Origin of the sequence: Candidatus Anaplasma sp. TIGMIC, from assembly GCF_028204095.1 — a bacterium.
Taxonomy (GTDB): domain Bacteria; phylum Pseudomonadota; class Alphaproteobacteria; order Rickettsiales; family Anaplasmataceae; genus Anaplasma.
Genome location: NZ_JAQLOH010000007.1, coordinates 1 through 43,565, shown reverse-complemented (window position 1 = coordinate 43,565; position 43,565 = coordinate 1). Strand labels below are relative to the sequence as shown.

The 43,565-nt window shown below is 45.7% G+C and carries 48 protein-coding genes and 1 tRNA gene; 41 read left to right on the top strand and 8 right to left on the bottom strand.

The annotated features are described in order from the left end of the window. Positions 1 to 61: 61 nt before the first annotated feature. The 28 genes from rpsJ (at position 62) to PGW94_RS01375 (ending at position 17,945) form a co-directional block, all read left to right on the top strand. A complete protein-coding gene (gene rpsJ / locus PGW94_RS01510) occupies positions 62 to 379 on the top strand; it encodes a 30S ribosomal protein S10 (protein ID WP_271757920.1) in 318 nt (105 codons plus the stop codon). A gap of 31 nt (positions 380 to 410) precedes the next feature. Next, complete coding sequence (gene rplC / locus PGW94_RS01505) at positions 411 to 1,067, top strand: 50S ribosomal protein L3 (RefSeq protein ID WP_271757918.1); 657 nt, start codon at positions 411 to 413, stop codon at positions 1,065 to 1,067. Positions 1,068 to 1,088: 21 nt separating this feature from the next. Continuing rightward, a complete protein-coding gene (gene rplD / locus PGW94_RS01500) occupies positions 1,089 to 1,715 on the top strand; it encodes a 50S ribosomal protein L4 (protein ID WP_271757916.1) in 627 nt (208 codons plus the stop codon). Next, the gene (locus PGW94_RS01495; RefSeq protein WP_271757915.1) at positions 1,708 to 1,998 is read left to right on the top strand and encodes a 50S ribosomal protein L23; all 291 of its coding nucleotides are present in this window, start codon (positions 1,708 to 1,710) and stop codon (positions 1,996 to 1,998) included. Before rplD ends, PGW94_RS01495 begins: the two co-directional genes overlap by 8 nt. After that, on the top strand, positions 1,995 to 2,825 hold the full coding sequence (gene rplB / locus PGW94_RS01490; RefSeq protein ID WP_271757913.1) for a 50S ribosomal protein L2: 831 nt from the start codon (positions 1,995 to 1,997) through the stop codon (positions 2,823 to 2,825). Before PGW94_RS01495 ends, rplB begins: the two co-directional genes overlap by 4 nt. A gap of 5 nt (positions 2,826 to 2,830) precedes the next feature. Beyond that, positions 2,831 to 3,115 carry a 30S ribosomal protein S19 gene (rpsS, locus tag PGW94_RS01485; protein WP_271757910.1) on the top strand — a complete coding sequence of 95 codons (285 nt, stop codon included), beginning with the start codon at positions 2,831 to 2,833 and terminating at the stop codon, positions 3,113 to 3,115. Position 3,116: 1 nt separating this feature from the next. Then, positions 3,117 to 3,455: a 50S ribosomal protein L22 gene (gene rplV / locus PGW94_RS01480; RefSeq protein ID WP_271757908.1), complete on the top strand. Its 339-nt coding sequence runs from the start codon at positions 3,117 to 3,119 to the stop codon at positions 3,453 to 3,455. Positions 3,456 to 3,458: 3 nt separating this feature from the next. Continuing rightward, entirely contained in the window at positions 3,459 to 4,094 is a 636-nt protein-coding gene (gene rpsC / locus PGW94_RS01475) for a 30S ribosomal protein S3 (protein WP_271757906.1), read from the top strand. Positions 4,095 to 4,109: 15 nt separating this feature from the next. Continuing rightward, the gene (rplP, locus tag PGW94_RS01470; RefSeq protein ID WP_271757928.1) at positions 4,110 to 4,520 is read left to right on the top strand and encodes a 50S ribosomal protein L16; all 411 of its coding nucleotides are present in this window, start codon (positions 4,110 to 4,112) and stop codon (positions 4,518 to 4,520) included. Between the two features lie 8 nt (positions 4,521 to 4,528). Continuing rightward, on the top strand, positions 4,529 to 4,735 hold the full coding sequence (gene rpmC / locus PGW94_RS01465) for a 50S ribosomal protein L29 (protein ID WP_271757904.1): 207 nt from the start codon (positions 4,529 to 4,531) through the stop codon (positions 4,733 to 4,735). Further along, entirely contained in the window at positions 4,728 to 4,958 is a 231-nt protein-coding gene (gene rpsQ, locus PGW94_RS01460; RefSeq protein WP_271757902.1) for a 30S ribosomal protein S17, read from the top strand. Before rpmC ends, rpsQ begins: the two co-directional genes overlap by 8 nt. A gap of 9 nt (positions 4,959 to 4,967) precedes the next feature. Continuing rightward, the gene (gene rplN / locus PGW94_RS01455) at positions 4,968 to 5,327 is read left to right on the top strand and encodes a 50S ribosomal protein L14 (RefSeq protein WP_271757900.1); all 360 of its coding nucleotides are present in this window, start codon (positions 4,968 to 4,970) and stop codon (positions 5,325 to 5,327) included. Next, positions 5,327 to 5,641: a 50S ribosomal protein L24 gene (rplX, locus tag PGW94_RS01450; RefSeq protein WP_271757897.1), complete on the top strand. Its 315-nt coding sequence runs from the start codon at positions 5,327 to 5,329 to the stop codon at positions 5,639 to 5,641. Before rplN ends, rplX begins: the two co-directional genes overlap by 1 nt. 6 nt (positions 5,642 to 5,647) lie before the next feature. Further along, positions 5,648 to 6,181, top strand: a complete 534-nt coding sequence (gene rplE, locus PGW94_RS01445; RefSeq protein WP_271757895.1) for a 50S ribosomal protein L5 — start codon at positions 5,648 to 5,650, stop codon at positions 6,179 to 6,181. An 8-nt stretch (positions 6,182 to 6,189) separates the two neighbouring features. Next, positions 6,190 to 6,495 (top strand): 30S ribosomal protein S14, encoded by a 306-nt coding sequence (rpsN, locus tag PGW94_RS01440; RefSeq protein WP_271757893.1) that lies wholly within the window; start codon positions 6,190 to 6,192, stop codon positions 6,493 to 6,495. A 22-nt stretch (positions 6,496 to 6,517) separates the two neighbouring features. After that, positions 6,518 to 6,916: a 30S ribosomal protein S8 gene (rpsH, locus tag PGW94_RS01435; protein WP_271757891.1), complete on the top strand. Its 399-nt coding sequence runs from the start codon at positions 6,518 to 6,520 to the stop codon at positions 6,914 to 6,916. 10 nt (positions 6,917 to 6,926) lie between these two features. Then, complete coding sequence (gene rplF / locus PGW94_RS01430) at positions 6,927 to 7,469, top strand: 50S ribosomal protein L6 (RefSeq protein ID WP_271757889.1); 543 nt, start codon at positions 6,927 to 6,929, stop codon at positions 7,467 to 7,469. Positions 7,470 to 7,485: 16 nt separating this feature from the next. Next, on the top strand, positions 7,486 to 7,851 hold the full coding sequence (gene rplR, locus PGW94_RS01425; protein ID WP_271757886.1) for a 50S ribosomal protein L18: 366 nt from the start codon (positions 7,486 to 7,488) through the stop codon (positions 7,849 to 7,851). 8 nt (positions 7,852 to 7,859) lie between these two features. Then, entirely contained in the window at positions 7,860 to 8,381 is a 522-nt protein-coding gene (gene rpsE, locus PGW94_RS01420) for a 30S ribosomal protein S5 (protein WP_271757884.1), read from the top strand. An 18-nt stretch (positions 8,382 to 8,399) separates the two neighbouring features. Next, complete coding sequence (rplO, locus tag PGW94_RS01415; RefSeq protein WP_271757882.1) at positions 8,400 to 8,837, top strand: 50S ribosomal protein L15; 438 nt, start codon at positions 8,400 to 8,402, stop codon at positions 8,835 to 8,837. A 31-nt stretch (positions 8,838 to 8,868) separates the two neighbouring features. Beyond that, positions 8,869 to 10,164: a preprotein translocase subunit SecY gene (gene secY, locus PGW94_RS01410; RefSeq protein WP_271757879.1), complete on the top strand. Its 1,296-nt coding sequence runs from the start codon at positions 8,869 to 8,871 to the stop codon at positions 10,162 to 10,164. Further along, positions 10,146 to 10,796: an adenylate kinase family protein gene (locus PGW94_RS01405; RefSeq protein WP_271757877.1), complete on the top strand. Its 651-nt coding sequence runs from the start codon at positions 10,146 to 10,148 to the stop codon at positions 10,794 to 10,796. The genes secY and PGW94_RS01405 overlap by 19 nt, the downstream gene beginning before the upstream one ends. Positions 10,797 to 10,858: 62 nt before the next feature. Further along, positions 10,859 to 11,230 (top strand): 30S ribosomal protein S13, encoded by a 372-nt coding sequence (rpsM, locus tag PGW94_RS01400; protein WP_271757875.1) that lies wholly within the window; start codon positions 10,859 to 10,861, stop codon positions 11,228 to 11,230. 9 nt (positions 11,231 to 11,239) lie between these two features. Next, positions 11,240 to 11,614: a 30S ribosomal protein S11 gene (gene rpsK, locus PGW94_RS01395; RefSeq protein WP_271757872.1), complete on the top strand. Its 375-nt coding sequence runs from the start codon at positions 11,240 to 11,242 to the stop codon at positions 11,612 to 11,614. 79 nt (positions 11,615 to 11,693) lie between these two features. Further along, positions 11,694 to 12,728, top strand: a complete 1,035-nt coding sequence (locus tag PGW94_RS01390; protein WP_271757926.1) for a DNA-directed RNA polymerase subunit alpha — start codon at positions 11,694 to 11,696, stop codon at positions 12,726 to 12,728. Positions 12,729 to 12,766: 38 nt separating this feature from the next. Beyond that, positions 12,767 to 13,165 carry a 50S ribosomal protein L17 gene (gene rplQ / locus PGW94_RS01385; RefSeq protein ID WP_271757870.1) on the top strand — a complete coding sequence of 133 codons (399 nt, stop codon included), beginning with the start codon at positions 12,767 to 12,769 and terminating at the stop codon, positions 13,163 to 13,165. 13 nt (positions 13,166 to 13,178) lie between these two features. Further along, positions 13,179 to 15,548 (top strand): phenylalanine--tRNA ligase subunit beta, encoded by a 2,370-nt coding sequence (gene pheT / locus PGW94_RS01380; RefSeq protein WP_271757868.1) that lies wholly within the window; start codon positions 13,179 to 13,181, stop codon positions 15,546 to 15,548. A 285-nt stretch (positions 15,549 to 15,833) separates the two neighbouring features. Beyond that, entirely contained in the window at positions 15,834 to 17,945 is a 2,112-nt protein-coding gene (locus PGW94_RS01375) for a ComEC/Rec2 family competence protein (protein WP_271757866.1), read from the top strand. Between the two features lie 115 nt (positions 17,946 to 18,060). Here the strand turns inward: PGW94_RS01375 and PGW94_RS01370 are convergent, their stop codons facing one another. Genes PGW94_RS01370 through rpmH form a run of 3 tightly spaced genes read right to left on the bottom strand, consistent with a single transcriptional unit; the run spans position 18,061 to position 19,903 of the window. Further along, positions 18,061 to 19,389, bottom strand: coding sequence for an alanine:cation symporter family protein (locus PGW94_RS01370; RefSeq protein WP_271757863.1), 1,329 nt, complete (start codon positions 19,387 to 19,389; stop codon positions 18,061 to 18,063). 29 nt (positions 19,390 to 19,418) lie between these two features. Beyond that, complete coding sequence (gene rnpA / locus PGW94_RS01365) at positions 19,419 to 19,778, bottom strand: ribonuclease P protein component (RefSeq protein WP_271757861.1); 360 nt, start codon at positions 19,776 to 19,778, stop codon at positions 19,419 to 19,421. Then, entirely contained in the window at positions 19,769 to 19,903 is a 135-nt protein-coding gene (gene rpmH, locus PGW94_RS01360; RefSeq protein WP_271757858.1) for a 50S ribosomal protein L34, read from the bottom strand. The genes rnpA and rpmH overlap by 10 nt, the downstream gene beginning before the upstream one ends. Before the next feature lie 497 nt (positions 19,904 to 20,400). Between rpmH and PGW94_RS01355 the strand changes: the two genes are divergently transcribed. The 4 genes from PGW94_RS01355 to pstB all read left to right on the top strand — a co-directional run bounded on the left by PGW94_RS01355 (position 20,401) and on the right by pstB (position 23,387). Further along, a complete protein-coding gene (locus PGW94_RS01355; RefSeq protein WP_271757856.1) occupies positions 20,401 to 21,297 on the top strand; it encodes a 4-hydroxybenzoate octaprenyltransferase in 897 nt (298 codons plus the stop codon). Positions 21,298 to 21,324: 27 nt separating this feature from the next. Beyond that, on the top strand, positions 21,325 to 21,819 hold the full coding sequence (locus PGW94_RS01350; protein WP_271757854.1) for a flavin reductase family protein: 495 nt from the start codon (positions 21,325 to 21,327) through the stop codon (positions 21,817 to 21,819). Positions 21,820 to 22,483: 664 nt separating this feature from the next. Then, positions 22,484 to 22,636: a hypothetical protein gene (locus tag PGW94_RS01345; RefSeq protein ID WP_271757853.1), complete on the top strand. Its 153-nt coding sequence runs from the start codon at positions 22,484 to 22,486 to the stop codon at positions 22,634 to 22,636. Next, on the top strand, positions 22,629 to 23,387 hold the full coding sequence (pstB, locus tag PGW94_RS01340; protein WP_271757851.1) for a phosphate ABC transporter ATP-binding protein PstB: 759 nt from the start codon (positions 22,629 to 22,631) through the stop codon (positions 23,385 to 23,387). Before PGW94_RS01345 ends, pstB begins: the two co-directional genes overlap by 8 nt. A gap of 1,073 nt (positions 23,388 to 24,460) precedes the next feature. Here pstB and tgt read toward each other — a convergent pair. Beyond that, positions 24,461 to 25,642 carry a tRNA guanosine(34) transglycosylase Tgt gene (tgt, locus tag PGW94_RS01335; protein ID WP_271757848.1) on the bottom strand — a complete coding sequence of 394 codons (1,182 nt, stop codon included), beginning with the start codon at positions 25,640 to 25,642 and terminating at the stop codon, positions 24,461 to 24,463. A 303-nt stretch (positions 25,643 to 25,945) separates the two neighbouring features. On the opposite strand from tgt, the gene rpmF reads away from it, so the two are divergent. From rpmF to PGW94_RS01320, 3 genes are read left to right on the top strand one after another with little or no spacing between them, the layout of a single operon-like run. Beyond that, entirely contained in the window at positions 25,946 to 26,122 is a 177-nt protein-coding gene (rpmF, locus tag PGW94_RS01330; protein ID WP_271757924.1) for a 50S ribosomal protein L32, read from the top strand. 6 nt (positions 26,123 to 26,128) lie between these two features. Next, the gene (gene plsX, locus PGW94_RS01325) at positions 26,129 to 27,172 is read left to right on the top strand and encodes a phosphate acyltransferase PlsX (protein ID WP_271757846.1); all 1,044 of its coding nucleotides are present in this window, start codon (positions 26,129 to 26,131) and stop codon (positions 27,170 to 27,172) included. Next, on the top strand, positions 27,169 to 28,128 hold the full coding sequence (locus tag PGW94_RS01320; RefSeq protein WP_271757844.1) for a beta-ketoacyl-ACP synthase III: 960 nt from the start codon (positions 27,169 to 27,171) through the stop codon (positions 28,126 to 28,128). Before plsX ends, PGW94_RS01320 begins: the two co-directional genes overlap by 4 nt. A gap of 1,267 nt (positions 28,129 to 29,395) precedes the next feature. Here the strand turns inward: PGW94_RS01320 and PGW94_RS01315 are convergent. Beyond that, positions 29,396 to 29,827, bottom strand: a complete 432-nt coding sequence (locus PGW94_RS01315; RefSeq protein WP_410519515.1) for a nucleoside deaminase — start codon at positions 29,825 to 29,827, stop codon at positions 29,396 to 29,398. Between the two features lie 178 nt (positions 29,828 to 30,005). On the opposite strand from PGW94_RS01315, the gene PGW94_RS01310 reads away from it, so the two are divergent. The 3 genes from PGW94_RS01310 to PGW94_RS01300 all read left to right on the top strand — a co-directional run bounded on the left by PGW94_RS01310 (position 30,006) and on the right by PGW94_RS01300 (position 33,364). Continuing rightward, positions 30,006 to 30,437, top strand: a complete 432-nt coding sequence (locus tag PGW94_RS01310) for a hypothetical protein (RefSeq protein ID WP_271757841.1) — start codon at positions 30,006 to 30,008, stop codon at positions 30,435 to 30,437. Positions 30,438 to 30,494: 57 nt separating this feature from the next. After that, positions 30,495 to 31,937, top strand: coding sequence for a replicative DNA helicase (locus tag PGW94_RS01305; protein ID WP_271757839.1), 1,443 nt, complete (start codon positions 30,495 to 30,497; stop codon positions 31,935 to 31,937). A gap of 368 nt (positions 31,938 to 32,305) precedes the next feature. Next, a complete protein-coding gene (locus tag PGW94_RS01300) occupies positions 32,306 to 33,364 on the top strand; it encodes an FAD-dependent oxidoreductase (RefSeq protein ID WP_271757837.1) in 1,059 nt (352 codons plus the stop codon). Between the two features lie 1,565 nt (positions 33,365 to 34,929). On the opposite strand, the gene PGW94_RS01295 is transcribed toward PGW94_RS01300, so the two are convergent. Continuing rightward, positions 34,930 to 35,877 (bottom strand): hypothetical protein, encoded by a 948-nt coding sequence (locus tag PGW94_RS01295; protein ID WP_271757835.1) that lies wholly within the window; start codon positions 35,875 to 35,877, stop codon positions 34,930 to 34,932. Further along, complete coding sequence (locus PGW94_RS01290) at positions 35,874 to 36,716, bottom strand: polyprenyl synthetase family protein (RefSeq protein WP_271757832.1); 843 nt, start codon at positions 36,714 to 36,716, stop codon at positions 35,874 to 35,876. The genes PGW94_RS01295 and PGW94_RS01290 overlap by 4 nt, the downstream gene beginning before the upstream one ends. Before the next feature lie 306 nt (positions 36,717 to 37,022). Here PGW94_RS01290 and PGW94_RS01285 point away from each other — a divergent pair. From PGW94_RS01285 to ruvX, 3 genes are all read left to right on the top strand, one after another. Then, positions 37,023 to 37,095: transfer RNA gene (locus tag PGW94_RS01285), tRNA-Glu, on the top strand. Positions 37,096 to 37,312: 217 nt separating this feature from the next. After that, complete coding sequence (locus PGW94_RS01280; RefSeq protein ID WP_271757827.1) at positions 37,313 to 39,100, top strand: ribonucleoside-diphosphate reductase subunit alpha; 1,788 nt, start codon at positions 37,313 to 37,315, stop codon at positions 39,098 to 39,100. Positions 39,101 to 39,169: 69 nt separating this feature from the next. After that, positions 39,170 to 39,658: a Holliday junction resolvase RuvX gene (ruvX, locus tag PGW94_RS01275; RefSeq protein WP_271757825.1), complete on the top strand. Its 489-nt coding sequence runs from the start codon at positions 39,170 to 39,172 to the stop codon at positions 39,656 to 39,658. A 1,504-nt stretch (positions 39,659 to 41,162) separates the two neighbouring features. Here the strand turns inward: ruvX and PGW94_RS01270 are convergent. Beyond that, positions 41,163 to 42,452, bottom strand: coding sequence for an adenylosuccinate synthase (locus tag PGW94_RS01270; protein ID WP_271757823.1), 1,290 nt, complete (start codon positions 42,450 to 42,452; stop codon positions 41,163 to 41,165). Positions 42,453 to 43,565: the final 1,113 nt, after the last annotated feature.

The window sequence follows — 43,565 nt, the reverse complement described above, 5'->3', positions numbered from 1 at the left end:
GAGAGAAGGTGGAAGGACCGTTGGCTCGGGTATTATCACTGAGATTTTGGAGTAGTTTACTATGGTGACGCAGAAGATATACATTGAGTTGAAGGCCTTCGATCATTGTTTGCTCGATAGGTCTGCGCGCAGCATAATCATGGTAGCAAAAAGAAGTGGGGCCAAAGTTAATGGCCCTGTGTTCTTTCCTAGGAGGCTTGCAAAGTTCATAGTGAATCGCTCTACTCATGTTGATAAGAAATCTAGGGAGCAGTTTGAAATTAGGACTCATAAGAGGTTGATAAGTCTGCCCAAGGCCAATTCCACAGTGCTGCAGGCGTTAATGAGTCTCCAGTTGCCAGCTGGTGTTGATGTCAGAGTGAAGGTTGTTGGAGGGTAACGTGGCGGCGCGTAAAAGAATTGGATTGTGGATGAAGAAAGTAGGTGCCTCAGCTGTATTTGATGCAACTACTGGAGCTAGGGTTCCGGTGACTTTGTTGTCATTGGAAGATACTTTTGTCGTTGGAACAAGGGTAGAGGGCGTTCATGGATACAACTCAGTGGTCCTAGGCTCTCGGCGTCCTGGTAAGGTTAAAAAGCCGCAGGCTGAAGCTTTAAGTAAGCAGGGTGTGAGCACGCCTTGCCGTGTATTTGAGTCCAGAGTAGAAACGGTTGGTGATTTGCAACCCGGCGACAATATTGGTATTGAGCATTTTGTCCCCGGGCAGTTTGTGGATGTTACTGGGTACACCATAGGGCGGGGGTTTGCTGGTGTTATGAAGAGGCATAACTTCAGTGGGCTGCGTGCTTCTCACGGTGTCTCTATCTCGCACAGGTCTCAGGGGTCTACTGGGCAATGTCAGGATCCTGGTAGGGTGTTCAAGGGAAAGAAGATGGCTGGGCACATGGGTAACAGAAGGGTTACCATGCAAAGCTTGAAGGTGCTGCATATAGATAAAGAAGAATCCTTGCTTGTTGTAAAGGGGACTGGCGTTCCGGGGTCGGAAGGATCTTATGTCTTTGTTAGGGATGCCGTGAAGAAGCCCATGCCGAAGGATGTCGCGCTCACTGAGAGTGTGGCAGGTTAAAAGTAAGTTTGAGAGCGTTTTATGGAAATCAGTGTTGTTAACATTGCGAATGAGGTTGTCGGCAGCATAGATCTGAATCCTCAAATATTTGGCTTGGAGGCCAGACGTGATGTGCTCAAGGAGGTTGTTAATTGGCAGCTAGCGAAGAGGCGGTCTGGTACCCATAAAACCAAGGGGATTAGTGACATATCTGGTACTACTGCGAAGCCTTACAGGCAGAAGCATACTGGAAGGGCGCGGCAGGGTAGTCTCCGTAGTCCACAGTTTAGGGGTGGTGCTGTAATTTTCGGCCCAGTTGTTCGGAGTCATGCGTACTCTTTGAATAAAAAGGTTCGTAGGTTGGGACTTAAGGTGGCTCTTTCTATGAAGGCTGCTAGTAATAAGTTGGTGATTCTCGACAGTATGGATGTCGGTCTGCGCAAGACAGCGGAGGCAAAGGCTGCTTTTGGTAAATTTTCGGGTCATCGTTCGTATCTTGTAGTTTCAGAGAATTACAAGGAGGAAGTTGAGCGCGCATGCATGAATTTGCGCGGTGTCGATCTGATGAAATGTGTAGGTATCAATGTCTTGGACATACTCAAGCATGATTGTGTTATGTTGACTGTGGATACAGTGAAGGCATTGGAGAATAGGTTGTGCAATGAGTGATTGTCTTTCCGTAATAGTTTCTCCTGTAATCACAGAGAAAGTTGTGTCGATGACTGAGGGGTATAACAGGTATGCCGTGTATGCTACGGTTGACGCTACTAAGTCCCAGATTAGTCGTGCCATAAAGATGTTATGTGGTGAAGAGCCGTTTAACGTCTGTTCGCTTAGGCTTAAGGGTAAGCAGAAGCGCTGTAAGGGGATTTTGGGGCGCAGAAAAGGTAGAAAGAAGGTGTATTTCTCGCTGACCAAGGGGAAGGAATTTAAGATAGTGAGGGCCAAATGAGTCTTAGGGTTCTAAATGCGGTAACTCCTTCGCTGAGGGGAACTGTCTTAGTAGATAAGACTATGCTGTGGAAGGGTAAGCCCGAGAGATCTTTGGTGTGTGGCAAGATGTCATCTGGTGGTAGGAACGCTCGTGGTGTTGTTACAGTAAGGCACCGTGGTGGCGGGCACAGGCGGCTATATAGGATTGTGGATTTCAAGAGAAGCAAGGAGGATGTTCCTGCGGTTGTTAAGCGTCTTGAGTACGATCCTAATCGCACTGCGTTTCTGGCTTTGATAGAGTACGAAGATGGCGAGTTGTCTTATATACTTGCGCCTAGTGCGCTAAAGGTGGGCGACGTTGTAACGTCTGGTAATTCGTCTGATGTTCTTCCGGGAAATTGCTTAAAGTTGTCAAGTATTCCATCAGGTACGTTTGTTCACAATGTTGAGATGAAGGTTGGCGCCGGTGGGGTGATAGCCAGAGCTGCGGGCAGCTATGCTCAGGTAATGGGCCGTGATGGTGCATATGTACTGCTTAGACTTGGGTCAGGCGAAGTTAGAAAGATCCTGGCTGGATGCAGGGCTACAGTTGGTGTGGTGTCAAACCTTGATAACAGGAACATCAAGCTGGGCAAAGCGGGTAGGAGTAGATGGTTAGGACTAAGACCTAAGGTGAGAGGGGTAGCGATGAACCCTGTGGATCACCCGCATGGTGGTGGTGAAGGTAAGACTTCAGGGGGTAGGAATTCAGTGACTCCTTGGGGTGTGCCGACCAAAGGTAAGAAGACTAGAAAACGTGGTAAGCACAGTGATAAATATATTAGGAGTTCGTCTGTCAAGAGATAAGGTGTATGTCAAGATCAGTTAAAAAGCCGCCGTTTTGTGCGCCGCATGTGCTTCGCCTAGCGAATAGGGTAATAGCGTCAAATAGGACCAGTGTTGTGATCAATATTCACTCTAGGTCGTCGGTGATTCTGAATAGATTTGTCGGCCTGACGTTTGGAGTGTACAACGGGAAGACCTATGTTCCAGTTAAGGTAACAGAGAATATAGTGGGACGGAAATTCGGGGAGTTTTCGCCGACTAGAAAGTTCACGGGGCATGCGGGGGATAAGAAGGTGTCCAGGAAGGGATGATATGACAATGGTTATTAGTGCAAAAGGGTTGGGGCTGCGCTCAACGCCAGCTAAGCTGAATTTGGTAGCAGATCTGGTGCGGGGCAAAGACGTTGCTGTTGCAGTCATGTACTTGAAGTTTTGTAAAAAGAAGGCAGCATCTCTTATCGAGAAGGTATTGAAGTCTGCTATAGCTAACGCTCGTACTAATTACGGGGTGGATGCAGATAATCTGTATATAGATGGGATTCTGATTGGGAAGTCGTACACTCTGAAGAGAGTCATGCCCAAAGCGAGAGGGAAGGCTTGCAGGATAAGCAAGAGGTACGGAAGAGTGGTTGTGAATTTGAAGGAAAGGTAGCATATGGGGCAGAAGACAAATCCCATCGGATTGAGACTGAAAATAGTTGGGATGTGGGATTCGCTGTGGTACGCCGAGAGGGATTACGCAACAAAATTGCAAGAAGACCTCATGTTGCGTAGCTTCGTGAAGAAGACATTCCAGCATGCTGCGGTAAGCAAAATTGTGATAGCAAGAAAAGTGGACGCTGTGATCATCAACATACACTCAGCAAGGCCTGGAGTAATCATAGGAAAGAAGGGGGTGGATATAGATAGGGTCAAGCAGAAGATCGCGCAAATTGTAAACCACGAAGTTGAGTTACACATAGTAGAAGTGAAGAAGCCCGATTTGAAGGCTGTGTTGATAGCGGAGAATATAGCTCAGCAGCTTGAAAAGCGTGTTTCGTTCAGGCGTGCGATGAAGAGAGGTGTTCAGAACTGCCTAAAGCTTGGAGCCAAGGGCGTGAAAGTGAGCTGTTCCGGAAGGCTTGGTGGTGCTGAGATAGCGAGAACCGAGTGGCACAAGGAAGGTAGCGTGCCTTTGCATACGTTTAGGGCCAATGTTGATTATAGCTGTGTAGAGGCGAAGACTATATACGGAATAGTTGGAGTCAAGGTCTGGGTCTACGTTGGGGATACAAGAGCCGGAATAGAGTAAGGGGATATAGCCATGTTGTTTGTACCTAGGAAGACGAAGTATTCCAAAAGTTTTAAGGGTAGGATTAGCGGTGTTGCGAAGGGAGGTAGTGAGCTAGCATTTGGCCAGTGTGGCCTGAAAGCTCTGGAGCCATGTAGGTTGACCTCAAAGCAGATAGAATCGGCAAGGCGTAGCATATCTAGGAGCCTCAGACGTGTAGGGAAAGTGTGGATACGCGTATACTGTCACGTGCCTGTAAGTAAAAAGCCTGTTGACGTGAGAATGGGTAAGGGCAAGGGCAGCACGGAGATGTGGGTGTGTAAGGCGCAGCCTGGAAGGATACTCTTCGAGATAGGTGGAGTGTCTACGGAGATGGCAAGGGAGGCATTCAGGAAAGCGCAGTCGAAATTGCCAATTAAGTGCAGTTTTGTGGAAGAAGGGTTTTAGGTGTGGCTATGAGTTCGGTTGCTAAGATGGATAGTAAGTCTTCTAAGGAGCTTCGTGAGAAGTTAGCTACTTTGAGAAGGGACTTAGTGGAGAATGTATTTGAGAGCAAGAGTGGTGGAGCTGTCAACAATGCCCGTCGTGGAACTATTAGGAAGGAGATAGCCAGGGTATTGACCGTGCTTAGCATGAGAAAAATAAGGGGAGAGGATGTCTAAAAGAGTTTTGGTTGGGGTTGTTACTGATACGAGGCGCGACAAGACGGTCAAGGTTTCGGTATACAGAATGGTACACCACAAGGTATACAAGAAGATCGTGAAGGAGTGTCGGGTTTATTCCCTTCATGACGAGCATAACAAGTGTGTTCGAGGCGATGTGGTAAAGATAAGGGAGCATATTCCGGTATCTGCCACCAAAAGGTGGATTATAGTTGATGAATAGGTTTTTGGCATGATACAGAAAAACGCCATTTTGGATGTTGCGGACAACTCAGGAGCGCGCAAGGTGCTATGCATAGGGTTCCTGGGGGGAAAAAGGTCAGCTACTGTGGGGGATGTAATTGTTGTATCAGCCAAGGTTGCTACTCCGAAGGGGAGGGTAACAAAGGGAAAGGTATATAAGGCTGTTATCGTTAGGGTTAAGGGGCCGATTCGCAGACCTGATGGCAGTACTATTAGGTTTTCTAGTAATGCGGTTGTTCTAGTTAATGATCAGGGTGATCCTTTGGGAACTAGGGTTTTTGGTCCTGTGAGAAAGTTGCCAGTTGGCGAGTTCGCAAAGGTGATGTCACTGGCTGTGGAGGTTTTGTAGTGGCTAAGATTGTTAGTGGAGATGAAGTTATCGTTATTGCTGGTGGCGATAAGGGTAAAGTTGGAAAGGTTGTGAAGGTTCTAAGGAAAGGCGGTCGCGTTCTGGCAAAGGTTGCTTCGGTTGCTTTATGTAGGAAGAGCGTTAAGCCTACGAAGGATCGGGAAGGTGGTATTTTCAGTGTTGAGAGATTTATAGATATGTCCAACGTCGCGTTTTTCGACAGCGAGGCTGGTGTTCGTGCTAGGGTGGGCTATAAGTTTGTCGATGGTAAGAAGGTTCGATACTTAAAGGGTTCTGGAAGAGTTTTGGATTAGGTTTGTATGTTGGGGAGTTTGTCTAAGGATGCTATCTCCAGGTCTCTTGTTGATAGGCTTGGAAGGAAGAACGTAATGCAGGTGCCGAAAGTTGTGAAGGTCTGTTTGAATATGGGCATCGGTATTGCTGGATCTGATAGTAAAGTCATGGATTCGTGCACCAGGGACCTCGCGATGATTTCCGCGCAGAAGCCTGTTACCACGCGAGCTAGGAAGTCTATAGCTGGATTCAAAATCCGTAAGGGGTTTCCGATAGGCTGCATGGTGACTCTGCGTGGAAAACGTATGTATGAGTTTCTGGATCGGCTAGTGAACATTGCTCTTCCTAGAGAGAGGGATTTCAGAGGTTTGTCGATGTCACAGTTTGACGGGTGCGGCAACATATCTTTCGGCATCAAAGAGCACATATCGTTTTTGGAAGTCGATTACGACAAGATAGACAAGGTCAGGGGATTGGACGTTAGCATAGTGACAACAGCTAACAACAATGAGGATGCCAAGGCTTTGCTCATTGAGTTAGGATTTCCATTTATAAATTAGGGGGTGGAGTGTCTAAGAAGTCAGTAGTACAGAGGAACTTGAAGCGTATAGCAATGTCTTCTGTGTTAGCCAAAAAGAGAAAGGAACTAGCGGCTAAGCTCAAGGACGAGTCTTTGCCTATGTCTGAGAGGTTTGCTGCGCAGATGAAGCTGTCTAAAATGCCGAGGGATTCTTCTTATATCAGGGTTAGGAACAGGTGTCTGATAACTGGGCGGCCGCGTGGATATTATAGAAAATTCGGGATGTCTCGCATTGTGCTAAGGCAGTTGGGCTCTATAGGGCAGATACCGGGGTTAACGAAGTCAAGTTGGTAGTAAGGTTTAGTGAGGTTTTGTTGTGTCGTTGTCTGATCCCATTGCTGATTTTCTGACGCGTTTGCGTAACGGGCAAGCAGCTATGAACAAGGTGGTTAGAGTTCCTTGTTCCAAGGCGGTGATGGCTGTGCTTAAGATTCTGCTCGAAGAGGGCTATATTGATTCCTTTAGTCTGGAAGAAGATGGGGGTAGTCGTAGGTTCTTTAAGGTGTGCTTGAAGTATTTCAATAGTGCTCCTGCCATTAAGAAGATAGTACGCGTCTCTCGGCCGGGTAGGAGGGTATACTCATCTGCGGAGAAAATGCCACGGTTTTACAATGGATTGGGCGTGTATATAGTGTCTACGTCTAAGGGCATAATGCTGGACAACCACGCGCGTAATGCTGGTGTTGGCGGCGAAATTTTGTGTGGAGTTTTTTAGGAGATATACAGTGTCTAGAGTTGGAGCTATGCCTATAGAGATTCCTGAGGGCGTGAGTGTCGATATTTGTGAAAGCGATGTTACTATCTCTGATAGTAAGGGGGGTAAGTCTGTTTTTGCACTGCGTCACGGTATTAAGGCTGTACTCGATGGTAAGATGCTGGTTTTGGTTAACGAAGGCGGTGGCTCTGCCAGGGCGAAGGTTATGTGGGGAACCTACAGGAGCAACATAAGTAATGCCATAAAGGGGATGACCAGTGGTTTCCTAGTAGAGTTTGAAGTTAACGGTGTAGGGTACAAAGTAACGCAAGATGGCGAGTGCTTGAATGTATCTTTGGGCTTTAGTCATAGCGTGAAGTATGCTATACCCTCTGGGATTGTAGTAAAGTGTACTAAGCCGACGCAGTTTACCATACAGGGCAGCGATAAGGTTAAGGTGCATATGGTTGCGGCGGATCTGTGTTCCATTAGGAGGTACGATCCATATAAGGGGAAGGGTATTTTCATAAAAGGAAAGTACGTGTATAGAAAGGAAGTTAGTAAGAAGAAGTGATAGAGGGAGTCTGTCTATGTCATTGTTTGATCTAGAGAAAGCAGAAAGGCGTAGGAGGCGCGTTAGACTTAAGCTTAGGTCTTTATCCTCTGTCCGGCTTTCGGTGTTTAAGTCCAATAGGCATTTTTACGCGCAGCTTATAGATGATGGGAAGGGTGAAACCGTTGCTGCGGCGTCTACTTTGGAATCAGAGGTGTTGTCTGTTGCGTGCAGACGTGTTAATGCAGGGGCTGTAAAAGTTGTTGCTAAGCTTTTGGCTAGTCGTATTGATGGGCTTGATGCTACCTATCGTAAGTTTGTTTTCGATAGGGGTTCGTATAGGTATATGGGCGTTATTGCCGTGTTTGCGGACGAATTGAGGAGTCTTGGTTTTGAGTTTTAGGTGTTTTGATGAGTGTTGATAGGAAGTCGCGTACATCGAACGATGCGCATGATTTGTCAGAATTGCTTGTATCTGTGCGGAGAGTTTCGAAGGTTGTTAAAGGTGGTAGAAGGTTTTCGTTCTCCGTTTTGGTTGTTGTAGGCGATGAAAAAGGTCGGGTTGGCTGCGGTATGGGAAAACATGCTGAGGTCGCTGAGGCCAAAATCAAGGCTGTCAATGCTGCTAAGAAGAGTATGATTCGCGTTTACCTCAGAGAATCTAGGACTCTGCACCACGATATAACCGCGAAGTTTTGTGCCAGCAGGGTGGTGTTGAGGTCTGCAAAGGTTGGTACGGGCATAATAGCTGGGGGTTCAGTTAGAGCGGTTTTTGAGGTTTTGGGTGTTCAGGACGTTGTTGCGAAAATCATAGGCTCGTCTAACTCTCATACTGTTATTTATGCTGTGTTTGAAGCATTCAAAAATATGTTGTCTCCTAAGCAAGTTGCGGGTAAGAGGGGTCGTAAGGTTTGCGATGTTATCAATGGGTAGTGTTATCTCTGGGGCGTTATGAAATTGAATGAGTTATTTAGTGGCCTTCCGAGGTTGAAGGGGCGTAAGGTTTTGGGCAGAGGCTTGGGATGCGGCAAAGGAAAGACGTCTGGAAAGGGTCACAAGGGGCAGAAGGCGCGGGCTGGATGCAGTATAAAGGGATTTGAAGGAGGGCAGCAGTCCATATTCACTAGACTGCCTAAGAGAGGTTTCAGGTCTATGTCACGTAAAAGGTACGATGTTGTAAACCTCGGAGCCATACAGAAGCTCATTGAAGCTGGGAAGATAGATAGCGGGGCGGAGATAAATAAGGAAACGCTTGTTGGTCTCGGTGTTGTGTCTTCTAGGAATAAGGTTAAGATTCTTGGTAAGGGAAAGTTAGATGCCAAGGTTAGTATACGCTGTGACGCTATATCTCGATCTGCTGAAGGTAAGGTATGTGTGTCGAAGGACTAATTTGTATTTGTGATAGGGGTGCGAGGTAGGTGTGGCGTCGCTGAGTAAGTCTGGGTTACTGGGTAGATTTGGGTTTACGCTACTGGCTTTGGTGATATATCGGTTGGGTACGTATATTCCCATTCCCGGAATAAACCTCGATGTTATAGAGGAGATAGTGTCGGGGCACTCTAAGGGTGTGCTGGGTATATTTAACGTCTTCTCTGGTGGAGCGCTGGGTCGTATGACCATATTTGCGCTTAATGTTATGCCATACATAGTGGCCTCGATAATGGTGCAGTTGCTCACTGTTGCGGTGCCTGCACTCAGTGAGATGAGGCAAGAGGGCGAGCTTGGCAGGGTAAAGATCAATGCCTATACGAGGTACTTGACTGTGGGTTTCTGTCTTGTGCAGGGCCTAATGATCCTGCTGGGTTTGGAGCGGATGAATACGGGTGATGTTATGGTGGTGATAAACCCTGGCATGACCTTCAGAGTGGTTGGCATCAGTAGCTTACTGGCGGGCACAATGTTCTTGCTGTGGCTCGGGGAGCGGATCAATCTCAAGGGAATAGGCAATGGTATTTCCTTGATCATTTTCGTAGGTATAATTTCAGAGCTGCCTAGTTCTCTGTCATCGGTGTTTATGTTGGGGAAAAGGGGTGAGCTTTCGGGCTTTGCAGTGTTTGCAATGCTTGCGTCGTTCTTTGCGTTATTCTTGCTCATTATATTTTTTGAGAGATCGTATAGGAAGGTGTTGGTGCAGTATCCTAAACGGCAGGTTGGTGGGCGTTTCTACAATAGTGACTCTAGTTACATGCCGCTGAAAATCAATATATCGGGTGTGATACCTCCGATATTTGCGAACGCGCTGTTATTATCGCTGATGACACTGGCGAAGTTCAATTCGGGGTCGGCTTGGGCCGATTTCATCTTGGGTAGCTTCTCCGCAGAGGGTGTTTTGTACGTTGCGGTGTATGTCGCACTTATAATGTTTTTTGCGTTCTTCTATACTTCCTTAGTCTTTGATTCGAAGGAGACTGCGGAGATGCTCAAGAAAAACGGGGGATTTGTGCCTGGTAAGAGACCGGGTAAAAGTACTCAAGAGTACTTTGATCAGGTGGTTATGAGACTCACAGTCCTGGGTGCATTGTATCTCTCTGTCGTGTGCGTAGTGCCGGAGGTAGTAAGGCAGTATTGTGCGGTGTCGTTTACTTTGGGAGGGACGAGTTTCCTTATCATTGTAAATGTTATAAACGACACGTTTTCTCAGGTGCAGACTCAGATATATTCTGGGAGGTATAGCGCCTTGATGAAGAAATCGGAGTTATGGAAGAAGATCAAGTGAATTTGCTTATTTTTGGTGCTCCAGGATCCGGGAAGGGCACGCAGGCTAGGTTATTGTCCGAATATCTTCCGTCTTTGAAGGTGATCTCCATGGGAGATTTGCTCAGGTCCGAGGTTGATTCTGGAACGGAGGTCGGCAAAGAGGCAAAGAAAGCTATGCTTGATGGAGCTCTGGTCAGTGACCTTACGGTGTGCCAGATGATTCTCGGGCGGCTGGCGAAAGTTCGGTCAGGTTTTCTTTTGGATGGCTTCCCAAGAAATTTGCGGCAAGCGGAGTTTTTAACCGCGGCTATGCGCTTGCTTGATGGGGATATAGATATTGTCTTCAAGCTTGAAGTTGCTGCTGATGTTGTTGAAAGTAGATTGTGTGGACGTCTGGTGTGTAGTAACTGTGGAGCGGTTACTAACATGGAATTAGCCGCTGGTGCGTGCGAGGTATGCGGGTATGATGGATATAGGCGTCGTGATGATGATTCTGTTGACGTGGTAAGACGGCGGCTTGTTGAGTACGAAAGGGAGATCGTTGCACTGGAGGAATACTATCAGGGCAAGGTCGTGCGTATTAATGGGAATAGGACCGTGGATGAAGTTTATGAAGACGTGAAACGTAGGGTGGATTGTCTAAATAACTAGTTGACGGTATGTGGTACATTTGTTATACAGGGGCTTATTGGTGTTTTTGTTAGGGGTTTTCGGTGGCGCGTATAGGTGGGGTTAATATCCCCGTAAACAAGCGTGTTGTGGTAGCTTTGACTTATATATACGGTATTGGTCCGTCGCTTGCCAACAAGATTTGTGAGGGCTGTGGAATAGACAAGAACCTTCGGGTATCTGCCTTGGGTGATGAGGACGTAGTAAGGATTAGGAATTTTATCAGGGCTAGTTGTGTAGTTGAAGCAGATCTCCGTAAGGAAGTGGCCATGAATATTAAGTTCCTGATGGATATTGGCTGCTATAGGGGGCTAAGGCACAGGCGTAAGCTTCCTGTTCGCGGTCAGAGGACGCATACCAATGCAAAAACTCGCAAGGGCGGCTCTAGGTTGGCTGTCGCCGCTAAGAAGAGGTAGTGGGGTTTTATGGCGGTAATTAAGAAGAAGAGGAATGTTGTTGTAGGAAGGGTGCATATATGTGCCACTTACAATAATGTGATAGTAACGATAGCGGATCAGCAAGGTCATGTGCTAGTTACCACCTCGGCCGGGGCTTGTAATTTCAAGGGTAGCAAAAAGGCTACTCCTTACGCGGCTCAGGAGACGGTAGCTAAGGCGGTGCGGGCTGTTGTTGAGCGGAATGGCATGAAAACGGTTTCTGTTTGTATATCCGGGCCTGGCGCGGGTAGGGAAGCGGCTATAAGGGCCGTGCAGACCTGTAACCTTAATGTTACGTCCATCAAGGACACCACTAAACTTCCCCATAATGGGTGTAAGTTGCCAAAAAGGCGTAGGGTGTAGTTTTTAGTGAGAGAGATTTATGGCGATTTCTAATGGCGATGGGTCAGGTGGTGTGTGTTATGGAGGGGGTAGCTTCTCTATGGCAGATCACTGGAATAAGTTGACGAGGCCGTCTTCAATAAAGGTTATAAGCGGTAGTGGCCCTTGCACTGCGGAGTTAGTAGTAGAGCCTCTGGAAAGTGGTTTTGCGTTGACTCTTGGTAATGCTCTTAGACGCGTTATGATGTCATCTCTTAGGGGTTTTGCCGTTTACGGGATTGAGGTTGAGGGTGCTTCGCACGAACTCACTTCACTATCCGGAGTTAGGGAAGATGTTGCGGATTTGGTGCTGAACCTCAGCATGCTGCGGGTGAAGCTGTTGAGTTCAGGGCAGAAGGTTCTGCGCTTGGTGGCGCGGGGGCCAGGGGAGATTACTGCGGCGGCCATTGGGGATTCTGCGGACCATGTGATCCTCAATAAGGACTTGTATATATGTACTCTCGGCAAGGATGTGGAATTCAGTATGAAGGTCTACGTTAGTAGCGGAAAGGGTTATGTGCCCGCGTCTGAGTACAGGGCTGCGTCTAGGTCGGGTTGCGGTGGCGACGTTGGGCCAGGGTTTATAGCTACTAATGCTTTGTACAGCCCGGTGAAGAAGGTAGCGTTTAGGATAGAGAGGAGTAGGATTGGTCAGTTCACTGACTATGACAGGCTGATAATGTCTGTTGAGACAGATGGCTCTGTAACTCCTGATGAGGCTGTTGCGGTCGCGGCTAAGATACTGCAGGATCAGCTGCAGTCGTTCATAAACTTTGACGAGATTGAGGAAACAAGAAAGAGTATCGATAAGGAAGAGGGGGCTCTCCCTTACGATCACAACTTGCTGCGTAAAGTTGATGAGCTTGAGTTGTCGGTAAGGTCTCACAATTGTCTGAAGAATGACAATATCACTTATATAGGAGATCTAGTTCAGAGGACTGAGTCTGATATGTTGCGGACTCCTAATTTCGGTAGGAAGTCTTTGAATGAGATAAATGAGGTACTTGCGAGTATGAACCTTCATCTTGGGATGAAGGTGCCTAATTGGCCTCCTGAGTCTATTGAGAATCTGAGTAAGCAGTACAGTGATGACTAGTACGTGTTTGTGTGTATGTATGCTAGGGGGAGTTTAATATGAGGCATGGCTTAAGTTACAGGAAGTTTTCCAGGCCTACAGCGCACAGGGCTGCTATGATGATGAATCTCGCGGTTTCTCTTATCAAGAGTGAGAGGATTGAGACTACCTTGCCTAAGGCTAAGGACCTGAGATCGTTTGTAGAGAAGCTTATAACGATAGCGAAGAAATACTCACGTAAGGATCCTGTGTGTGGGAAGAGGCTTTTACTTTCCAGGTTGATGGGGAATCAGGGAGTTGCTGGCAAGTTGATGAGTATCTTGGCTAAGCGTTATGAGAACCGGAATGGGGGTTATACCCGCATAATGAAAAATGGGTTTCGTAGAGGTGATTGCGCGCCTGTTGCAATCATAGAACTGGTTGATAAAGACAAAGACATAAAGGTTGTCAGCAGCTAGTAAGAGGTAGTATGTGAGGTTCACGTATTCTTGGCTGCTGGATTGTCTGGGTACGGAGCATCCTGCTAAGTCTCTCGCTGACGTGCTTACAAATGTTGGGGTTGAGGCGTGTCTTGTCGAGAGTGGTTCGCGATGTACTCGGTCTTTTGTTGTAGCGAAGGTCGAGGAGGTTGCTGCTCATCCTAATGCTAATAAACTGAGCGTGTGCAAGGTGTTCGACGGGGAGAAAACCTTGCAGGTGGTTTGTGGTGCGCCTAACGTACAGGTCGGAATGGTGACCGTGCTGGCTCATGTTGGAGCTGTTGTTCCGCAAAGTGGTATTGTAATAAACAAGGCAGCAATAAGGGGTATAGACAGCGAGGGCATGCTGTGCTCTCTTGCTGAGCTAGGTATTTCTTCAGAGTACAATAGCGACGGCATTGCGGATCTCGCAGACTATGAGATAGGGGAAGATTTTTTCGCTTCTCACGAAGTCATAGAAGTGAGTGTGACGCCTAATAGAGGCGATTGCCTGGGTGTATACGGTATTGCTCGAGAGCTGGCTGCTGCGGGAATGGGTGCTCTAAAGGAGTTACCTGAGCCAGATATTGGTAGATCGCTAGCTGAAGCGCCAATAAAGGTAGATATGCGCGCTAATGGCGTGTTTAGTGGTCGGTACATACAGGCTGTAAACAATAGCCAGCGTTCACCGAGGTGGATCAGAGAGCGACTAGAGGCTTCTGGAATAAAGACGATTTCCTGTGTGGTTGATATTATAAATTATGTCACTATTCTTCTCAATAGGCCAATGCATGTGTACGATGCGGATAAAATAAAGGGTGGATGCTTGATAGTGGAGAAGGCTTCTGCTGGGTGTTTTTCTGCACTTAACGGTAAGGTCTATGATATAGATAGCGAAGATGTTGTTATCAAAGATCGTGAGGGCAACATTCATTGTCTGGCTGGAATCATAGGCTCGGACTTTAGTAAATGTACGTGTGACACGCAGAATATTTTTTTAGAAGCGGCTTGGTATGATCCGGTTGATATTGTTTTGTCATCAAGGAGATTGAAACTCAATACAGATTCTAGTTATAGATTTTCCAGGGGTACTGATGCTAGGTCAGTGAGTCTTGGTCTTGATTACGCAACTTATCTCATAACCAAGTACTGTGGCGGAATTGTCTATGGTTCCGTTGTTTCTGGAAAGATGCCAGAAGAAAGGGTTATGATAGATTTTGATCCGAAGAGCATCTGGGACATTGGCAGTGTGGCAATGGGCCGCGATCGTGTTCTGGGGGTGTTACAGTCTCTTGGGTTTGTTGTAGATACCGTGTCAGAAACTGTTTGGAAGGTAGAAGTGCCATCGTGGAGATGGAATGATATCTCATCCGCGAATGATCTTGTGGAAGAGGTTTTGCGCATAAGTGGGTATGATGAAATACAAGAACAGGTAGTTCTTCCAGTGCGTGGGAAAGTGGAAGTAGAGAAGAGGGATATTGTCAATAGCAGGGTCCGGGCAGCTATGCTCACGCAGGGTTTGACAGAGGTTGTGACATTATCCTTTCTAGGCGCATCTGTTGTTGAGAAACTGGGATTTGTTGCTGAGGATTTACGCATAGAGAATCCTATAAGTAATCATTTCGATACTATGCGTCCTACAGTTCTTACCAATTTGTTGCAGATAACATCTACGAACCATGCATTTGGCCGGGATAGTATAGCTATTTTTGAAGTTGGGGATGTGTATACCGCTCTGGATCTAAGTGAGCAAGTGGTTTGTGGCATACGCTCCGGCGGAGATGCTCCCAGAAACCCGCATACTATGGTCCGCAAGTTTGATTTTTTTGATGTTAAAAACGATGTAGAAAATGTGTTTTTGCAGTTTGGAATTCGGGGGCGGGATTTAGAATTGCAAGAAACTTCTAAAACTTACTTGCACCCTGGGAAATCGGCAGACATCTACTACAGAAATAAGTTTTGCGGGTATGTGGGTGAGTTACATCCGGAATTGGCGGAGTTTTTCGAGTTAAAACATCAGGTAGCCTGTTTCGAAGTGTTTTTATCCAGGATTGCTTCTTGTGCTGATAATACCGTGAAAGCGGAAAGGTTTTATGTAAACAAGTTTCAAGTAGTCAGGAGAGATTTTGCGTTTGTTCTTGATAAGAATGTCAAGGCTGGGTCGCTCGTTGCTGTTGTGGAAGCAATAAAGCATGTGGAAAGTGTTGCGGTATTTGATGTCTATGTAGGTGATGGAATTCCCGAAGATAAGGTGTCCATGGCGATAATGGTGACGATAACGTCTAAGGTGGGTACTATGACTGATGCGGAGATAAAAGAAGTGACTGATGGCATAGTGCAGGCTGTAAAGGACAAATTAGGTGGGCAGCCGAGGCTTGATTGATTCTACCCAGAGATCATTAAGTTAATTTCAAACATGCGGACCTGTACCGCGTACACGCTGGGATATCCCGAATGGTAGGGTGCACTGTTAATTTACTGGAAGACAAGAAGTGCCTGGTGCGTATTTCCTCGTTTGATTGCAGGTTCGGTGTCCATTGCTGTGTGCTGCGCTAATTTTGTGTGTTGGAACTCGTATAGCGTTTTTATTTGGTATAGGTCCGTAAAGTGGTTGATTTTGAGATAAATATTAAATAATTAACTACTTAGCTAAGTTACACGAGATGCAATGCGTGAGTACTGGTTGCAGGTAATAGTACTCGCCGTTCTCGTGAAGCAAAAACTGTCCGTGCAAATAGGAAATTTCGTACTTTGGATACCGATATTTCAAGCCATAGGCATCATTTTGTACTTTTCTATGGAAAGTGAGCCAAGCGCGCTACTGATGGCAAGTCTTGTCGTATGTGGTTTGGTTCTAACATTTATGGTGTCTAGGCATCTATACTTGAGCCCACTACTGGTAATAATTTTTGGGTTTACATGTGCATACGTGAAGACCAGGATACTTTACCCTAAAGACTTTGCCATAACTCAGAAAACATACGTAAAAGACAAGGTTGGTACTCTACGTGAGATTGATTTCAGGCCGCAATATGCGCAACTGTTGCTTTGTGATGTGGAAGGAAAAAAGCGTGCGAAAACCTGTATGAGAATGACTGTGAGGACTGCAATTGATTCAGAGATCAAAGTGGGTGATACGGTAAAATTTTCCGGATTTGTGTATCCCCCCAGAGCATCTATGTCCATAAATGGATATGACTCCGCGCGTGCTGCATACTTCAAGGGAATAGGGGCTGTGGGTTTTGCTACGTCGAAAGTGCAGTTATACCAAAGAGCGGATGGGGTAAAATTCCTACAGTTCGTTGAGAGGATCAGGCTCAAAATATACGAAAGACTGCGCTCTGGATTGAGTAGGGACAGCGCTGAGGTACTGTCTGCATTGGTTATAGGAAAAAAACTGGGGATAAAAGAAGAAGTTCTAAACGATGTGAGAAAAGCAGGTCTAGCACATTTGTTTGCAATTTCTGGATTACATTTGTCGTTTATTGCGGGGATAGTGTTTCTTGTTTCTAGAAGCGTATTTGCATGTTCGGAAGTGCTAAGCTTAAATTGCAATATGAAAAAGCCGTGTGCGGTTATAGCCGCAATAGCAGGCTTATTCTACTTGCTTATTGCTGGGATGCCAATTTCTGCGTGTCGGGCATTTATAATGGTGGCAATGTCGTTTTTAGGAATCATTCTCGACCGACAACACAACGGTCAACGTTCTGTGGCAGCTGCGGCCAGTATTATACTTTTTCAGTCTCCTGAAGCGGTTCTCTCGCCCAGCTTTCAAATGTCTTTTGCTGCTGTACTATCCTTAGTCTCTATACCAAGGTTGTTTGGTGCTATGGTTACAGCAAATAGCGTGCTTAGATACTTTGTAGCTACGGGTACTAGCTCACTTGTTGCAAGCGTGTCAACCGCTCCATACGTTGTGTACCATTTCCACTATTTTTCCATGGCAGGAGTGATAGCGAACGTTATAGCAATTCCTCTTACTACGCTGGCTATAATTCCACTAGGCGTAATTTATCTCTGCCTTGGTAACACGATTTTCGATGCAGGTATAGGATATTTCCTCGAGCATGCAGTGAATTCATTGCTGTTAATCGCAAAATACACGGCTCAAATAAAATGGGCTTCCGTTACGTCTCTCAATATTACAAACGGAACGTTATTGTCGATGACAGCAGGAATGCTGGTAGTATTTTTATGTCACGGAGCGTTCAGAATAGTTGCTGCAACAAGCTGTTTTTTCATTGCTATACTATGTGAAAATGTCCATCAAACACCAGACATCATTTTTGATTATGGTTCTGTGGTAGTTAAAGAAAGGGATTCAAAGTTATACTTTGCCTTGCGGGAGAAAAGTAAGCGTTGTCTAAAATATGCGCGATGGGCTAGGGATAACGCCCAGGATGAGGTGCTGACGTACGACCAGAACGCTACTGCTACCAGGCTTGTGTGTGTGGAAGGGGGCTGTGTGTACGACGGACGCGTACTATTGGCCCAAACAGAAGGTTTTTTGTTGAAGCACTGCAACAGTGTAGAGGCTGCTGTTTTCTACGGTGAGAGCAGGCGTTCTGCTGAATGTAGCAGTGCTTGGTACGTCGATCAACGGGCGATCCGAAACAATGGAACCCACTATGTGTGGCTAGGAGAATCATCAATAAAACTTGCTATTACTAAAACCAAACGACCGTGGCATGCGAACGTTACCGTTGTCATGGATCGCTACAAAGGCGGAAGTTCAGGAGCTTTCTCCCGTGACTCAGTTTTGCCTACGCTACAGCATTAATAACAGCTTTTACCGACCGTTTTAAAAGTTGATAGTATGCCCTCTTAGCACTGTGCAATTATGTCCGCGGTACAGCAAGTCGGTGCCTTGGTTTCCGCTATACGAACATAAAGAGCTATTTTCTTCTACCTATGTTGGTAAACATAGCGTCTCGGTATTTGTTTAGCATTATGAGAATGCCCAGGGTGTTTATTATTATGGAAATTGAGGTAGAGATATCAGCTAGATCCCAGAGAAACTTAACTGTTCCAAGAGCCCCTAGTGGAATCATTGTCACGAAGAGAGATGCCCAGCATTTGTCCAAGAAATTGTTGCCGTTTGACACGTATGCTATCACTTCTCTTGAGCACAGGAACCATGTTAATATTGTTGTGAGCGAAAAGCAAAATACCAGCAGGATCAGCGCGTACTCCGTCAGCCCACTGCCAAGAGCCCTTGTGAATGCGGTAAAGCACATATTAGTGCTCTCAAGGCCGAGGTCAGTCCACACGTTTGTCGTTAACAGCACCATAGTCGTTATAAACGTTACCATGGCCACTATGTACGGTGATATTAATGATATTAAACTCTGTTCTACGGCAAAATCGCGATCGGCAGGGCCATTGCTTTTTACCATTGAATGAACTGTGCCCTCCAAGCCCAAACCTATATCTGTTGCAAAAATTCCGCGCAATGCTCCGACCTGAATCATAGATAAAGTCTCTGCGACGAAAGCAAGAAAAGCCCCGTGACGGAAGCTTTCTACACTTAGAGAGCTGTGTAGTATCAACTTTAGCGATGGTACTATGTTATGTCCAAATTTACTTAGAGTTACTGTGGCCAATGTAATGTAAAATACGGTCATTGCCGGCACTATCTTGGAGATGCCTTTACCAAGATAGTCTGAATTCATTGTGCTTATAAAAGCCAGAATGATAACCATAATTATCCCAGCCATTATAGGTGGCTGGCCTATGAGGTGCATTGATATGGATAAAGAATTTACCTGAACCAAATTCCCCACCGTGACGGCGCATATAACAGTAACAGTGGCCACTGCGTATGTGGCCCATTTTGTCTTGAACGCGCGCTGTAGGTAAACCACGGGGCCGCCGTAGACTCTGCCATTTACGTTTTCTTTCGTCATTATGCTCAGATAGCAGGTAACGTACTTGATTATGGAAGTTAAAGCTATGATTGCGATCATCCACACTATGAATCCGGGCCCCCCAGACCTGAGAGCCACAGCTGTTCCAGACAAGTTTCCAACCCCTAGGTTACCGCCAACAATTGCGCAAAGCGCCGTGATGGAATTAAAACCGCCACCGTTGCCATTACACAAGTTTGAAAATGTGGAGTTGAACTTACGCACCTGAAGCCATCGTGAAGCGAACGATAACCTAAACCCGGTAAACAGCAACAGTGCGATAGCCGGAACAGAAAAAAACAGCTTTATGAAGTACATAACCCGCGCGTCTTAAATGAAAAGGTGACCTACAAATACAAGCCTAACTTTTTGAGACAAACCGTAAGGCTGCGCTGCACTCTGTCAAGCTTAACATCAGATAACCGGCGGCTACTTACCAGCACGTAACAGAACCCCCTGTCCGCACTCTGAGGCAACACGCCCTCGGCAGCAACACGAAGTTTACGCTTTATCTTGTTACGCACCACAGCATTGCCAGACTTCCTGCTTACAGTGAACCCCACTCTAATCAATCCATCGTCTAACGAGGAATGCGAATAACCAACCGCTTGTAGTAGCAAACCACCGCTACTCGCGGCGCTACCAGACAACCTAGCACGTGCAAACTCCTGTCTCTTCTTAAGAGTCACTAGCCCTTTCAGGCGCACAAAACACCCCGACCTTGAGCGCGGCGTCTGTTAAGTATCTTCCTGCCCCACTTTGTGGACATTCTAGCACGAAAACCGTGTCTGCGCTTCCTTACGATCCTACTTGGTTGAAAAGTTCTCTTCATTGTACCTAGCCATTTATCAGCGCTAACGTGTACTCAGCCTACAGCCAGTACGTAATGTTGTCAAGCGCAATCACCCCCATGATATTACTCATGGCGACACCATAGCGCTAAAGTACCAGGGCGCGCACTTGAGTGCTTTTATGTGGCACTGGTCAGCACGCGTTATCTCAACCTACACCGTGAAGGCGTTTTATGCAGTGCATTGGCAAAATATAATTTGTTGTTAATAGCCATTGGGGGCGCATTGCCGCATGATACATTGTCTCTATACTGGTGTATAGTTAGCCCTTAATGTACACTCAACATTGTACAGTTTCCCTTTATAATGTTTTAGGAATACAATGTTAGGCCCCTGTCGGTAAGATACATGTCGTTCTTACGGGGTAGACGTTGTGTTATGAAGAGGGATTTGAAAGTGAGGCTCATGGCATTACGGCACAGCAATTACGGCTGGGCCGGGCGTGTACTTTAGTCGTCTTAATGTTAGTAGTGTAGGTATGCTAAGCAAGAGGTTCGCCGTGAATATAATAAAGAAAGCGCTAGGTTGGTTTGTACCATATGCTCAATTGATGAGACTTCCAAGTGCTGAGATATCTTTGCTTGCGACCTTTCCTACATGTGCCAGCATAGTGCTTGCGTCGGATAGCCTGTACAAGGTGCTGGGGTTGTTTGTACTCAGTGCTATCGGTGCGTTGGTCCTCAGAACAGCTGGATGTATCATCAATGACATATTCGATAGGAATATAGACATTCATGTTGAGAGGACTAAAAACCGGCCCATAGCGCGTGGAAAACTAACAGTGTATAACGCACTGTGTGCGCTTGTACCGTTGGTTTGTATTGCAGGTTTAATATTATTGTTCACGAACAAGTTGTCGTTCTATCTCAGCTTGATTTGTGCACTGGGTGTTATTGTTTATCCGCTAATGAAGAGGTTTTTCTCATATCCCCAGTTTGTATTGGGTATAGTGTGGAATTTAGGCGTACTAATAGGGTCTGCCATGGCTGCGAACCGCATTGTACCGGGTGCTGTATTGATGTACATAGGTTGTGTGTTTTGGACCACAGCATTTGACACAATATATGCACACCAAGACAAAGAGGATGACGCCCTACTGGGGCTAGGTAGCACTGCCATAACATTTGGAAATAATGCTAGTCTGTACGTTCGGCGTCTGTATTTACTTACCGTGACAATGTGGATTTGCGCTGGTGTAGTTTCTTCATTGAGCTGGATATACCACGCATTTGTAATTGCGAATGCTGGGGTGTTTTATTACCAGTGCAAGAAGACAGATTTTGACAATCCTGCTAGATGCATGTATATGTTCAAGACCAATATATACGTGGGGGCATTGCTGTTCTTGGGTGTGTGTTTGGGTCGCGTTATATAGTTCACAGGTGCCTTTCGTGCTTTTCAGATGCAGATAGGAAGAAATGTATCGGCGGGGCGCTTCAAGTCTTGTATGGGCAGGTTCGCTACAGGTGTGACAGTAGTCACGGCTGTTGACAGCGCCGGTAAGAAGTATGGTCTCACTGTAAATTCCTTTAATTCGGTGTCCTTGGATCCACCGCTGATTTTGTTTTCACTGCAAAAGTCTGCTTCAAGATTTAGTGCTTTCAGCCAGTGTGCGGAGTTTGTTGTTAATGTGCTAAGTGACAGGCAGAAGAACGTGTCTGACGATTTTGCATGTAGAAGTGAGGATCACTGGGATAAGCACGATTTTGTGAAACTATCCGAGCTTCCCGTTATTTGTGGAGCAATTGCCTATTTTCACTGTTCTCAGTACAGGATGTATGATGGAGGCGACCATGAAATCGTTGTGGGCCTTGTGCTCGACTGTGCAACACTTGAAGATGATGACCCACTGTTATATTTTCGTGGTAAATATTGGTCTATAGATCGGGAGCTGTAGCGGTTTTGGATTAGAGCATAGGGTGCTTACCGCAGAGTTTTTGTGTCATCCAAGTGTAGCTGTGCATCATGGTAATGTGTGTAGTGTAAGTTTCCTTTCCTTAAATTGCCTTTAGATGTACCTTTTTGTATGAACCTTGCCATTGTGCAATGGTATTATGCTGCGTGCAGGATAGTTCGCCTGATTCAATGTTTTGCCACGGATGTCATGCCGACAGGGTTGTCATTGATATGTTGTTGTCAGAAATATGTGGTACACATGGGAAACTTAGGTATATGTGATGATTCGGGATATGTGGTTAGTTTATTAGTTGCAGTAACGTAGAGTGTTCCAAAGAGTCGTCAGGTGTTCCTCAAGGTTTGTTTGTATTTCTTGGTGCACCGTGGTAGATTCGCACGTGGTACAACAACGAACTTGGCAGCATGGCTTTGTAGTTCGGGTTCAGACCGCTGTTTATGACCGTTACTGTAGGTTATCCTGGAAGGATCAGGGTGGATGACTTTGTTACCGTGAGGTCGCTATCGCTATAGAAGATTTTGTTATTTCGTTTGGCGAATGTAAAATATTACTATGGCCTATTAGTGCGAATATGAGTTTTGTGTAGATATAATAGAAGCCTGTATGGCTGTTCAATTATGGACGTGGCGTAGTCAGAGTAAAAGTTATGTGGCTATTGGTGGAAGAGGGGATAGTGAGATTACTTAACGTGGGGCAGTGCAGAGAAGTTCTGGGGTGTGGTATGGTAGATACGGTATGTGCTGCGGTACGGACCGGGGTTTTTGCCAAGCTGCTGAAAATACGGTGTTTATATGTCTGATATGCATGCCATGGTGGAGAAACTTAATCTGTGGTACGACGATAAGCAGATTTTGTTTGATGTGGATCTGAATGTATGCAAGCGGGAAGTCACGGCGCTTATAGGCCCTTCCGGATGTGGAAAATCCACGTTTCTAAGGTGTTTTAATCGTATGAATGACTTTGTCCCAAACTGTAAGGTTGAGGGTCGTATCGTTGTTGACGGTATGGACGTTTTTTCGGAAAGTACCAACGTAGTATTACTGAGGGCCAAGGTTGGAATGGTATTTCAAAAGCCAAATCCGTTTCCAAAGTCAATATATGAAAACATAGCTTATGGTCCCAAACTGCATGGGATAGCAAGAGGTAAAAGGAAGCTTGACATCGTGGTTGAAGAAAGTCTTAGAAGTGTGGGACTGTGGGAAGAGCTGGGTGACAGGCTACGCGATAACGCTTGTAAGCTTTCTGGAGGGCAGCAACAGAGATTGTGCATAGCACGGGCTATCGCTGTGAGGCCTACTATGCTGCTGATGGATGAACCGTGTTCAGCGCTGGATCCTGTTGCGACAGGGGTAGTGGAAAATCTTATAAGGGACCTGAAGAAGAACTTTACGATAGTAGTGGTTACGCACTCGATTAAGCAGGTGCAGAAGATTGCCGACAAAGTTGTGTTCTTTTCTGGTGGTAGGATTGTTGAGCATGGTTCGACTCAAGAGGTGTTCCAAAGCCCGAAATCTGCTGATGTTAAAGGGTACCTTGAAGAGCATAATTAGGGCAGATGCGCGTGTTATGTGTCCATAGGCCAGTGCTTGGTACAATGTGGTAATTACTGTGTGAGCAGGTGACTTGTACTGTGGTATCTTGTGTTTGAATGTGTTTTTATGCTGAATCGAGCATATGCCTATCGACACAGAAGGGTGTTTTAGGATACCCAGGGGGCTCATGCCTTGTGTGGTGTTTATTATAACTATTTTAGGTCTCAACCGTATTGTAGCTCTTGCAGGTAGTAACTACTTTAATACGGTTCTGTTGTTTGGCATTCTATCGCGCCACTAGATATGGTTTAGCTCAACGTCCACAGATATGTGAATATCTACCATGCGCAAGCTTCATTTCAAGGTTTGCGTGCATAAACAAAAAACACAGTATTATTTTGTGTGTGCAGTGGAAAAGGCTCCAGTGTAGCCCGTTAGGATGCTGCTGCATAACACTGGTTATGGTTTTTATCGAAACACCTGCTTGTGTCGGAGTGCGTTACAGGAACACATGACTATGTAAATGCTGTATATGTGCTTTGTTTTGGGTTTCGGGTGCATAAGTGATCACCTTCTGTGTGCAGTGAAATTGGATCAAGTTTTGGCGTTTTGAATTCTGCCACATCGCTGGTCACGATTTTTATAGAGAGACACCTGCTTGTGCGGAAATGCGTTACCGGAGCTCCTGACCATGTAGATATCTGCTATAAACGTGCTTTGTTACTAGGCTCCAGGCGTATAAGCACTCACCTTTTGTGTACAGTGAAATGGGATCCGGTTTTGGCGCTCTGAATTCCACCGCACCCTGGTTATGGTTTATGCGCTACATATGGGCTGCAGGGTGTATTAAAGGGGCCTATATGGAGAAGCGCCTGGCTATTATGGTTTAGCTTATGGTTTCAGGGCATTGTTACCTTGAAGGTGTTTAACCCAGACCATAACTACACAGATCACGCTCGGGCCTGTACCGTGTAACCGGCGTTCCACCACATCAACCTATTTAAAAGGGCTGCTGTTCCGGTAATAGGGGCTGGATGTGTGTGGTGGGGCCTAAATCCGACGTAAAGCGCGTGTTATGACTTTGCTCATCGTTAGTTTAAGGCCCAGCGCTTCAGCTCTTGCTCCAGCGTATGATTCATTATTGCCCTTCTGACCAGTTGCATGAGGCTATTCATAAAGTGAATGTTGTGCGTTGTGGCAAGCGAATAAGCAAGGAGTTCCCGTGCTTTTAGAAGATGATGTAAGTACCCCCTGGAATGGGTTTTGCACGTATAGCACGTGCAGTCATGCTCTATGGGATCTAAGCTGTTTTTAAACTTTGGAGAGCGGAGGTTTATATACTCTTTTCCAGGCATGTCTCTATTTTCTGGTTTCACCAAAACGGCGCCATGGCGCGCAATTCTTGTCGGATACACACAGTCAAAAGTATCTATACCGTTTAAAGCACCGTGAAATATGTCTACAACATTTCCAATACCAAGTAAGTGCACAGGGCGCTTTTTCTCAAGCATGCCATTTGTCATAGATACGGTGTCATACATTTGTTGCTTACATGAGCCCAAGGAACCCCCTATAGCGTACCCAAAAAACGGAGATTCATTAGCAAAGTCGCTGCTGGTCTGCCTCAGGTCTTCGTATACGCCTCCTTGGATTACACAGTACAAAGCTTGGGTGCCTGCACTTGACATCTTAAAAGCTTCCAGAGATCTTGCTGCCCAGCGTATGCTCATGAGCATAGACCGTTTTGTATACTCATAACTTGTGTGGAATGGCGTGCACTCATCAAGTACAACGACGAGATCAGCTCCTAGTTTGCGTTGGATCTCCATGGATCTTTCTGGGGTTAAGTGATACTCTCGGCCATCTATATATGACCTAAATCTTGCGCCTGTTTCATCTATTTTTATCAGCGATGCATTGGACTGTCGCAGACTACCTTTTAACTCCTGCGAGACTGACCCGTATCCCAGGCTGAAGATCTGGTACCCACCTGAATCAGTGAGCATGGGCCCATCCCATCCGGTCATACCATGTAGGCCGCCAAGCTGTTCAACTGTATCTTCTCCTGGTTGAAGCATGAGATGGTATGTATTGGACAAAATTATTTGTGTTCCACATTCCTTTACCGCACGCGTATCTAAGGATTTAACGGATGCCTTTGTGGCGCAAAATATAAAAGCAGGAGTGTATATATTTCCATGTGGTGTGCGAATGATTCCCACCCTGGCTTTACCTGTCTCGGACAGAATCTTAAAGTTAAAATTTTTGTACATACAGTACGTTTATGAAAGTTTAAAGAAATGCTGGTAATGGTAGGCCATTAATTGGTATCTTGCACCAAAAATTTGAATCTATTGTAGCGCGCTGCTTTGTGGACCAGTTGTATGTCTACACTGCGTGCGATGCGAGTATCATGTGCTATTTGCAAGATACAGAAATTGTGGCTTGCTGAAATGATTTCTTTTGGTGATATAGACCACTCATGAGTCGTGGCGTTGCTGCGAACTTGTAAATTGCTGTTGCGAATATTTGTTTTCTCTGTGACAATAAGGGCTTTCGTCAACGAGGGTTGTATCATGGCTGTGCCGAAGAGAAAGAAGTCTAAGTCGCGTCGTAATATGCACCGTTCTCATTTAGGGCTCGAGGCACCAAACGTTGTTATTGATCCCACCACTGGGGAGTATAAACTGTCACACCATGTGTGCTTGGGCGGATACTACAACGGTAAGCAAGTGGCAAAATCTAAAGTGTAGCTATTGATGACAGAAAGTCAGAGTGAGAGTTTGTCTATCGCACTTGATGCTATGGGGGGAGATGCAGGCCCTGAAGCAGTAATTGAAGGTGCGAACATGTTTCTGTCGGGCGTTGTTCCTTGCCCGGGGAAGGTTCACTTCAGTATATATGGCAAACAGGATGCCGTATTGCCGGTTTTGTCTAAGTACAAATTGGTTGAGGAAAACAGCATATTTATTGATGTCCCAGATGCGGTTCTCTCTACCGACAGGCCCTCGTATGCATTGAGGCATAGAAGGCGTTCTAGCATTTGGCAAGCGGTGGAAGACGCTAAGAAGGGTCTTGTTGGCGGCGTTGTTTCTTCTGGCAACACTGGTGCTGTTATGGCAATTTCTAGGTATTTATTGGGGACGATAGAGAGCATAGATAGGCCTGCGATCGCTTCTGCAATACCTTCTGGAAGCGGCAAGGACCTCCTTATTCTAGATTTGGGAGCTAATGTTGAGTGCAGTGCGGAAGCCTTGTTCCAATTCGCAGTGATGGGTGTTGCGTTTGCCAAGGCGGTAATGGGGAGAAGTGACCCCAAGGTAGGTCTCCTGAATGTAGGGGAAGAAGAGGTAAAAGGGACATATGTAGTACAGGAAGCGTTTGCATTACTAAGAAAGGCCAAATCAAAGATGGACTTTTATGGGTATGTTGAGGCTGATGTAGCACTGAAAGGTGAAGTGGATGTCCTGGTTACTGATGGGTTTTCAGGTAACGTGATGCTGAAAACTATCGAGGCAGTTGCGAATACCCTTGTTGGCATGCTTAAGGATTCTTTAAAGACTTCTTTGGTTTCCAGGATAGCAGCTTATATACTAAGGCCTAACTTCAGGAGAGTGTTGCGTGTAGTGGAACCTAAAACCTTTAATGGTGCCATGTTATTGGGCCTTAACGGAGTTGTGGTTAAAAGCCATGGTGGGGCGGATGCTAAAGCTTTCGCTTATGCTATCAGGGCAACTGTTAACGCGGTGCGTTACAATATTGTTTCTAAAATCGTGTCGGAAATAAGCGAAATCGGGTCATGAGAGCAGTTTTGCGAGGAGTGGGCTCTTGTTTGCCTGGTAAAGTCGTCACTAACGACGACCTTTCTCTCATTGTTGATACTACCGATGAGTGGATATTTCGCAGGACTGGTATAAAGAGGCGATGTTTGGTTGGGGAAGGTGAAACTACAGCGGATATGGCCACAAAAGCGGCTGAGCGTGCTTTAGCTGATGCAGGGATCTCTGCGACAGAGGTGGATCTTATAGTGGTTGCCACGGCTACTCCTGATAAGACGCTGCCGAGTTGTGCTTCTATGGTTCAAAATAGGCTGGGGTGCTCCAGTGCTTTTTCTTTCGATATTAATGCTGCCTGCTCTGGCTTTATATACGGTGTTTCTATTGTGGATAGCCTTATAAAGATGGGTCAGGTAAAAGTTGCATTGCTGATAGGCGCTGAGACAATGTCTAGAATAGTCGACTGGAGCGACAGGACTACATGCATATTGTTTGGCGATGGTGCGGGTGCTTGCGTGTTCAAAGCAGACGATTCTGAAGGAGATCGTGGCATCATATCTGTGTTGCTATATGCGGATGGGAGCCTAAATGATATTTTGTACACAACTGGAGGTGTTGCGTCTACGCAGACTGCCGGACACATATGTATGCAGGGCACAGTACTGTTCGAACATGCCATACTGAAGCTTTGCTCATCCATTTCAGAGGTCTTGAAGAAGTGCTCTGTGTGCATAGACGATATAGACTGGTTTGTTCCCCACCAGGCAAACATTCGTATTGTTGATATGGTTGCAAAAAAACTAAAATTCCCAAGGGAAAAGGTTATCCTAGACATAGAGGATCACGCTAATACTTCTGCCGCGTCCATACCTTTAGCTGTCAGCTGTGCAAAACGAGATGGTAAGTTGCGAGAGGGTCAACTTGTTTTGTTTGCGGCTATGGGTGCTGGTCTGACATGGGGAGCCGGCCTTGTCAGGCTTTGATGCTGCAACTGTTCTTTGAGTTCATTTCACATTAGCCAATTCTTTCTTTAGGTCGATAGACGCGAGATATTTTATTCTAGATGCAGAAGGTAATGCACTTATTTGTGGGTAACGTATTTACGCTATGTTAGCGGAAAAAATTGTTATGGCACGAACGCGGTAACAGCTGGACCATAGAGTATAGAGGCTTGTTACATGAAAGAAGGAAAGGGTAAGTTGATTCCGAATGTTGAAAAGCATAGGTGGTAATGGTTGGGTTATGCATAAGCGCTTTATGCCGTGAAAGCTAGAGGTGGGTGGAGTGATGTTTGGGGCTTTCCTCATGTACTATAATTTGCCTTCGAAAAAAGGCGCCTGTGCTTTTGTTCATGGTAAACCATGGCAGTGCGGAAATTGCGAGACAGTAATTACACATATCTTGGGCTATGAAAGCTTATTTCCTCGGGTACAGGGTTAATGTATATTTTGCTCTTTCGAATTTTCTGCTTTAGGCTGCCGGCAAGGGGTATTACGTAAAACCTACTACTGATATACGTTCTGAAAAGAGTGAGCGCCAAGATGTTTTGACTCTACGCTCTGATTGGTGGTACCGTAAACTTTTTTGTTGCCGTGCGAACATGCGTGCAATTGGGTAACGGCAGCTGTCCGTGGCGCAATGTATGCAGATCGAGTTATGCGAGAAGCTTTGCTATTTGTGAACTGTACAGCTCTTGCCCTGTGTAAATCTTACTTGCGCCAGGTCTCGGTACATGTATGCATGTATTAAATGGCAGTGCTATGGATAAAGAGCTTAAACTGTGCGATGTTAATATTCTGGATGACTCTTTCCGGCGTTTTCGGCACTTCCCACTGCAAGTTACATGCTATGTATTTTTATTTGTAATGTGCAGGCCACATGGGCGTTATCACAGAGCTAGGAGCTTTTGTAATGAGGTATGGTTACTTCTGAGAATACCTCTACAGGTTGCCGAGTGCCGAATAGGCGACTTTTCAAATTATGGATTTACGAAAAAGTAGGTTGCAAATTTTGTGGAGCAGTGGGGAAGTTTTTTCACTGAATTATCGTAGTTGGTAATAGACAAGGTACGAATGTTGCTGTGCTGAACTTTGCTGCAGCCTTCATATACCACAAGTATAGATTTTTTGTTCTGCTTTATACGCTGGGTGCGCATTGAACAATGCTTATATCGTATAGTATGTTCTGGGAATTCTACTCAGAAATATCTTGGGAAACGGATAACGTACTGTCTCACGTATTTGTGACGAACTATTGAGAGTTAGATGAGCGTATTTTTTGAAAGAACTCTTTTAGCACATTAGAGTTCTCTTGTTCGAAAAATCCGCCGTACACTTCGGGTACATGGGTGCAATGCTTGAATACTTGTGCGCCGTTTTCTACGCCGCCAAGCTTCTCGTTATATGCTCCGAAGTACAGTCTTCTGATCCTAGCAAAGGATATTGCCTGTGCGCACATTGCACAGGGTTCCAGAGTTACGTACATATCGCAGTCACTCAGTATGTGGGAAGAGAGGAGCGAGCATGCACGGCGTATAGCCAAAATCTCTGCATGTGCTGTGGGATCTAGGTCGTTCACTGTAAGGTTATGCGCCCGTGATATTATAACCTTATCTTTCACTATAACAGCGCCCACAGGTACCTCATTAGGAGTAAGTCTTGCTTCCTCCATAGCTGATTTCATGTAGGTTGATGCTCGCATATCCAAGTTTGTAATTTCACTACAGGTAATAGGAAGTACACAATACCACGTTGTGTTGCACCTAAGCTATAGTATACGTGGGTATGACCGATGGCCAATATCTTCCTCATTTTGTTACATTGTGTTAGAATACCTGGCATGGGTTTATCTCGTTTGAGTCATGGCTCTGAAAGTTCTAACGGGTTTTTTGGTTTTTATTGTTGTCTGTTTGGCTTTTGGTCTGCTCAGGCTGTGTTTCAATGAGGCTCGTAGGTACATAAAGGCGTTTTTTAGTGCTGAGGATGAGGAAGAAAATCTCACCAATGAGGAAAAGCATAGACGCTATTTGGAGAAGAAGCACAGGGAATTGGCAAAGGAGAGGGCCGCTGCACAGATCAGGCAAAAAGATGCTGGTACACAGGCTGAGTACCAAAATCCGGTACGAATTATTGGGCTTATGGAGCCCATCGGTAGGTGGACTAGGTATGTCATGTCAGAAAAACGCAGCAGGCTTATTGGCGTGAAGCCGAGCACTTTGCAAAACGGGTTTTGGCAAATGCTTGTGAGTATGAAGGGGATGTACCAGGGTAAACATAGGGGGAGATCCAGGTAGAAGCCGGAGTTTTTCACCTTTATATCTGTTAGTGGTCTATTGTATTGGGGGGGCCTTGTGCAAAGTTTGGCGGAAAAGGGTTTGCTTGGTAATATTACTCATCTGCCTAACAATGTTGAAGCAGAGCAAATGCTTATTGGTGCCATGCTCAGGGATAACAGGATATGTGATGCCCTGGAGGATATAATAAGCTCGGAAGTATTTTATGATCCGCTGCACGGCAGGATTTTTGACCAAGTAGTAAAGATAAACAAAAGGGGACTTTCGGCAAATGAGATAAGCCTTAAAATGTTTTTTGATAACGATGAGGCACTTGCTGAATGTGGTGGTGGTGAGTACCTGGCTAAGATCGCTGCTAAGGCCAGCGTTGTTTTTGATATCAGAAGCGTTGCTAAGGTAGTTTTCGATGCGCATCTACGAAGGTGTCTGATATCCCTAGGCAATGACATTGTGGGCAATGCGTACGACTACGATTCCGACAATCCTGCTGAGTACCAGATAGAAGGTGCATCGCAAAAGCTCTTTTTGTTGGGGAATAAGGGAAAAGCGGATAGAAATTACCACCTATTTTCCACGCTCATAGGTGACGTTAGGAAGAAGATTGAGTCTGCTAGAGAGAATAGAGATGCGCTGCAGGGCATTTCTGTTGGTCTAAAGGATTTGGATCAGCTACTAAATGGTCTACAGAACTCGGATCTAATTGTATTAGCTGCGCGTCCATCAATGGGAAAGACGGCCTTAGCGCTGAACATGGCTCTCAATGCATGTAAGTCGCTTAAGGACAAGGGCAAAAGTGTTGGGTTCTTTTCACTAGAAATGTCGGCGGAGCATATTGCATCCAGGATTATATCCATAGAGTCAGAAATTAGCTCATACAAGGCGCTATCTGGTAAGATAAGCAGCAGTGATCTGCAACAGGTACTGAGGGCAAGTGAGAGTATATGTGACCTCCCGTTGGTTATAGATGACTCGTCAGTTCTGTCTATAAGTGGGTTGAGGACCAGGATCAGACGTATGCATCAGCTGCATAACGTAGGCGTGGTTTTTGTCGACTATTTACAGCTCATAAAGGGTACGACGAAGCGTAGTGGTGAGAATCGTGTGCAGGAGGTTTCTGAGGTGACTCAGGGTTTGAAGGCTATTGCAAAGGAGCTAAATGTTCCACTTGTTGCATTGTCTCAGCTATCCCGGCTGGTTGAACAACGTGATGATAAAAAGCCTCAATTATCGGATTTACGTGATTCAGGTAGTATCGAACAAGATGCAGATGTTGTGATGTTTCTGTACAGAGAAGAATACTACGAACTAAGAAAGCAACCCGCTGAGGGTACTTCAAAACACGCGGAGTGGCAACTAAAGATGGATTCCATAAGCAACTTAGCTGATGTTTTGGTATCCAAGCAAAGGAATGGCCCTATAGGAAATGTAAGGCTATACTTCGAGCCTGAGAAGGGTAAATTCCGTGACTACACTACCCGTTATGACATTTATAAGGGATAGTTGTGGGGTTCTCAGTTGGTTGGCAAGGGTTTTTAGTTCTGTAAAGCTTGTACCGCACTGGTGTACTTGCGTTTTCTAGAGGCTGATTTGGGCCATAAGGTGCAAAAGGAAATATGTTTTCTTATATGCGTAAAGGCAATATTGTGTATTCAATGCACATATTGCTACACGCGTGTCTGACGTGATCAGCAGTGGGTCAACGTTTTGTTGGAAATGTATGGTGCGTGAAAAGTTCACGGCAGCAGTAATCTGTAATTTTGGGAGTTGATTGCTTTGCTCTTCACCGTAATAGTAACAAAATGGTTAGGCTTCTGTAGCTACTGGTTTTGTAATCAGGCAGACTATGACCTTATAGGATGGAAAGCGCTATGGTAAAAACTGCGGGCATAGCTGGAGCAGGGTTGGCCGGGAGGATTTTAGCTCTGTGCCTGCTAAGAGAACGATGGGATGTAACCATTTTCGACCAAGATGACACGTCAGGTAAAAGGAGCTGTGGCTACGCGGCTGGGGGTATGCTCTCACTGTATTCAGAGGCCGAAAGTATTGGTGACTTAGTTGTGGAACTTGGTCACAGATCTATGGAGCTATGGCCAGAACTTCTGCGCTACATTGACGCAAGTGATTGTTTGCAGACCAACGGGAGCATCATAGTGGCGCACACAGTTGATTTGCCCGATTTAGAGCGAAGATGCGAAATAATTAGAAAGCGATTTCCTGACATGTTCGGCGAATTATATGTTACGAACAACATATGTGAGCTAGAGTCAGGTCTGTCAGCGCCATATGGTATGTACATAAAGGGGGAGGGTAGCATAGACAATGTAGCTCTCTTTGGTAAATTAGAACACGCCCTAATGGCTCATGGAGTTACCTGGTATAGTAATGCGAATGTTGCACGAGTATCATCCGGAGAAATAGTAGCTGAGGGAATATCGCGAACTTTTGATGTTGTTTTCGATTGCAGAGGAATTGGGGCAAAATGTGACATTCCGTATTTGCGTGGTGTAAGAGGAGAATCAATAGTGGTATACGCTCCAGGAGCATCCTTCAAACGAGCTATAAGGGTGACGCATCCGCGCTATAGCATATATGTTGTGCCACGGAAGGGAAATCTATTCCTTGTAGGGGCATCAGAGATAGAGAGTTGCGACTTTTCCGAAGTTTCCGTGCAGTCAGCTTTGGAGATGCTTTCAGCTCTATATTCTTTGCACAAGGGGTTTGCTGAAGCCAGAATACTGGACATGCTGTCCGCTTGCAGGCCCGCCTTTCGAGATAACCTGCCCAGAGTGCTATTTGGTAATAAAATTGTTCGAATAAATGGCCTGTACAGATATGGCTATCTCAGTATTCCTGCAATTGTAGAAGAGGTTGTTTCGCTGCTTAAAGGTGGTAATCCCCGCTATGAAAGCCTGCATGCTTATGCGTGACCGATGCAGTTTTCATGTCTAATTATGCTATATTGCCCTCATGTGCGGAACCGTTAGAATCGCGTATTGGATAAAACACAAATTCGGTCTGCAAAAAACTATACCGTGCAGAGGCGATGGGTTTTGCCTAAAAAACTACCTGGTCACACCTCGCATATGTGCTACAGAAATATTTTTGGGCACAGAACAGCTCCCAGACATTAATTATGATTTACTGATAGCGTAGCTACAAGGATATAGTATTATCCGCATCCAAAGGGGAGAATTTTATTATTACACCTGCGCTAAAACGCTGTATTTTAGCGCCCAGTTGTATTTTAATGTACTGGAAAGAGGTAGATGCGTAATTACGTAAACAGTGTTTTGTGAGTCGTGATAGTACGTAATGCTGGGATATCCATAGCTCTGGATCACTATACTGCGCTGTAGATTTTGTGATTGATGGACCTGCTCACCAGTGAACCAATGAACATTTTTGCAGGGATAAAGCCCTCAGAATTTTACATTCCTGTACGACAGCATAAGGTTTTAAATGCGGTTATGGAGTATTTATGTATTACATGGAAAAATTATGCTTCGCTTTGGAACATGGCGTATTTGGATATTTGAATATATCTGGTCCGAAATGTGGTCATGTGTAGTATAGCCTGTAATCTGCAAGTGGTGGCGGGTTATGCTGTTATATAACGGTGCCTGCACGAGTACACAGCGGAGAGCTTTTTCGTAGTGATGTGCTTTGATTTTTACATACTGTAACGCGTGATTTATCGTCTGTGCTCTGAGTTTATGTAGGATAGAAGAAATAAACTCCTTGCTGCAGACGTTGTGCAAGTATCAAAAAATGCGGTACATGTTTCCTTTTGTTGAATTATCGTGCCCATTGATACGTGGGATTTAGTTTAGTCTTATCACGCACTTTGTAGGCATTTTGTATTATTTTACGAACATGTCCGAACGGAAACCACGTAAAAATCTTTTTTGCGTGTTGTAAACAGAAAATACCTTCTTTGGAAGATGTATAGAACTACACTACAGTGGTTCAAGCATCTTTATATTGGAAGGCCATGAGGCTCTGAATCTGTATGGCGCTTTCGCAACGTATGCAGGCGCATGGTAGGTACCAGTACGAGATGATTATGGGGCGCGATAATAGCGCATAATCGCCTTACGGGGCTTATTATTGTATTCTTCCAGAAGTGGAACTAGCGTTTTCAGACAGTAATTCGGTAGCTGCAAATGAATTTGTATGTGTGATAGTGGCACCAGTAGCTCCATATGCATTAAAGTGTGTTCATGCGAGAACACGGTAGAGAACAAAGATAAGGAGTTTGTGGCCAACATGTTAGGCACGCATATTTATGCGCCGTGTGACCACAGTACTTGATTATGCTGCAAATTATATTGTCGATCTGTTTGCGTGTTTTACCACCATTTGCAGGTATTTCTGCCAGGGTGACGGAGATTTTGAGAGCAGCATAAGATGCCCTGCGTAGGGACTGTGGCAGGGGGTAATCATTATGACAAGGTCATTTTTATGCCTGCTAGGGGACAAGCCTCAAGTGTCTTTAACCCGGGTTCCCAGCATTGCTACCTTCTGTTGGCACAACCCACAGATCGAGTATTTTTACTCCAGAATCTGTCAAGTTTGCGTCAAACCCGGTAAGGAGCTCAGGGGGAACTATGACTGACCTGAGACTATCGGATCTAAGATCAACTGCGGCTAAGTCAAGAGCAATGGGAACCTGCCGGCTTCCTACGCGGAAAGTTGCTGTTTGATTGTGCAATAGCATGTTTCCAGAGGAATCGCGGAGATTATACCCTACATTCACTACATCACCACATCTTGATAACAGAACTTCTGAGCCTGAATAGTCAGGATTTGCCTTGTCAAACACAAAAAAGCGCTCAAGGGATGATTCTGTAGGCTCGGATGAGTCGATAGAGATTAAACTTACGTAGTGGCTACCGGCATTTTCTCCGTTTTCTATCAAAATAACTCTGCTTCCCTCCTTTTTCATTCCTACTACACCGTAGTTTACCTCAGGTACTGAGTACGAGCCCAGCTGAAAGCTTACTGACGAAGCACTGTTGGTAAGCAGTTTTGTGATTTCAACAGCGCTAGGAATGGCATTATGTGAACCTTTAGGAGAAGGCAAACTAAATATCATCGCGGTAATTTGCTGCCCACACACTGCTTTAGAACCAGAGCCTTGTAGCATATCATTGGAGGTGAAATTACTTTTAGGGATTGCCTTTGCCTTCAAACTCTTAAAGTACTCCTCAAGGCCTTGCTCCTTTATGTGGTAATCGATCCGCGATTCAACCAGCGGACGCAGTATGGTTGCTCCCAACCTGTATCCAACTCCACTTGATCCCATCACCTTCAGCGTGTAAGGCTTGCCGCTTTCATCGACGCCATTCTCGGCAACTACAGATGATGCTACCTTCAACACAAGGCAACAAATCGCAACAACTGCTGAGATGTTAAGCGCAATACAGGCAATTTTCTTCATAGACTCAAGTTTCTCACAAACATCACAAGTTCCTTTAAGACCACAGTGTCTGCATTCAGGCTTTCTAGGTGCGCTTCGCACTGGTGCAATAGAGAATCTACGTACTTTGCGGTTCCATCAGCGCCCAACACGTTAACTATGTTAGGACGTCGAACATCTTCCCCCACATCGTTCAAGTCATCTTGCGCTTGGAAAGCACATCCCAAGGCCTTGCCGTAGGCCGCCAAGGTTTCTCTTGTATCATCGGAGGCTCCAGCCAAGATGGCACCGCTTTCGCACGCTGCAGCAAACAAGCATGCGGTTTTAAGCTCATGTATCCTTTTTACAGCTTCCAGTTGAGAATCTGCTTTACCTTCCATGTCTAGGGCTTGACCGGCAGCCATGCCGGAACATCCACAGGCTCTTGAAATTACCTTTATGATCTCACATTTTACAGTGCAATCCTCCTCCATTGCAGATAATAACTCGAAGGCTAGTGTCAGCAAAGAGTCGCCCACAAGAAGCGCCATGGCCTCTCCATACTCACAATGGCAACTAGCTTTTCCTCGTCTTGTGGCAGCGTCATCCATGCACGGCATATCGTCATGTACCAACGAATACGTGTGTATCGCTTCTATAGCTGCACACATAGGGAAGAATCGTGCTTCGGCTACGCCAAAAATCTTTGCTATCGTCCCGGCGAGAAATGCACGCAAACACTTACCAGGTGTAGAAACACAATAGCGCAACGCGCCTGCTAGCTGTGGGGAACTGCCAGATCTCTGAGCTACTATTCCAGCCAACTCCGCCCCCATAGCGACAGAAAAACTCTTCATGAGTTCTGGCAGGCGGTAACGCATTATTACACAATTCTCACTTACAAGACGAACAATATACAGGAGTTTGTGTGTATTACCAGATTTTTGCTTTTTGTATTTCCTGATTTGACAGATATTCCAGGTGTATGGCCGAGTTTTACGTTCCCCTTTTATTTCTGAATTTTTTACGTACACTGTCGTTAGGTTGTGTGAGCTTTCACTTTATCTCTTAAAACGAGTGTAAGGCGCATTGGTTGTACCGTGTAGGAGCTCGCTGTTGTGTGGCAAGAAGGTTACAGGAATTTTGTTTGACTGCGTTTGAGATGGTGAATATATTGGAGCGACTTTGACTCCTTCGTCTAGTGGTCTAGGACCCCACCCTTTCACGGTGGTAACGCGGGTTCGACTCCCGTGGGAGTCACTTCCTAAGCTGTGTTCAGCGTAGGGGTTCGCAGAGTCTGTTTCCGTTTATGTCTCTTTTAACGTTTTGTTACCGGTGTGGGGTGTGTTGAGATCTTTTTTTCTGTACATACTGTATATCGTGCTAAAATGATGATATAGATACAGTATATGGAATATGGAGAGGTTGCGGCTTCTGTATTTTAGCCGTGGTAAGTGGTAACTGGGGGTATTATAAAGTGTCACAGATTGTTGTAGATTATACTCGTGATAATAACCTGACGAACTTTGGTAAGGCGGTTTTGGCCGACCGGTACCTGATGGAGAATGAGGATTATCAGCAGCTTTTTGTGCGTGTTGCACAGTACTACTCTGATAACAGTCAGCATGCGCAGCGTCTGTATGATTACATGAGCCAGCTATGGTTTATGCCTGCGACTCCTATACTAAGCAATGGTGGTACGAGTAGAGGCCTGCCGATTTCGTGTTTTTTGAATGAGACTGAAGATAGTCTTGTGGGGATATTGAATCTGTGGAATGAGAACGTGTGGCTTGCGTCACGTGGTGGAGGTATAGGTAGCTACTGGGGAAACCTGCGGTCAATAGGGGAGAAAGTAAGAGGTAGCGGGAAAACTTCGGGTATCATTCCGTTCATTGTCGTGCAAAATGCGCTTACTTTGGCTATAAGCCAAGGGTCTTTGCGCAGGGGTAGCTCCGCGGTATACCTTCCAGTGTGGCACCCGGAAATTGAGGAGTTTTTAGATATTAGAAGGCCTACTGGAGGGGATCCGAACAGGAAGGCTTTAAATATTCACCATGGTGTGCTTTTGACCGATGAGTTCATGCTGGCGGTCGAGAAGGACTTGTCATGGGATTTAGTGAGTCCTAAGGATAGGAGCGTTATCTCCACTATCAAGGCCCGTGACCTATGGATTAAAATTTTGACTACGCGCGTTGAAACAGGAGAGCCGTATATAATTTTCGTCGATACTGTTAATAGGTGTAAGCCCGACGTATACAAAGAGTTGGGGTTAGAAGTGAAGATGTCCAACTTGTGCACGGAGATAACTCTAGCGACGGGAGAAGATCATCTCAACAAATCGCGCACAGCTATATGTTGCCTTGCGTCACTGAACCTTGAGTACTACGACCAGTGGTGTTCCAACCCGCTGTTCGTTGAGGATGTAATGAGGTTTCTCGATAATGTCCTGACAGATTTTATCAACAAGGCGCCGTCTGAGATAGAGCGTGCCAGATATTCTGCGATTCGGGAGCGCAGTATAGGAATTGGTGTTATGGGCTTCCACTCGTTCCTGCAGAGTAAGATGGTACCTTTCGAGTCTTTTGCTGCGACTATGTGGAATAAGAAGATTTTTGCTCATTTGAGGAGCCAGGCTGATGCTGTGTCATACAAGCTGGCTCTGGAAAGGGGAGCATGTCCTGATGCTATAGACGCCAATAAGATGGAGCGGTTTGTGCATAAGCTCTCGATAGCGCCTACGGCGTCCATATCTATCATAGCTGGAAACACGTCTCCTGGTATTGAGCCGTATGCAGCGAATGTGTTTACTCATAAGACCCTGACAGGTTCTTTCATAGTGCGAAACAAGTTCTTGCAGGAGTTGCTTAAGTCAAAAGGCAAGGATGACGATCAAGTATGGTCGACGATATCGACAAACGAGGGGTCCGTTCAACATCTTGATTTCCTTAGCGAGCACGAAAAGCTTGTATTCAAGACAGCATATGAGCTGGATCAGCGCTGGGTTGTCGAACACAGTGGTGATAGAACTCCGTATATATGTCAGGCGCAGTCGGTGAACATATTCCTCCCTGCAGGTGTGCACAAGAGATATCTGCACAAGGTGCACTTCCTTGCATGGAAGAAGGGTGTGAAGAGCCTGTATTATCTGAGATCCAAGTCCGTGCAGCGTGCTGATAAAGTGTCGCACGATGTTGGGGACAAGGCTGTTGTGCCACGGAAGCAGATAACTAATTTTAGCTATGATGAGTGCTTGGCGTGTCAGTAGGGTTTGTGCTGGGTATCGAAGTATGGTAGGCGTGATTTGCCTAACTGAGGTTATGTAGTACGTTGGTTTATGCTTTGTGCCGATATAGCCACGCTTTTTTCGTTATTGCCAGGTGGCGGTAGGGTTTTGGGCATAGACTTTGGCGAAAGAAAAATGGGGTTAGCGCTTAGTGATGCGACGCGTCTCATAGCTTCTCCGTTTGCCGTATACGAGAGGCGTAACATGCGTCAGGATCTTGGGGAACTAAATTCCATACTGAAGGCTAAAGATATAAGGGCTGTGGTTATGGGTTTACCGTTGCAGTCTGATGGGCTAGAGGGTGATATGTGTCCCAAGGTTAGGAGTTTTGCTGATAAGTTAATTCGGAAGTCAGGCGTATGTGTATATCTTCATGATGAAAGGTATACGACTGCTATGGCAAGTCGCGCTACTATGACAGCGGGGCTGCGAAGGAAAGCATCTCAGCAGATAGATGACAAAGTTTCAGCTGCGCTTATTTTGCAGCAAGTACTGGATATGGCAAACGAGATGGGGATCAACGCAGCTGCTGGGCCTTAAATTCCGTTTATAGTGCATTAGAAACTGCACTCCATAACCGTGGTAGCATTTCTTCAGGGATTACCGTGAAGAAGCCATGTGCACTGGTGCTTAATTCTCAATGGCTTTGCGCAAGGGCACTGTCATTACTGTTGACCACTGCACACAAATCATACCGGTTGTTTCAAAATTGAGATCTTGCGAGTTTTGCACTCAGGAAGTGGCTTTAGAATCAGCTGCACGTAGCTGAAGAATTGTGATTAGTTTCTTGTGCTGGTGAGATTGTGATCTATGCCATGTTCTGGATTGGCTAAAATACCTGTGGTAAACACTATGATGCTCGCATAATCTACGTTCGGTATTACACTGCTCATGTTGTGGCACAGTCGGACTACCTGTACCTTTGTTTGTATTTGTTGTCGAGACAGCGTATCTGCGATTTACGTACTGCAGTTACCGCCATTGGAGCGGGAATACGGTGGCTTGTACAGAGGAGTGAGCCAATATCGACTGGTGGTACTTGTTCAAGCCCTACGGTACCGCTGCGTGATGCGCACCTAAGCTGTGAGTAGTGTTGTGCTATTCACGTAGTGATTTAGTGTTAGAGCACGGACCTTTTTTATGTTGGGCTGTTGCGGCTACAGTGTATCTACGAATTCACGCACTGCGGTCATCGCTGTGGGAGCTAGCTGAGCAATGAATTACTCTGGCAAGATCTGGTAATTACGCGGATGTAATTCACTGAGATGAGCATAGCTTCTTTACTCCTATCTTACACTTTGCTGCGCACCAGCCTCAATGAGGGGTATAATTGTGCTGGAGGGAGTTGATTGTGATATACGCTGCTTTGCTGACAGATTGCATGGTGGTTATGCTATAAGAACTGAATCTGCTCACAAGGCTAATGCTCAAACCTGCATTCCTCAGCCCGCATGGATCTGGGGATTCATATGGTGCTATTGGTAGCATACATACCCGAGTCGGCTAACGTTTTCTATCTATCAATACCGAAAACGCTGTTGATGCTCATGCTGTTTGTATTATGTGTAAATAGATTTTTCTACCTCCATTCCGACCAACATGATACCCATGCTAAATGCCTGCAGTATTCGATGTTAGGTCTCCTGTGCGATAACACACTGTTATGTGTTTTGACTAATTAAATTATGGCTAGTATGCTGAACCTCGGCGCAGTCCCAGTTTTTAAGTTGGAGTGGCCCCAGCAATGGGCTGGTATTACGCGATACCAACAAGAATCAGCAAGTGCAATTAGGTACCGATACTTGTGTGGGTTGAAACTATTTTTGCTCTACGCACGAGTAACCCTAGTTTCATTTTTTACGCAATGTTCTCCTTCAAGAGAACCAGAGTATCTTAGCGATTCTTGCATTACAGCATGTTCTGCGTGTGCTCTCGCACCGCAACCTACTAACGGCCTGCTACACTCTGATAGAGCCCACTGCAACATATGTCTGCACCCTTGCGCACTATCCCCTATGGAGAGCGTGTGCCCTTATAAAAGGCTTTAGCAGTTAGCGCTACCTAAAGACACAACATGATTCCTGTCAGGGCTTGTTGAGACTATACTTACCGGGATACCAACAAGCTCCTCGATCCTCTTTATATAGCTCAGTGCGTTTTTTGGCAGATCATTTTTTGAAACAGCACCTAGGATGCTCGTACGCCAGCCAGGCAAAACTTCGTACACAGGAACAAGGTTTTTCTGGATATGGGTAGCTGAGGGCAGATAGCTATAGCTCTGATCCATATGTCTGTACCCTACACAGATTTTTATCTCATCAAAAGCATCGAGTACATCAAGCTTTGTTAGGGCTATCTCTGTTGCGCCGGACAACAACGCAGTATGCCGCACCAGAACGGAATCGAACCAGCCGCACCGGCGTTTTCTTTTGCTCACGGTACCAAACTCCTTTCCTCTTTCAACCATAAGATCGCTAAGCTCACCAGATAGCTCTGTTATGAATGGACCATTTCCCACTCTTGTGGTATACGCCTTAACTATGCCAAGCGTGCGCACATTGTCCAGCGTGCCAACCCCGCAGCCAACCTGCACGTAACCAGCCAAAGTGTTACTTGAAGTTACATACGGATATGTGCCATGGTCTACGTCTAACAATGCACCCTGAGCCCCCTCAAAAAGCACTGTAGCCCCTCCTTGTAATTGTTCGCGGATTAAGCCGGCAACGTGCTTCATAAACGGCAGAACACTTGGTGCTATCGTTAATAGCTCATCCATTACCGCATCTACTTGCAGATCGTATTGGTTAGTAGCTTTCCTAAGCAAATTATGATAGGAAAGCAAACATTCTACCTTGCTACGCAGCGACTCTGCGTCCATGAGATCACAAAGCCGTATAGCACGGCGCCCAATCTTATCCTCATAGCAAGGCCCTATCCCCATACAAGTTGTTCCTATCGCGTGAGGGCCTCGTAGGCGCTCAAGCAGGGCCTCCGCTTCTCTGTGGACACTAAGTACAAGTGGGCACGTCTCCGACAAAGATAAATTACCAGGGGTAACAGATATGCCACTGTCTTTGAGTTTTTCAATCTCCTGGACCAGTACGTACGGGTCTAACACCACGCCATTACCAATGATGGATTGCTTGCCCTCTCGTAGCACAGACGAAGGCAACAAGCTCAACTTGTACACCTTACCTTCCACCACTATGGTATGCCCGGCATTACTACCGCCTTGGAACCTCACTACTGCATCGGCGTTTTCCGACAGCCAGTCTACTATCTTACCTTTTCCTTCATCACCCCATTGCAGCCCCACCACTACTGTACTTGGCATCGAACGTCCCAAAAAACTCCAGGCCAAGCTAGCAAAATAAAGAAATGGTGTCAACACTGTTCAGGTGAATTATCCTGCTCAGAAACAGCGCTGGGGGTGCAAAACTATCTTCAGAGCTTGAAACTGAGAGAGTCGCAGAGAATTCGAACGAGACAGGTTGCTATGGATCAACATTCTTCGTACACGTTCCATTTTTTGCATATAACCGCCAATTTGTTCTGCATACAGGAAAGACAACTTATTGTTTTATGAATCATCCCTTAATATTAAATGGGGTACAGTGCATGTTCTACTTTGCTATACAGGGACGACTAGCGCATAAGCCTCAGAGCCGTATAGCATAGTGCAAGGTACTTGACTCATAGCTTGGCTTGCCCAGGCCAAATGTCCAACGCATGTCATCAATGTCTCTGCACCGGTATATTTGCGGGATAAAGCGTTGGTTGGTGCAGTAAGCTGAAGGCAGCGGGAATACGTCACGCTCACGATTTTTACCAGAATACGCTGATCAAACGTAAACCTTACGATACAGAAAAGGCATTTAATGCGATCACTTTGTATATGATAGGGTGCACTGATACGAATTTGTGGGGTAGTAAAGCATAGGTGCGCGTCACGGCGTGCATTTTGCTCATCGCTAATACTCAGTGCAGGAATGGAGGGACATGTTTATAATGTGGTGCAAATAAGAAAGTAGATATATTGCCAGAGTTGCTGTTTGAGCACAGTTTTGGTAACTGTTAATGTGCTATCGCGCTATGGTAGCGTGATTTCACCCAATGCGTCACGTCGAGCACTACTGTACAGCTCGGATCATTAAGATTCCGGGTAATGTTTTTCAATATCTCTCACTAGTCTGCAGAGCATCCTTGGTTGCGTGGCAAATATTAAGGGCAGTTTGCTTGGTTTTCGTGGTGCAATGCGAAAAATGTAGGTGCAGTGGGCAAGCACTTGGCAGAGGTCCTACAGTGATTTTTTGCGATAAAACATTATTTTGTAGGACGGAATACTGCCTAATAATATCTTGTGTTTCTCCAGCAAGTGAGGATGCTGGACCTCTGGACCTCTGGACCTCTGGACCTCTGGACCTCTGGACCTCTGGACCTCTGGACC

Bases quoted from the DNA above. Each gene is read 5' to 3' on its own strand.
- rpsJ (WP_271757920.1), top strand. From the start codon at position 62: ATGGTGACGCAGAAGATATACATTGAGTTGAAGGCCTTCGATCATTGT.
- rplC (WP_271757918.1), top strand. From the start codon at position 411: ATGAAGAAAGTAGGTGCCTCAGCTGTATTTGATGCAACTACTGGAGCT.
- rplD (WP_271757916.1), top strand. From the start codon at position 1,089: ATGGAAATCAGTGTTGTTAACATTGCGAATGAGGTTGTCGGCAGCATA.
- PGW94_RS01495 (WP_271757915.1), top strand. From the start codon at position 1,708: ATGAGTGATTGTCTTTCCGTAATAGTTTCTCCTGTAATCACAGAGAAA.
- rplB (WP_271757913.1), top strand. From the start codon at position 1,995: ATGAGTCTTAGGGTTCTAAATGCGGTAACTCCTTCGCTGAGGGGAACT.
- rpsS (WP_271757910.1), top strand. From the start codon at position 2,831: ATGTCAAGATCAGTTAAAAAGCCGCCGTTTTGTGCGCCGCATGTGCTT.
- rplV (WP_271757908.1), top strand. From the start codon at position 3,117: ATGACAATGGTTATTAGTGCAAAAGGGTTGGGGCTGCGCTCAACGCCA.
- rpsC (WP_271757906.1), top strand. From the start codon at position 3,459: ATGGGGCAGAAGACAAATCCCATCGGATTGAGACTGAAAATAGTTGGG.
- rpmC (WP_271757904.1), top strand. From the start codon at position 4,529: ATGAGTTCGGTTGCTAAGATGGATAGTAAGTCTTCTAAGGAGCTTCGT.
- rpsQ (WP_271757902.1), top strand. From the start codon at position 4,728: ATGTCTAAAAGAGTTTTGGTTGGGGTTGTTACTGATACGAGGCGCGAC.
- rplN (WP_271757900.1), top strand. From the start codon at position 4,968: ATGATACAGAAAAACGCCATTTTGGATGTTGCGGACAACTCAGGAGCG.
- rplE (WP_271757895.1), top strand. From the start codon at position 5,648: ATGTTGGGGAGTTTGTCTAAGGATGCTATCTCCAGGTCTCTTGTTGAT.
- rplR (WP_271757886.1), top strand. From the start codon at position 7,486: ATGTCATTGTTTGATCTAGAGAAAGCAGAAAGGCGTAGGAGGCGCGTT.
- rpsE (WP_271757884.1), top strand. From the start codon at position 7,860: ATGAGTGTTGATAGGAAGTCGCGTACATCGAACGATGCGCATGATTTG.
- rplO (WP_271757882.1), top strand. From the start codon at position 8,400: ATGAAATTGAATGAGTTATTTAGTGGCCTTCCGAGGTTGAAGGGGCGT.
- PGW94_RS01405 (WP_271757877.1), top strand. From the start codon at position 10,146: ATGGAAGAAGATCAAGTGAATTTGCTTATTTTTGGTGCTCCAGGATCC.
- rpsK (WP_271757872.1), top strand. From the start codon at position 11,240: ATGGCGGTAATTAAGAAGAAGAGGAATGTTGTTGTAGGAAGGGTGCAT.
- PGW94_RS01390 (WP_271757926.1), top strand. From the start codon at position 11,694: ATGGCAGATCACTGGAATAAGTTGACGAGGCCGTCTTCAATAAAGGTT.
- rplQ (WP_271757870.1), top strand. From the start codon at position 12,767: ATGAGGCATGGCTTAAGTTACAGGAAGTTTTCCAGGCCTACAGCGCAC.
- PGW94_RS01375 (WP_271757866.1), top strand. From the start codon at position 15,834: ATGCGTGAGTACTGGTTGCAGGTAATAGTACTCGCCGTTCTCGTGAAG.
- PGW94_RS01370 (WP_271757863.1), bottom strand. From the start codon at position 19,389: ATGTACTTCATAAAGCTGTTTTTTTCTGTTCCGGCTATCGCACTGTTG.
- rpmH (WP_271757858.1), bottom strand. From the start codon at position 19,903: ATGAAGAGAACTTTTCAACCAAGTAGGATCGTAAGGAAGCGCAGACAC.
- PGW94_RS01355 (WP_271757856.1), top strand. From the start codon at position 20,401: ATGCTAAGCAAGAGGTTCGCCGTGAATATAATAAAGAAAGCGCTAGGT.
- PGW94_RS01350 (WP_271757854.1), top strand. From the start codon at position 21,325: ATGCAGATAGGAAGAAATGTATCGGCGGGGCGCTTCAAGTCTTGTATG.
- PGW94_RS01345 (WP_271757853.1), top strand. From the start codon at position 22,484: ATGTGGCTATTGGTGGAAGAGGGGATAGTGAGATTACTTAACGTGGGG.
- pstB (WP_271757851.1), top strand. From the start codon at position 22,629: ATGTCTGATATGCATGCCATGGTGGAGAAACTTAATCTGTGGTACGAC.
- tgt (WP_271757848.1), bottom strand. From the start codon at position 25,642: ATGTACAAAAATTTTAACTTTAAGATTCTGTCCGAGACAGGTAAAGCC.
- rpmF (WP_271757924.1), top strand. From the start codon at position 25,946: ATGGCTGTGCCGAAGAGAAAGAAGTCTAAGTCGCGTCGTAATATGCAC.
- plsX (WP_271757846.1), top strand. From the start codon at position 26,129: ATGACAGAAAGTCAGAGTGAGAGTTTGTCTATCGCACTTGATGCTATG.
- PGW94_RS01320 (WP_271757844.1), top strand. From the start codon at position 27,169: ATGAGAGCAGTTTTGCGAGGAGTGGGCTCTTGTTTGCCTGGTAAAGTC.
- PGW94_RS01315 (WP_410519515.1), bottom strand. From the start codon at position 29,827: ATGAAATCAGCTATGGAGGAAGCAAGACTTACTCCTAATGAGGTACCT.
- PGW94_RS01310 (WP_271757841.1), top strand. From the start codon at position 30,006: ATGGCTCTGAAAGTTCTAACGGGTTTTTTGGTTTTTATTGTTGTCTGT.
- PGW94_RS01300 (WP_271757837.1), top strand. From the start codon at position 32,306: ATGGTAAAAACTGCGGGCATAGCTGGAGCAGGGTTGGCCGGGAGGATT.
- PGW94_RS01295 (WP_271757835.1), bottom strand. From the start codon at position 35,877: ATGAAGAAAATTGCCTGTATTGCGCTTAACATCTCAGCAGTTGTTGCG.
- PGW94_RS01290 (WP_271757832.1), bottom strand. From the start codon at position 36,716: ATGCGTTACCGCCTGCCAGAACTCATGAAGAGTTTTTCTGTCGCTATG.
- ruvX (WP_271757825.1), top strand. From the start codon at position 39,170: ATGCTTTGTGCCGATATAGCCACGCTTTTTTCGTTATTGCCAGGTGGC.
- PGW94_RS01270 (WP_271757823.1), bottom strand. From the start codon at position 42,452: ATGCCAAGTACAGTAGTGGTGGGGCTGCAATGGGGTGATGAAGGAAAA.